Source organism: Flavobacterium sp. K5-23, from assembly GCF_023278045.1.
Classification (GTDB): domain Bacteria; phylum Bacteroidota; class Bacteroidia; order Flavobacteriales; family Flavobacteriaceae; genus Flavobacterium.
Genome location: NZ_CP056783.1, coordinates 2,147,228 through 2,204,898 on the forward strand (window position 1 = coordinate 2,147,228; position 57,671 = coordinate 2,204,898).

Consider the following 57,671-nt stretch of genomic DNA (forward strand, 5'->3'; position numbering starts at 1 on the left):
GTTTCCAGGAACATATTTACTTGATGTTGGTATTTTTTTTGTTCGAATAATTGATAGGCAAAGAAAATACTAGGAAGTATTAACGCTAAAATTAAACCAGTTATCATATACCTAACCTTTTTTTGCATCGCATCATCTACTTGCTTTTTAATTGGATATTTTAAATATTTCACAATTAGAAAAGTGGAAATACATATAAAAACACAGTTTATAGAGTATAAATACATTGCCCCAAAAAAGAATTTATAACTTCCAATAGCCAAACCATAGCCTGCCGTGCAAAGCGGAGGCATTAAAGCTGTTGCTATTGCAACTCCAGGAATTGGATTCCCTTTTTCGACTCTTGTAATAGCAATTACACCAACTAATCCCCCAAAAAAAGCAATTAGAATATCATAGATGTTAGGAGAGGTTCTCGACAATAATTCAGATTGTGTTTCTTTAAAAGGACTTAAATAGAAATAAAGTGTTGATACTAATAAACCTACAACTGTGGCAATTAACAAGTTTTTTAATGATTTTTTCAATAAATTAAAATCATAAATACCTAAACCAAAACCAGCACCAATAATAGGTCCCATTAAAGGAGATATTAACATCGCACCTATAATTACTGCAGTGGAATTAACATTTAAACCAATAGATGCAATAACAATGGCGCAGGCTAAAATCCATAGACTGGCCCCTCTAAAGGATATGTTTGAAATGACATACTCAAGAACTTTGGCCTTGTTTTCCTCCCCTTTTGATAAGTTTATAAAGGATACAAATTTATTCATTACCATTGACATTCTCTTTTAAATTATATTTTAAAAACGTAAACCCAATTACTCCTGCAACTAATGAAGAAAGAAGAATAACGAATTTGGCATTGGTTATAATCGTTTGATCTTCAAATGCTAATAATGTTATAAATATAGACATTGTAAATCCAATTCCTCCTAAAAATCCAACACCAAATATAACTTTCCAGTTTAAATCAGCTGGAAGTTTGCACAGTCCTGCAGCACAAGCTAAGTAACTAAAAAGGAATATTCCTAATGGTTTACCTACAATAAGTCCCAAAGCAATACCTATGCTGTAATGCTGTGCCAGGGTTTCCCCTATGTTTGAACTTATTATAATAGCTGTATTGGCCAAGGCGAATAAAGGCAAAATGAAGAAACCAACAGGCTTGTGTAAAAAGCGTTGTAATTTATACGAAGTTGAATCTTTTTTCCCGTTACCAAAAGGGATAACAAAGGCTAAAAGAACACCGGTTATGGTCGCGTGTATTCCTGAATTCAACATGAAATACCACATGATAAATCCTCCAATTAAGTAAGGAATTATATTTTCCACTTTCTTTCTGTTTAATAAAAATAAGGCAAACAAGATTCCAAAAGCAAATATTAAATTCATCCAAAGAATCGATTTCGTATAGAATATTGCTATTACAAGTATGGCGCCTAAATCATCAATTACCGCTAATGCTGTCAGGAAAATTTTCAGTGACAAAGGAACTCGATTCCCCAGTAAAGACAAAATCCCTAATGCAAATGCAATGTCAGTAGCCATAGGGATTCCAGCTCCTGACTGTGCGATAGTTCCAAAATTAAACAGCAAATACAATCCGGCAGGAACAAGCATTCCTCCCAAGGCTGCAAAAATGGGTAACATAGCATCTTTTATGTTCGATAATTCACCCAGGTAAATTTCTCTTTCTAGTTCTAATCCAATTAGTAAAAAGAAAATAGTCATTAATCCATCATTAATCCAATGCTCAATACTTCTACCTCCTAGGTAATAATGCCAAGTATGGATGTAATCTACGCCAAAATCAGAATTGGCTATAATTAGTGAAACTAAGGTGCAACCTATCAATATAATACCACTCGCTTTTTCACTATCGAAAAATTCTTTAAATAAATCGGAAGTATAAAGCTCTTTAATTTTTTTGATTCTTTTTTTCATGTTTTTTTTCATATAGCCGGCATTTTAATAATCGTAATCAGAATATTTATTGATTCAATTTAGATTGGTACAGACTAATTTTATGGAATGTTTATTAGAAATACAAAAATAGCGAAATACTAATGATTCCCATAATGGAAACTAATAATTATATCTAATTAATGATAGATAAATACTATTTAAATCTAACTCGTCTTGATTGAATTTATATTATCCCAAAAATTAATAGAATAGCAAAAAGAATCAACATGGCCGTAACAATATTCTGGAGTATGGAAACGGTAACTTTTTTAACTAATTTGTTACCAAAATAAGCACCAATAAATGCTGATAATGTTGCCATTGTTAGTAACATATAATCTAATTGATTGTGATTAGTTATTATTTGTTTCGAATAAATTGTCAGTCTTGAAATATCTATTAAACAAGCGATTACTACTCCTGTGGCAATGAAAGATTGTGGTGAAAGCTTTGCTCTAATTAAAAAAGCGGATCTCAAAGCACCTTGATTTCCTGATAGTCCTCCAAAAAAACCACTTAAAACACCTCCAATAGGCAGGTATTTTTTATCAAACTGTAATCGGGTCAATCTAGGGATAACTTCAAACAGGGAGAAAAACAACAATACAATCCCAATTATTAATTTTACTGGCATTATTTCAAAATGATGCTTTCCCATTTGATAATCATAAAGCGGCTTCATTTCTGTCAATTGCGAAAGGGTGTACGCCCCCAAAAATGCAAAAAGAATGGCAGGAATTCCAAAACGCAATACGACACCTAAATTAGCGCTTCTACCTAGTAAGAATAGTTTAAAAATGTTGTTCAAAAAATGAACTATTGCGGTGAGCATAATCGCTAATTCGATAGGGAAAAACAATCCAAAAACAGGAACTAATAGTGTTCCTAAACCAAAACCGGAAAACAGTGTTAATCCAGAACCTAGTAACGCAACAAGACAAATGATAAAATATTCCATTAAAGTATAATTATTGTTTTTTTATTTGAAGTTTCATTAACAAATCCGTTTGTTGATCATCGCCTAATGTAAATACATGGGAATCAAATTCAACAAATCCATTTTTTTTATAAAAATTAAGCGCTCTGTGGTTCTCTTCCCATACGCCAAGCCAAATATAATCGACATTTTTTTGATTGGCAATTAATAATGCTTGCTCCATAAAAAGGGGACCTAGTTTTTTTCCATGAAATTCCTGAAGCACATATATGCGGTGAATTTCCATAGCCTGCTCGTTTATTATTTCGGTTTGTGCTTTGCCAAAATTCAGCTTTAAATATCCCAGAGTTTCATTCTCAATTGTGGCTAGATAGAAATGGGAATCGGGATTTAATAGTTCACTAGTTAATTGTTCTGTATTAAAATTATCCCGAACGTAATTATCCATGTTTTCGACACTGTTTACATCTGAAAAAGTCTCAATAAACGTATTGATGCTAATAGTTCGCAGCAAATCCAAATCGGATAGGGAAGCCTTTTTAATTTCGATTATATTCATAGTTAAATAAATTCTGATTTAATAATAACGAAGCGTTGGAAGTGTTTTTTAAAAACGTCAACTAACGGTTAAAACAATAAAAGTCAAAAATACTATAAATAACTTTCGAGACAATTATTATTTCTATGAACAAATCAATTTATAGGTTCTGATTTCTTGTTATCAATTTGTACTTTTGACCATTGTTAAAAACATTGAAACAGGATTATTTATGAAAATTGTTATCTCCCCAGCTAAGTCTTTAAATTTTGAAAAAGAATTGCCTACCACTAAATATTCTGAATCCTCATTCCTAAAAGAATCAAGGATTATTCATAAAGTTTTGAAACAAAAATCTCCAAAGGATTTATCTGAATTGATGCATATTTCAGATAAATTGGCTGATTTGAATTGGCAACGCAACCAGGATTGGAAAACGCCTTTCAATCAAGACAATGCTCGTCCGGCGGTTTATGCTTTTGACGGGGATGTGTACACCGGTCTAGATGCCTATTCGATCCCAACAGATAAATTAGACATACTTCAAGACAGCTTGCGCATTTTATCCGGTTTATACGGATTCTTGAAACCCTTAGATTTAATGCAAGCCTACCGCTTAGAAATGGGGACTAAAATACCTATAAATGACAGTAAAAATCTATATGAATTCTGGAAAGAAAATTTGACTAAAGCCTTGAACAAAGAGCTTCATAAAGAGGAGTTGTTCATCAATTTAGCGAGTAATGAATACTTCTCAGCAATTGACGTAAAAGCGTTGAAAGTTCCTGTAATTACGCCAGACTTCAAAGACTATAAAGAGGGTAAATTGAAAATAATCAGTTTTTTTGCCAAGAAGGCGAGGGGAATGATGGTGCGTTACATTATCGATACTAATGCCCAGACGATTGATGATTTAAAAGGTTTTAATTACGAAGGATATCAATTTGATGCTAATTTATCAAGTGAGCACAACTTAGTATTTACCAGATAGGTAGTGTTATTTTTTTGTTTTTACAAAATAAGAATTGGTGTTATGGATGAATATATTCTTCAAAATCTCTAGAAGACGCTCTCGTTAGTTTTTTATGGTCTCTCGAGAGTTCCATCATGGCGTCTACTCCGTTTTTCGCACATCTTTTTACTCGGGTTAATCGAGTGGAAAACTCTTCCAGTTTAGTAGCATCGTTAGGTTCTAATTTGTGTTTTATCTTTTGCACAAATTCTTCAAATTCAGGAATAACAGCACTGTTTTCATTATAATCAGATTTTAAATCTTCTACAAATTCATCAATCTCTTTACTCATATCATTAGAATAGTACTCACTTTTAACTCTAATTTCCTGAATGATTTTTTTCAAATTGTTTCCAAATAATCCCATAGTCCAATTTTTTTTAAATTCAACCTAACTATTTAACTAACAATCAAATATATGAATTTTTTGAAAATATTTAATTATTAATGGTTGTTATTTTTTAATGGAATTATTTTTTTTCGAAAACACCATTAAGCTGTATCCTAAAAACAAAAAACTCCGAAAAATAATTTCCGGAGTTTTGATATGCTTGTATAGCTTTATCAATTCTTTTTAATACTGTTAGTGTACCTATTAATGCATGGCATCAGCAGGGTTAATTTTGTTTTTGCCTTTTTTAATTAAAAGTATAAAAGGGATACATAACAAAAATAAAATCCCCAGATACATAAATAAATCTATGTATGACAAAACATTGCTTTGAACGATAACCTTAAACTCAATTACTTTGTATGCTTTTTGTAAAGATTCATTGGCACTGAACCCTTTAGCCATAAACCCCTGTTGCAACTGGTGTACAGTTTGTTGAACGGTATAAGATGTTTTGTCTAAATGCGAGACTAGATTTACACGGTGCTCTTGATTGAAACGGGCAATAAAAGTGGTAATAATCGCGATACCAAACGAACCTCCTAATTGACGCATCATTCCAGTGAAAGCGGCTCCCTCACCTATACTTTTACCTTTAAGAGTTGATAAAGAAAGTGTAGTAATGGGAACAAATAATAATCCTAAACCAATTCCCCTCCATATTAATGGCCAAAACATATGTTCAGCTCCTGTATCAGGGGTAATCACCCGACTCATCCAAAAGGTGAATACGAAAAAAACCAAGAAACCCACTGCTACCATATATGCTTGCGGAACCCCTTTTTGAATTGCTTTTCCTATGAATGGCATCATCAATCCAGTGGTAATCGAACTCGGGATTAAAAGCAACCCTGCATCCAGAGCACTCCATCCCAAAACGGATTGTGTGTATATTGGAATTAAAAAAGTAGAACCATATAAACCAAAACCAAGGATAAAACACATAATAGTTCCCACCCTAAGATTAGTGTCTTTCAAGACTCTTAAATTCACTATTGGGTGTTTATAGGTAAGTTCTCTCCAGATGAATAATAACAGTCCCAAAACAGTCACTACACTTAATGTAATTATTAAGTTATTATTGAACCAGTCATCTTGTTGCCCGTGTTCCAATACAAATTGCAGCGAACCAATAAAAGAAGCCAAGAAAACAATTCCCCACCAATCGACTTGATTTGCTTTTAGTTTCTCACCGTATTTTGGACTCTTTACAAATGCCATTGTTAATAATGTGGCTATAATCCCTAGAGGAATATTGATGTAAAAAATATAAGGCCATGAAAAATTATCCACGATATATCCTCCTAAAGGCGGTCCAAGAGTAGGGCCAACTATAACTCCCATTCCATAAATTGCCTGTGCCATTCCTCTTTTGGCAACAGGATAACTTTCAGTAATAATAGTTTGCGCAGTTACTAATAAAGCTCCTCCACCAAGTCCTTGAATAAATCTAAAAGCAACTAATTCCCAAATATTTGTTGCGTTTCCACAAAGGAAGGAAGCTACAGTAAAAATAATGATGGATGCCGCAAAATAATTGCGTCTTCCAAATTGTAGCGACAACCAACTCGTCATTGGGATTATAATTACGTTTGCGATGGCATAGGCTGTAATTACCCAAGCAACATCAGTTAAAGAAGCACCAAGGCTTCCTCGCATATTGTTTAGCGCCACGTTTACAATAGTAGTATCAACAATTTCCAGCATAGCGCACAGCACTGCCGTAATGGTAATAATAACCCTTCTGAAACCGTATTCGACTAAATCGTCTTCTCCTGTATCAACCATTTTATACTTATTATAATTGTCTTTTTATTTCAAAACGACAGTATGATTCCCATTTATCAATAAACGGAACTATTTCATTATCTAAATTTCAGGATCTAAAAAACGGGAATTAATCTAAATGGACATCCACATAAACATTCATTCCTGGACGAAGTAATTTTATTTTTTCAACATCATTAGAAGCATTCAATCCAATTTTTACGGGTAATCGTTGAATCGTTTTTACAAAGTTACCTGTTGCGTTATCTGGAGGAAGTAATGAAAATTTAGCTCCGGTTGCAGGGGAGAAAGAAGTGATTGTACCTTCAAATTTATAATCTGGGTAAGCATCAACTTTAATAATTACTTTTTGGCCAATAATCATTTTGTTTAATTGCGTTTCCTTGAAATTAGCAGTAATCCAAGCCTCATTGTTATTAATGATATAAAAAAGAGACTGTCCTGGCTGTACCAGTTGACCTGGTTGTATATCAATTTTAGAAACCTGACCATCAATAGCTGCAGTGATAACAGTATAGGTTAAATTAAGTTTTGCCGCGTTTAGCATCGCCTGAGCTCTTTTTATATTGGCGGAAGCCACATCAGTCTGCTTGTCAGAAACTTTCGATTTAGCCACTACAACTGATTTTTGATAAGCACTCGCTTTTTGTTGTTGTTGTAAAATACGCAACTGACTTTCGGCTTCTTGTTTAGTTGCCAAGGCTTGTTCGTATTGTTGTTTCGTAATTGTATGACTTTTATATAAATTGTCATATCGGTTGAAATCACTAGATGCACGACCTAATCTAATTTTAGCCGTTTCAATATTCCCGCTTGCTGATTGCACATTAGCATCAGATACCGAAATACTGGCCAAAACGCTTCCGCCATCTGCTTTTGAAACTTCAAAATTCCCTTCTGCTGCAGATAATGCTGCAGTTGCTTCGTCAATTTTTAACTGATAATCTCTTTGGTCGATTGTAAATAAAGTATCTCCTTTTTTTACATAATCATTGTCTTTTATAAACACCTTACTCACGTATCCTGAAACACGAGGGATTATAGGATTCATATTTTTCTCTATTTGTGCATCGTCTGTTTCTTCGTGAGACAAAGAATGGACGTATTTATAGGTTCCGTAAGTTCCACCCAAAACAATTAAAACCGAAAGGATAATAATAAATTTAGTGTTTGTTTTTTTCTTTTCCATCTGTGGTTTTGATTATGATTTTGAATGATTGAATGATTGTGATAATTGTCCGGTAACAGAAAGCAATTCATAATATTTTTGAATTACGTTAGCTTTCGATAAAGCATTATTGATTGTCGCATTTAATTGCTCCACATCGGCTTCCAGTAAATCGTTTGTGTCCGAAAGTCCGTTGTCATACTTGTCTTTTATGATTCTATAATTTTCTGATGCTTGCTCCACAGCTTGATTATAAACTGTTCTTTGTTTCTGAGCTAAATTATAATCTTCAATCGCTTTCTGAACTTGAATTTTTATATAATCCGTCAGCATTTCTTCGGTATTGTGTAATTCAATCGCTTTACTTTCGGCAATTTTCACCATAACCCCGTTTTTAACTATTGCTCCCAGATCATAAGAAATCCCAACACCAAAGTTCATAGCATTTTGAACTGTTATTACATTTTTAAGGTCTAATGCAGTGTAACCGCCAAGAAGCGCAATCGATGGGTAATAAGCACTTCGTGCCATTTTGATATTTGCCTGACTTGCTTTTTCTTGAAAATGAATGGCTTCTAGATCTTTTCTGTTTTGAAGAGCAGGTGATTCATTTGATGGGGTAGTTCCCATTTTAAAATCGGCGAAATCACTTTCACGAACTTCTAATTCGGTTCCCGGAGCCAATTTTAAAAGGCTAACTAAGTGAAAATTGACAATGTTCAACGTGTTATTAGCCTCGTCCAGAGAAAGCTGAATTTTTGAAACTTGTAATTGTGATTTCAGTAAATCATTTCTTGGAATGATTCCGTTTTTCTCTAATTCAATAAAATCAAGAACACGCTGTTCGGCTCTTTTTTGGTTTTCTTCAAGAAGTTCTACCGTTTTTTGAGCTTTAAAAAGACCCGCATAATAATTAATCACTTTCATAGCTACATCTTCCTTTGTTTGTGAAGCCGTTGCTATTTCGGCCTGATACAAATTATCGTATATTTTAATGCTATTTTGGATTTTAAAACCAGCAAATACAGGCACACTCGCACTGACTTGACCTATCATTAGTTGGTTTACTACCGGTAGTGTTTGTGAATTATTGTTGTTAATCTTAAAATCTACATCTGCTCCTGCTAATCTTTGGTACTGACCTGCAACTTTCAAATCTGGGTATTGATTGTTTTTTATGGATTGCAATTCAAATTTTTTAGTTTCTGCCTTTGTATTGGCTAATGAAACTTCGTTGCTTTTTGTCCACGCAAAATGTATGGCTTCATCGAGTGTCAAACTCGTTTTCTCTTGTGCTTCTACGGTGGGAATTCCAATAAGGAAGATACCAAAGAATAGGAATTGACTAATTTTCATACTTAGATTATATTTGTTTTTATTGGAATATGGAATTTGTACTCGTTTTTATGATATGTAGCATTACATTTCTGTAGCGCTCACGTCATATACGAGAAGTGCTTTAATTGTTTGTTGAATGTGTTTTGTTAGATTTGTTTTAATGTAATTATTGAATAATTCCTCAGAGTTCAGGTTTAATAAATCAGAGAAATAATCTTTATTCATATGGAAATGAAAAAAAGTACCCAAAATTGTAGGTGTCAATAAAGGGATTGAAATATCTTTTCTAAAAACTCCTTTTTCCTGACCTTCTTTGATAATGGTTTCAAGCGTTTTAAAATTGCTTTTTCTCAACTCATAAAAAGCATTGATATTGATTTCTTCTTTTTTAGTGGCTTTCTCAAAATGTAAGATTCTGTAAATTCCTTTATTGCAATTTATCTTATGGATATAAATCTCAATCAGTTTATTGATTTTATCAATAGGTTCTAGATTTATAGTTAATAAATTATCTATCTGAATCTTTAAATCTTTGGTTCTAAATATTACCAAGGATTCTAGTAATCGCTCCTTTGACCCAAAATAATAGGACACCATAGCGATATTAATTTTCGCTTCTTTTGCTATAGTTCTTATTGATGTACCATCAAATCCTTTCTCAGCAAATAAGTTTTCTGCCACCTGAAGAATTTGAATTTGTTTGTCGTTAAAATCGCTATTGAATGGCATAATTTGAGTTTGTCAGACAAAATTAAACAACTGTTTAAATTAAACGCTTGTTTAATTTTATTTTAACTCAATATTAACAATTTAAAAAAGTGATTATGGGTAAGGGTTTTTGATACTTCGTGAAATTTTTCTATAGTACATTATTACCCAACTTCCAATGACGTTTTGTTGAAAGTAAAAAATTATGTTTCACTAATTTTCTTTTTTGCTTGATCAAAAAAGAAACAAAAAAATCAAGTCTACACTCCCTCGTCGGTCAAATTAGTTTTCGAAGTAGCTTCGCTCTATTCGCCTGCGGCTCGGGTCTAAAAGAAAAGAACTCTCCGCCGCGGCGGATCAAACAGCTTTTCTTTTTACTTATTCTTCAAACATTTGACACTCGACTGCGGAAGCTAAGGACAATTGAACCTCGTGAATTATAGCAATTTTAGTTTGTAATTGAATTCGACTTAAAACCTCAAACGTCATTTTTTTTTAATATACCTCGAATTGACGAATCCTTAAATTTAATGGTATAGTACTAGAACTTTTGAAGGGAGCAAAATATAAGACAAACGTATTTTTCAGAATAACAGTTTGTTAAGCAAATAAATAATGCTTCAATAATGTAAATAAAGATCAATGCTTCCTTTTTTCTAAAATTGTGAATATCTATTTTATGAATTGTGATTATTTTTTCCTCAAAAATCTATCTTTGACATCCTTAAAAAAATAGAATTATGAGCTCAACTTGGTACGAATGCAAAGTAAAATATAGAAAAACAGATGAAACTGGATTGCAAAAGGTGACTACTGAACCTTATCTAGTTGATGCACTATCTTATACAGAAGCGGAAAGCAGAATTAACGAAGAGATGTCGGCATATATCAGTGAAGAGTTTAAAATCACGAATATTAAAGTAGCGAATTATGCTGAAATCCACCCATTTGAAAATAGCGACCGTTGGTTTAAATCAAAAGTGTCATTATTAGCTTATGATGAAGAAAGCGGAAAAGAACGCAAGACAAATATGTATATTTTATTGCAAGCCAATGATGTGAAAGAAGCTTTTGATAACACAACAAGTGTAATGAAAGGGACTATGGGCGACTATAGTATTCCGGCTATTTCTGAATCTCCTATAATGGATGTTTTTCCTTATTTTTCTGGTGAAGAAGGTGATCTGGAACAAATAGAAAAGTTCAACGCGCTTAAAGCTTCAAGACCTGAAGTAGCAGTAGAAATAGAGGATCATATGGAATTTGAAACAGCACCTGAAGAAGAAGCTGCAGTTTAATTCTAACGATATTTTTTTATATTACCGCAAATTCGCAAATTATATAAACAGTGATTAATTGTTTTAATTTGCGAATTTGCGGTGTTTTACTTTTTAAGCTTTTCTTTTAATGTGTTAGAATGCCGAATTCCTCGAATTCAATTCCTTAAATATTGGGGTTTTAGGCAACAAAGCTAGAAGCATTTGTCTTTCGAACATTAGAAAAAGGGTTGTATATTAATGATAATTAGGATAAAAGAGAATCTCTTTTTTATTGTTTGTTATATTCGAAATCCTAATTTGTTTTAAACAAGCTCCTTTTTCATCTTTAGCAACACAGTTTATTTGAACTTCGTCAATGAGTTGATCATTTTTGTCCTTGACAACAATTTTAGAAAGTTCATTGTTGGTATAAAAAAAATACTGTGTGTGAAAAGTGGTAAAATTATCAACTATTTTATTGATAGTCCCATCTTTATTATAATGATAAATGGCTTCATTTTGTTTGTATTTTTTATTAGTGTAACAGCTAATTCGTTCCCTTTGTTTAGGTTTCCAACGTGTTTTACAATAATAAGGTTCTTTATCTGGATAGGTTTCTTTTACAAACCATAATCGCTTTTCAGTTTCTTGTAAAAGGTTACCTAAAGAATCTACAGTTTTAGTATTTTTTAATCGACCGTTTTTAGTAAAAACCATCTGTTTCTTTTGTAAAAGCTTTTTCTGATTATTTACCACTACATAAATTTCTTCAGTAGCAGATTTTACACCTTCAGGAAGAAGCAGTTTCTTACTGTCCTTTTTTGTAGCACAGGATTGGAATAGTAGGAGTAAAATATATAAATAAATAACTCTCATAAACTTTAGTTTTAACTACCTACTAATTTACGTATATAAAACAGAATCAAGATGTTAAAAATTTAATAAAGAAGTGGTTTGTTTTAAGTTAGTAAAAAAAACCACCGCAAATTCGCAAATTACAATAACAGTTTTAATTTGCGAATTTGCGGTGTTTTACTATTTATATTAGTCCAGTTTAGTCAGTACTTTTTCGTAAGCTTTTCTTGGGCTTCCTCTAAAAAACACTTCTCCACATAAAGTATAACCCAAGTTTTCAAAAACTTTCATCATAGCAATATTGTCAAAATTAGTGTCTGCCTTTACGCTATATATGTTGTTTTGAAGTGCAAAATCTTCTATATATCCAATAATCATTTTGGCTAAACCTTTACCTAAATATTGTTCAGAAAGGGCAACTCTATGAATTACTACAAAATCATCGATAGTTAACCATTTTCCTTCAATGTTATCATATGCAGGTTCGTAATTCATTATCACCGCACTGTACCCAATGATTGTTTCTCCTTCGACCAAAACAAAACCCTGACCTTTTTCAATGTCTTTTTGTACCACATCTGGATTAGGATATCCGTCTTGCCATTGATTACTTCCGTCTTTTTTTCTTCGAATGATAGCCTGCTGCAGTATTTGCCATATTGGAGTTGTTTCAGACATCTCCGCTTTTCTAAAGTTATAATGAATCATTGTGATTTTAAATTTCAATAAAAATACTTATAATTCTTGTGATTTTGTCTTTTCAAGAATGTTTTGAAAAGAAGTCAGGAGATATTAAAAATGTAAACTTACATAATTACTTAAAAAAGCGCAAAGTCAGGAGAGTTTGCAGAACTAAATGATAATATTTAGGGTATGATATATTTGTCTCTTTTTATTCAATTTTTTTCTGTAAAATTCCCCAACGTTCCCGCACTTGTGGCTGTTGCGGACTTTGAAGACGAGTATTTTCGGCTAAACACAAATATCTCAAATACAAAACCAACTTCAAATTAAGCCAAATACCCTAATCACGCCAAACAGCTGTTACATGCAGTTTTTACATTGTTTTCTGTCAATACCATTTAATTCAGGAAATCCTGTCAAGTCAATGTCTGTAAGTATTTCGAAATACTCAACCAATTGTGGGAAAATTTCAGGTTTTATCATTTTTCCTTTTTCTAAGCAGTGTATTACTTCATTATTGTTTAATATATGCAACTCAACTAATCGTTCATTATATTGTTTTCTTAAATTACTCGGCGTAAAAGCTGTATTATAACAGTCTTTGCAATTATGAAAAATCTGTCCGACTTTTTCAAAAGTATTTAATTTAAATAAATATTCGCTCCAACTATTAAAAAATGATTTGTCAGAATTTCTTAGGTTTATTCCAATTAGTTGGATTAGTTTGATTTTTTTTCTCTAAAAATAAATCATCATTATATTCATCAATTGTAAAGCTTACATTATTTAATCCAATTATTATATCAGCTTTCGGTAATAATATGTGAGTTCCATCTATAACTTTTGCTTGTTTTTCAAGCCACTTGTATTGTGATATAAATTTCATAGGATTTCGTTTTCGATAAAATTGCAGGCAACTTTTATATAGGTCTGATTAGAGTCAGACTTTATCTATTATCAAATATATAATAATTATCTTATAAAAGATCTTGGTAAATTTTTTAAATTCAGAGTTTTCTTATTTTAATAATTCTTAATTATTAAAATAAATAGTAGTAAAAGGAGCTTTTATTTTGTGAAATTAGGCGCAAAAAAGCGACATTTAAATTACTTAAACGCCGCGTTTATTATCTAAAAAAGAGGTTATTTATCGAATCACTTTCACAAATTCGGCAATTTTTCCAGTACCGTTTTCGGTTAAATACGTGATGAATGCACTGCCTATAATAGCGCCTTTGGCAAATTGAGTCGCTTGCTTGAAGGTTTCGGCATTATTGATTCCGAAGCCAATGACTTGTGGGTTTTTCAAATTCATATCGGCAATGCGTTTGAAATAATCTTCCTGTGTGCTTCCAAAACCAGATTGCGAACCTGTAACACTTGCTGAACTTACCATATAGATAAACCCATTAGAAACGCTGTCGATAAAATGAATGCGCTCGTTAGAAGTTTGTGGCGTGATCAAGAATACATTGATTAAGCCGTATTTTTCGAAAGTTGCTTTGTATTGGTCTGCATATACATCAACTGGAAGGTCAGGGATGATTAATCCATCGACACCTATTTCTTGACATTTCTTGCAAAAATTTTCCACTCCGTATTGCAATATTGGGTTGAAATACCCCATAATTACTAAAGGAATCGATACCGTTTCCCGAATAGTTGCCAGTTGGTCAAACAGTAATTGAGTTGTCATTCCGTTATGCAATGCTTGGGTTGAGCTCGCTTGAATCGTTGGTCCATCAGCCAGTGGGTCGCTGAATGGTAAACCGATTTCGATCATATCGACCCCGTTTTTTTCTAAATCTTGAATGATTTGTACCGTATCGTTTAGACTAGGATATCCTGCTGAGAAATAGATGGAAAGTATCTTCTTGCCTTCTTGTAATTTTTTATTTATTCTGTTCATTATTGTATATTTTATCAGATGTGGTATCTGTCTAGCGCTTTTATTTTATCCTTATTTATGTAGCGGCTGTAAATGCCCAAGCCACTTCATTAGATTTTAATTGAACTTGAATTCGCTTGTAATGTTTTCCTTCATAAGTATCAGCAAGTTGCAGTTCTCGTAAAGTTAATTCATAGAGTATCCCATTAATGGAATCTTCCGGTTTCTGGGTTGGCGTAATTATAGGATAGGTGTCAATCCCGTATTCTTCTTCAATTTTGATCTCTTTTACAGCATATCCCACTAATGAATCTGGAACTCCTTCCAGTATTCTACCAAATACGGTTTCTTGGATGTCTTTCTCCCTTAAGTTCCCGTAAGCAAATAATTTTTCCATGGCTTTTGTTTTAAAGTTTAATAAAAAATCCAAACATCTTATATCTAATTTGCGTTAGGGATGGAAGCGGTATCCCACGCTTTTTTGCGTGGATATAGCGTACAGCCCGCCCGCTTTTTTGCGGGAACGCCCTAAAATAAATTCAGTGTATACCCAACTATAATTTGAAATAATCGATATACGTATTTAAATCCTTGTCGCCTCGTCCCGAAAGATTGATAACTACAATATCGTCTTTTTTAAATTTCATTTCGTCCAGAACAGCAAAGGCATGCGCGCTCTCGATGGCGGGAATAATTCCTTCCATTTTTGACAATTGCAATCCCCAATTCATTGCTTGTTCATCAGTGATTGAAATGAATTGTGCCCTGCCCAAAGCAAATAAATGCGCGTGCATAGGCCCAACACCGGGATAATCTAAACCTGCCGAAATCGAATACGGCTCGGTGATTTGCCCATCAGGGGTTTGCATCAGCAGAGTTTTACTTCCGTGAATGATACCCACTTTCCCAAGTGCAGATGTAGCAGCACTCTCGCCCGAATCAACGCCTAAACCAGCAGCTTCGACAGCAATTATTTTCACGTCTCTTTCGTCCAAAAAGTGATAATAAGCACCGGCAGCATTACTACCACCACCTACGCAAGCAATCACATAATCAGGATTTTCACGGCCTTCTTTTTCCAGTAACTGCTCTTTTATTTCCTTAGAAATGACACTTTGAAAACGCGCCACCATATCCGGATAGGGATGCGGTCCTACCACTGATCCAATGATGTAATAGGTATCTACGGGATTGTTAATCCAGTCGCGAATGGCTTCGTTAGTGGCATCTTTTAAGGTTTTTGAACCTGAAAGTGCGGGACGAACTTCGGCACCTAGCATTTTCATACGCGCTACGTTTGGAGCCTGACGTTTGATGTCAATTTCGCCCATATACACGATACATTCCAGCCCCATCAAGGCACAAACCGTTGCTGTAGCCACTCCGTGTTGACCTGCACCAGTTTCCGCAATGATTCGTTTTTTACCTAAACGTTTGGCTAATAATATTTGTCCAATAGTATTATTGACTTTGTGCGCTCCTGTATGACATAAATCTTCCCTTTTTAGGTAGATTTTAGCGCCGTATTTTTCAGATAAACGTTCCGCAAAATATAGTGGAGTAGGGCGACCTACATAATCTTTTAATAACAAATCAAATTCAGCCTGAAATTCAGGATCTGCAGTGATTTTTAAATAGTTTTGGCGTAGTTCTTCAACATTTGGATATAACATTTCAGGAATGTAGGCGCCTCCAAATTCTCCGTAATAGCCTTTTTCGTTAACGTGAAAACTCATTTTGTTTAAAGTTTTAAAGTTTAAAGTTTCAAGTTGTTGGTGAAACTATATAATAATTCTGTATTTTTTAATCCTGGTTCTATTTCAAATTTACTATTTATATCAATTGCATAAACGGGTAAATTTATTTTTAATATTTCGTTCACAGCATCCATTTCATCTATTCCTATTCCGCCACTTAGAAAAAAGGGTTTTGAGGAAGTATAATTTTCTAATACTTTCCAGTCAAATGTGGTTCCGTTTCCTCCTGGCAACCTTCCTTTGGTGTCAAAAAGGAAGAAATCACAAACCGATTCAAAAGGAATAAGCTCTTCAAAATTAAAGGTATCCAAAATTGAGAATACTTTGATGATTTCGATATTTTCTGGTAATGCTTTTTTTAACGCTGTACAAAACAGAACTGATTCTTTGCCGTGAAGTTGTACTGCTTGTAAATCGTGTTTTATCACTTTTTCGACAATAATAGCTACCGATTCATTGACAAAAACGCCTGTCTTTTTAATTGATTTTGGCAATTCAGGAATCACACCATCAAAATACCGAGCTGATTTTTCCCAGAAAATAAAGCCCATATAATCGGGTAGGAGCGTGCCTACTTCGATAATGTTTTCGGGAAATTTCATTCCGCATATTTTGAGTTTCATAATCTTTTATTTAACGTATTTAACCACAAAGTTCACAAGGGTTTCGCGAAGTTCACTAAGCTGTGCTTGATTTTTATTCTAAAATCTATACTCTTACCCTAATGGGCTAGTTGTTTAATAAATTCTTTTGCTGCTTTTCCTGCATTGTCGGTTTTCATAAAGTTTTCACCTATTAAAAATCCTTTGTATCCATAGGGTTTTAATTCGGTTATCGCTTCAATGGAACTAATGCCACTTTCAGAAACTTTCACGAATTCATCCGGTATTTGTGACGCTAATTGCTTGCTGAAATCCAGACTTACTTCGAATGTTTTTAGATTTCGGTTATTTACGCCTATCATATCTAACGTTGGCATAATTGATTTATCCAATTCTTCTTGATTGTGCACTTCCAATAAAACATCAAGACCTAAGCTTTTAGCAAATTGGGATAATGATTTAATCTCTTCACGTGTTAAAACTGCAGCGATAAGCAATATTAAATCGGCTCCATACGCTTTGGCTTCCAGGATTTGATACTCGTCTACGATAAATTCTTTTCGCAATAGCGGAATTTTTACTGAGGCTCTTGCCAAAAGTAAATCGTCTAATGAACCACCAAAATATTTCCCGTCCGTCAAAACCGATATTCCGCAAGCGCCTGCTGATTCATATCCTTTAACGACTTCCTCTACAGTGAAATCTTGATTGATTATCGATTTAGACGGAGATCGACGTTTGTGCTCGGCAATGATTCCAGAATTGCTGTTTCTTAAATTTTGACTCAAAGAAATAGTTTCTTTTCCAAAGAAAATGGATGCTTCCAATTGCGAAACCGGTATGATGGATTTCTTGAGAATGACTTCTCGTTTTTTATCTACTATTATTTTATCAAGTATATTCATTGTTTTATGTTTAAAGTTTTCTTTGTTTAAGGTTTAAAGTTCCCTGTTTGAGTAACTTTAAACCTTAAACTTTAAACTATTTTTTTTACTTACTTAATTCTTGCAACGTTTTCAACGCTTTCAATCCTTTACCAGAAAGCAAACTTTCTTTAGCTTGTTCAAATCCTTCAAGTGGAGAACATTTAGTAACCGTTGCAATTGCCATTCCTGCATTGGCACAAACCACATTGTTTTGGGCTGTTGTACCTTTTCCAGAAATGATGTCCGTGAATAATTGCGCCGATTCATCAATTGTTGTTCCGCCTTCGATTTCGCTTTGCGTTAAAAGAGGTACTTCAAAAGTCTCGTGGGATAAAATTCCTTCCATACTGCTGGTAATGATCTTTGTGGGACTTGTCAAAGAAATTTCGTCATAACCGTCAAGCGAATGAAGGATGGTGAAATTCACATCGGTATTTTGATACAAATAAGCATACATTCTGGCCAGTTCCAGATTGAACACTCCCACCAATTGATTTTTTGGGAAAGATGGATTGACCATTGGCCCCAGCATATTAAAAAACGTTTTTACTGCTAATTCTTTTCTAATTGGGGCTACATTTTTCATAGCAGGGTGAAAAAGAGGTGCGTGTAAAACGCAGATCCCAGCTTTATCAATTGACTTTTCAAGAAAATCAGAGTCATTGCTAAATTTGATTCCTAATTTCTCCATCACATTACTTGAACCAGAGATAGAAGAAACACCGTAATTACCGTGTTTAGCCACTTTTATTCCGGCTCCCGCTGCAATGAAGGAAGCTAGAGTCGATATGTTGAAAGTGTCTTTTCCATCGCCACCAGTTCCGCATAAATCGATTGTGTTGTAATCTGATAAATCGATTCGAATACACAATTCCAATAACGCTTCTCTAAAACCGGCAAGTTCTTCAATACTGATGCTTCGCATCATATATACGGTAAGAAATGCCGAAATTTGACTTGGATTATAACTTCCGTTGGAGATATTAACTAATACGTTTTTTGCCTCTTCTTTCGAAAGCATCTCGTGATTGATTAGTCTATTTAATATGTTTTTCATTTTTTATTTGTTTAAAGTTTCAGGTTTAAAGTTTCAGGTTCTACAAACTGAAAACTGATTACTGAACACTATGCTTTCACCCAATTCTCTAATATTTTCTTGCCGTTTGGTGTCAAGACGCTTTCAGGATGAAATTGTACTCCACGTACATCATAAACTTTATGACGCAAGGACATTACCTGACCATTTTCGTCGAAGGAAGTTGCTTCCAGGACATCAGGTAAATTAGCATCAACCACCCAAGAATGGTATCTTCCCACTTCAAATTCGTTTCCTAATCCTTCAAACAACAATTCATCATCAACCACCGTTTTTACCATTGTGGCTACACCGTGATATACTTTATCCAGATTAGAAAGTGTGCCGCCAAATACTTCTCCTATGGCTTGTTGTCCAAGACAAACGCCAAAAATGCTTTTGGTAGAAGCATATTTCCGAATCACTTCTTTCAATAACCCAGCTTCATCAGGAATTCCAGGTCCTGGAGATAATAATATTTTATCAAAACGGGCTATTTCATCAATATCAAATTCATCGTTTCGGTATACGGTTACTTCACAGTTTAAATCCTCTAAGTAATGCACTAGGTTGTAAGTGAAGCTATCGTAATTGTCTATGACTAGTATTTTTTTCATTATTTTATTGAAAAATTGAAAGATTTAAAGATTGAAAAATTGTTGTTTCTGAGTAATCTTTAAATGCTTAAATTATTAAATCTTTTAATTGTTTTTATATTGTTTCTGCCAAATCTAGCGCCGTATTCAAAGCCCTTAATTTATTGTACACTTCTTGCATTTCGCTTTCTTCGTCTGAGCTGGCCACAATTCCGGCACCTGCTTGCGAATGCAATTGGTGGTTTTTACTCAGGAATGTCCGAATCATTATAGCATGATTAAAGTTACCTTCAAAATCCATAAATCCTATAGCTCCACCATAAAAATTACGGTTTGTCTTTTCGTATTCCTCAATCAGCTGCATCGCTCGATGTTTTGGTGCTCCGCTTAATGTTCCTGCTGGGAAAGTATCGGCAACGACTTGCATTGTAGTGGCGCTTTCGTGTAAATTTCCAGTCACTTTGGAAACCAAATGGATAACATGGGAGAAAAACTGTACTTCTCTGTATCTCTCCACATTCACATTGTGACCGTTACGACTTAAATCATTTCGAGCCAAATCCACCAGCATTACATGTTCGCTGTTTTCTTTTTTATCTTCGGAGAGTTGTTTAGCAAGTATAGCATCTTTTTCATCATCACCTGTTCGTTTGAATGTTCCGGCTATAGGATGAATTTCGGCTTTTCGGTCTTTGACAATAATTTGTGCTTCGGGTGAAGACCCAAATATTTTAAAATCACCGTAATCAAAAAAGAAGAGATATGGCGATGGGTTGATGCTTCTCAATGCTCTGTAAACATTAAATTCATCTCCTTTAAATCCTTGGGTAAATCTTCTGGATAATACGAGTTGAAATACATCACCACGGAAACAATGTTTTTTGGCTAAAGCCACATTATGTTTGAATTCTTCGTCTGTTAAATTCGAAAAACCTTCTCCTTCTTTAGTGAATTTATAAGAAGCAATATTGCGCGATTGTAACAATTGTTCAATTTCCGAAATATTGTTTTTACCATCAACGCTATGACAGAAAAGATAAGCTTCATTTTTAAAATGATTGATAGCTATGATATTTTGATACACGGCATAATATACATCGGGGATAGAAATACTATTGTCTTTCTTGGCAATGTTTAGCTTTTCAAAATAGCGAACTGCATCATAGGAAATATAGCCAAATAAGCCATTATTGATGAACTTAAAATTATTTTTTTCTGATTTAAATTGATGCGAGAACTCCTGAATAATTTCAGGAACATTAGTAGTTGAATCGATCAATTGTTTTTCTGAAGTTCCGTCTGGATAGCTTTTATAAATAGTTTCGTTTTCTATTTTTATCGATGCAATAGGATTGCAACATATATAAGAAAAACTATTGTCACTCCCGTGATAATCGCTACTTTCCAGCAACAGGCTATTTGGGAATTTATCACGTATTTTTAAATAAACGCTCACTGGAGTAATCGTGTCAGCGAGTATTTGTTTGTGTTTCGTATTTAGTGTATATGATTTCAAGTTGTGTAAATTTTAATGTTTAAAAATGTAATGATCAAAAAATATTGCATAAAAAAAAGGCTTGTCGTGATGACAAGCCTTTTTATATTTATAGTTAAAATAATACTATAGGAGCTTAGTTCACGACGTTTGACGTAAATTATTCCACCACCAAGTATTGTTTAATATCGTTTTCATATTTTTTTCTTGCAACAAATATATAAATGTATATTGATTAATCAAGCAGGATGATTAAAAATAAATTCTATTTTTTGTTTTAATTTGTTAAATAAATTTATTTAGAAAGCTAATTCAACAGCCAAATCGAAGTTGTCGTATATGGTTTTGTTTCCTAAATCTTCAAAAAAGCTTCCGGATCCATACCTGATGTCGTATTTAGTTCGATCGATAACTAAGTTAGTAGAAGCAGTGTTTCCTTTCACGGCAAGATCAAATTTGATAGGTTTTGTGATTCCTTTTATGGTTAAATCTGCAATAATTGTGTAGCTGTTATTTCCTTTGTTTGCGATAGTTTTAAAAACTAATGTAGAAGAAGGGAAATTATTAACGCCAAAAAAGTCATCGGATTTTAAATGACCTTCAAGATTCGTTTTTCCTTTTCCGTTTTGATCCGTGTTAGATATTGAAGTCATATCAACGGTGAAACTTCCGCCAGCAACAGCTTTGTCTTTGAATACTAGATAACCATCTTTTAAATTGATCGTTCCTTCATGTTGTCCTGTTAATTTTTTTCCAAGCCATGTGATTTTGCTTTTTGAAGCGTCAATAACCGAAGTTTGTGCTTCTACATTTTCAAAAGCAAAAAGAACCAGTAGCGCAAGCACAATTGTTTTTAATTTTTTCATTTTGGTATGTTTAAAGTTAATTGTTAAAGACTGTCATAAAATAGTAGTAGGAATGTTTTATGTATTTTCAAAGTTAATTAAATGATTTTGGAATTACTAATATTATTGATAAACAACTGATTAATGGTTTTTGTGTTCTTTCAATTATACCATATAAGTCATTTAAGTTTTATTTTTCTACTTGTTAACCTTACTATGGTGAACTTATATTCTTAAAAGCTTTTAGTTGAATTTAAAACAGTACTTAAACGCATTTTTACATTTTCTAGATTGTCTTGTATGTTTAAATTTAAATAATGAGTTTTATTATAATAATTTCGAATTATAAAAAAGAAACCCCCAACAGTTATTGATGGGGGTTCTTGAATTTTTATGAAATATGAATTAGATTTTCAAGGAAACAGCCAATTCAAATTCGTCATTGATAACTTTGTCACCTAAGTTTTCGAAGAAATTTCCTGATTTATATTTAATATCATATTTAGTTCTGTCAACTACTAAATTAGTAGTGGCAGTGTTACCATTAACAGTGATATCAAATGTTATTGGATTTGTTTTTCCTTTGATTGTTAAATCAGAAGTTACTCTATAAACGTTTTTTCCTTTGGCTCCAATAGTTTTGAAAACTAAAGTTGCCGTTTGAAATTTATCAGTACCAAAGAAATCATCTGATTTCAAGTGTCCTTCTAAATTTTCTTTACTTTTTCCCTCTAAATCAGTAGTAACAATAGAAGCCATATCAACAGTGAAATTTCCACCTACTAATTTAGTTCCTTTGAAAACTAAAGCCCCGTCTTTTAGGTTTATAGTTCCTGAATGTTCTCCAGTAACTTTTTTACCTACCCAGTTGATAGTACTTTTTGAAGCATCTACTTTTTTTGTTTGTGCTGTCATCGATAAAGTAGATAGAACTACTGTTAATGCAAGGGCAATTGATTTTAAATTTTTCATGTGTAATGTAATTTTAGTAAAATTGTATTTGATTAATAATTATAGTGTAATAAATAATTCGGTATTTGATTTTCTAACTTTTTTGTAATGTTGAGTAGCGTCTTCTTCGTGGCGGTATCCTACTGGAGCTATTACAACTGCATTTAGGTTTAGTTTTTCCAACCCTAAAATTTCATTGAATTGTGAAGCATTAAAGCCTTCCATTGGAGTTGAATCAATATTTAATTCAGCCGCTGCGTTCAATAAATTACCTAAAGCTAAATAGGTTTGTTTAGATGTCCAAATGTTTTTAGCATCTTCTGGCATTGGATTAATGGTTCCTTTCATAAAGTCTCCATAACCTGCCAATGCTTCAATAGGAAGTTCTCTTATTTCGCTTGCATTTTTCAAATAGGCATCAATTTCGGTATTTCCAACATTCGTTTGATTTGCAAACACAAATAAATGTGAAGCTTCCGTAATTTGTGTTTGTCCGTATGCAGCAGGCAATAATTGTGCCCTTAATACTGGATTTTCAATAATTAGTACTTTGTAAAGTTGTAATCCGTAAGAAGAAGCACTTAAGCGAACCGCTTCTTTCAATGTATTTAAATCGTCTGTTGCTATTTTTTTTGTTGTATCAAATTTTTTTGTTGCATAACGCCAGTTGGCATCTTTTATAAAATTGCTCATTGTATATTAATTAAATGTTCTTAATTTTTCTAATAATTGGTTCAGTTGTTCCAGCTCTTCCGAATTTAAATTATCGGCTATTGTTTTTTCTAATTCATCTGTTATTGGGTCCAAATCATCTAGCATTTTCAAACCTTTATCGGTTATTAATACTTCAATTTTTCTTCTATTTTCAGGGCATACTTTTCGGGTGACCAATTCTTTTATTAGTAATTTATCGATAAGACGAGTTGTATTACTGCTTTTTGCCACCATACGTTCCTGAATGACACACATATTTGCGGGTTTTCCTTTTTGACCTCTAAGTATTCTCAATACATTATATTGTTCTCCTGATAAATCATAAGGAGTTCTAATTTCATTAAATTTTTCTTTAATTACGTTTTGGGTAAACAATAAATTCAAGATTACTTTTTTAGAAATATCCAATGGTATTGTACTTTTAATTTCGTCTTCAATTTTCATATTTGTATATGTCTTATTTGTCGGTACAAATGTAATGCTTTTTTAATTGTATATACAAATGTTAGTCATTTTTTTTTGTTAAATTTAATTTGGGTAAATTGGGAGTGATGTGTTTGTGCTTTTTATTAATGATTTATGGAATGCTTATTTTATTTTTCAGATATTCTTTAATTGAGAATTATAATCAGGATAATAATTCATTGTTAATTCTTATTTAATGAATGTTTTTTTTAAACCAAATTGCATGAATGAAAATATATATGCTCATTCCTATATGTTGTTTTTGTTTTTATTATATTTAACGGCTATACAAAGTACTGAATGATATTTAATTGGATTTATGAGTATGAAAGAAGAAAAACCAACATATAATGATTTACTCTATAAAATAAAAGAACAAGAGTTAGAGCTAAGTCAATTAAAAGACTCCAATTCATCATCACCTAATTTTGATTTTTACTTCAAAGAGTCATTAGATTTAGTATGTCTTGCTGGTTCTGATGGTTTTTATAAGGAAATAAACCCAGCTTTTGAGAGAATTTTTGGTTTTACTAAAGAGGAAATTTTAAACAATCCTATAATTTCATTCGTTTATCCAGAAGATTTTGATAAATCTACTAAAGAATTAGAAAAGTTATCAAAAGGAATTACTTCCAGAAATTTCGAAAATAGAATTGTTAAAAAAAATGGAGAACTTGTAGTTATTCAATGGACTACGAATGTTAGCCAAAATAATGAACATATTTACGCAATAGGTAGAGACATTACTGAAATTCGAAATTCTGAAAAAGAATTAATAAAAAGCGAAAAACTTTTAAAAAACGCCCAAAAAATAGCTAAAACAGGTACTTGGGAATACGATTTAAAGACTAGAAAGATGATTTGGTCTGATGAATTGTATTCTATTTATGAAGTAGAGAAAAAACAAAAACAAAATTTATATAAAGAATATGTTAATAGATTTTCAAATAAAAACGTTACTCTTTTTCAAAATAAAATCGATGCATTAGTTCTTAATAAAAAATCTTTTGAAATAAGTTTACCAGTTGAATTTCCTAATAATAGAATGAAATGGGTCAATGCTGTTGTTAATCCGGTGATTAATAAACAAGGGGAGGTTTATGGATTAAGAGGGAATACTCAAGATATTACTTTAAAAAAGAATCTGGAAGAAGTAAACAAAGCCAAAGAAATTCTTGAAACTGCCAATAAACTAGCTTTAGTTGAAGAAGAAAGCAATGCTAAATTTAAAACATATATTGAAAATGCACCAGACGGAATATTTATTGCTGATAAAAACGGAAACTTTATTGAAGTAAATCATGCTCTATCTATAATTTCGGGCTATTCTAAAGAAGAACTTTTGACCTTTTCCATGATGGATTTAACATACAAAGAATCAATCGATGATTTGGGCGTTTGTTTTAATAGGGTAAAAAAAGCTGGAGCATCAAATGGAAGATTTAAAACAGTTCATAAATCCGGAGAAATTAGATGGAGTGCTGTGGATTCAGTAAAACTTTCTGAAACCCGATTTATGGGTTTTGTTAAAGACATTACAGAAATAAAAAAATCATCTGAATTACTTACTAATACTTTTGAACGCATAACCGATGCGTTTTTTGCGGTGGATAACAACTGGTGTTTTACCTATGTCAATAAAAAAGCGGCTGAAGTTTTTCAAAGAGACCCAGCTGATTTGATTGGTGAAAGCTATATGGAACTTTGCCCAGTAAAAACTAATGAGACTTTTTATACTGCTTGTTTTAAAGCAAAAGAAAATCAAGAATATGTTTATTTAGAAAATTTTTATGAATTTGATAAGGCTTGGTTTGAAAATCATATTTATCCATCATTAGATGGTCTGTCAGTTTTTTTTAGTGATATCACGGAAAAGAAAATTACAGAGGATATAATTGAACAAAATGAAAAACGTTTTCGTGCTTTGGTTGAAAATAACGAAGGTATTATCACAGTGGTTGATGAGGATTTAAAAGTTTTATTTCGCAGTTCTTCATCAGCTCGTGTTACGGGATATTCTGATAAAGAGTTTGATGAAATTCATGAGGAAGACTATTTTCACCCTGATTATTTAGAATATATTAAGGAGGTGGTTCAGAAAGCTAATGAAAACTCTGGTGAACCAATTGCTGTTTTATTTCAGGTGAAACACAAAAGAGGGCACTATATATGGCTTGAAGGGGTGCTGAATAATATGTTAGATGATACCAATGTTAATGGGATAGTCTGTAATTTAAGAGATGTAACTGATAGGGTAAAAGCAACAGAATTACAAAAAAATACTTTTGAACGCATCACTGATGCTTTTGTCGCGTTAGATAATGACTGGTGTTATACCTATATGAATAAAAAAGCAGCTGAAATTCTTAATAGAGATCCAGCTGAAATGATTGGTAAGCATATTTGGACTGAATTTCCAGACGCTATAGATGGAGCTTTTTATAATGCTTGCTTAAAATCATATGAAACTCAAGAGTACATTCATTTTGAAGATTTCCACGAGTCTAATGAACGATGGGTTGAGAATCATATTTATCCATCTAGAGATGGAATGTCAAATTTTTTTAGAGATATCACTGAAGATAAAAATGCAGAAATAGTATTGCAACAAAACGAAAAGCGTTTTCAAGCCTTGGTAGAAAATAACGAAAGTATCATTTCCTTAATTGATGAGAACAAGAAAAGCATCTTTCGTAGCTCATCGTCTGAACGGGTAACTGGATGGACTGACAAGGAATTTGATGAAATTCCCGAAAACGAATTTTTCCATCCGGATTGTAATGAATACATACAAGAATTAAAACATCAAATTTTTACAAATCCAGGTATTCCTATAGCTGCTTTATTTAAAGTGAAACACAAAAAAGGGCATTATATATGGTTAGAAGGAATTTTAAAGAATATGTTTCATGATAATGCCTTACAAGGGATTGTTGCTAATTTAAGAGATGTAACCGATAGGATTGTAGCCAATGCTACTTTAGACAAGGAAAGAGATATTTTTGCAAAAATTGCCGCTACTTCTCCAGGATTAATTTATTCTATGCGTCAAAATACTGATGGTTCTTTTTGCTATCCTTACGCTAGTGATGCTATTGAAGATATTTATGGCTTTAGTTTCAAAGAAATTAAAAATGATGCAAGTATCATTTTTGAATTAATTCATCCCCAGGATTATGATTTTGTAGTAGAAAGTATTAATAGGACTAAAACTGAATTAGTACCTCTTAAATGTGAACATCGCTACCTACATCCTACAAAAGGATTAGTGTGGCACGAAGTAAATTCTTTGCCTGTATTGGAGCCTGAAGGCACGGTAATATGCCATGGAATCATCACGGATATTACGGAAAGAATAGAAGCCAAACAAAAATTAATCAAGGCTAATCGTCTATATTTATTTATCAGTCAGATAAACCAAATGATTGTCCATGTCACTGACGAGAAAGAATTGTTTAAGCAAGCTTGTACAATTGCAGTAGAAATTGGTAAGTTTAAAATGGTTTGGATAGGTTTAATTGACTTTAATAATAATACAGTTATTCCAGTAGAAGCTTCAGGTGAAGCTGGAAAATACCTTTTAAACATTAGGAATATTTCAATAGATGATATTGAAGAAGGTAGAGGACCAGTAGGGACTTCTATTCGAAATAAAAAATATTGTATTTCAAATGATATTGAAAACGATTTAAATATGAAGCCTTGGAAAGAGGCGGCCTTAAGTAATGGACTATCCTCATTAATGTCAATTCCTATCCTGAAATTTGGAAATGTAATTGGAGCTTTTGTGTTTTATTCTGAATTTAAAAACTATTTTGATGCTGATGAAATTGATTTATTAGAAGAAGCTGCTGGTGATGTAAGTTTTGCTTTGGAAGTATTCGAGAAAGAAAAATTAAGAAAAATTGCTGAGGCTGAGGTTTTCGAGAGTGAAAAAAGATACCATACTTTAACTGAAGTTTCACCAGTTGGTATATTTAGAACTGATGCCGAAGGGTACACTACTTATGTAAATCCTCGTTGGTGTGAAATTTCAGGCTTGTCATTTGATGAAGCTCTAGGATACGGCTGGTTAAACGCTGTACATATTGATGATAAGGTAAAAATTATTAAAGAATGGGAAGAAGCCACAACTCAGCACGCATCATCTGTTAAAGAATATCGTTATTGTAAATCTGATGGTACAATTTCGTGGGTAATGGGAAATTCAGTACCTGAAAGGAATGTCAACAATGAAGTTATAGGCTATATAGGCACTATAACTGATATTACAGAGCGAAAACGGGATGAAGAAAAATTAAAAGAAGCGAATGAAAGATTTGAAATAATTTCACGAGCGACAAATGATGCTATTTTTGAATTGGATTTTAAAAATAATATAAGTTGGCATAACAAAGTATATAAAGATCATTTAAATTCATACAACGAGAATCTGACTGTCGACGAAAATAAACTGTTATGGAGATCTAAGCTCCATCCAGATGATAAAGAAAGAGTCATAAAAAGCATTAATGAATGTTATGCTTCGACTTCAAATACATGGTCAGGAGAGTTTCGTTTTGAAAAGGCGGATGGCAGTTATGGTTGTTTTTATGAACGCGCCATTATTATAAGAGATGAAGAAGGTAAACCTGAACGATTTGTTGGTTCTATGCTAGATATTACAAGTCTCAAAGAATCAGAGGCTAAATTACTTAAAAGCGAAACAAGATATCGCTCTTTAACTGAAATTTCACCTGTGGGGATATTTAGAACTGATGCAGATGGACAGACAACTTATGTAAATAATCGCTTCTGTGAAATTTCAGGGTTGACTTTTGAAGAATCACTGGGCAAGGGATGGTTAAACGCAGTTCATCCCGTTGACAAGGAAAGAATACAAAATGAATTTGATGATGAATTATCAACTGGAAAAGGTATAAATTTATCTGAATACCGTTTAGTGCGTTCTGATGGATCATATTCCTGGGTGCTAGATCAAGCAGTTCCTGAATTGGATGCTAATAATAATCTAGTGGGGTATATAGGAACAGTAACTGACATTACAGATCGTATAAATTCAGAACAAGAAATCAAATTGGCAAACGAAAGATTTAATATGATTTCGATTGCTACAAACGAAGCTATAATTGAAGTTGATTTAATAAATAATAAGTATTGGCAAAATAAAGTGTTTGCAGATCTAATAGATTTAGACAAGATTGATTCTGCTGAAGAAAAAACAAAAGCTTGGCGATCTAAAATACATCCTGATGATTTTGAACGAGTGACCACTGCTATTGATGCTGCTTATGCGGGAACTGAATCAAAGTGGGAAGGTGAGTTTCGATATCAGTATGCGGATGGAAGTTATGGTGATTTTTATGACCGTGTTATTATAATTAGAGATGATCTAGGTAAACCAATACGTTTAATTGGTTCGATGATAGATGTTACTGAACTTAAAAGAGCTGAGGAAAATTATAAAAAGGCCAATAAAAAACTGGAGGGAATATTAAATGCTATCCCAGATTTGCTTTTTGAGGTGGGTATAAACGGGCATATTTATAATTATCATTCGCATCATGATGACTTATTATTGATGCCTTCCAGCAAATTTATAGGAAAAAAATTCTCGGATATTTTACCGCCAGATGTTGCAAAAATTTGTTTAATTGCAATTGAAGAAGCTTCTGTGTCCGGTTTTTCTAATGGGGTACAGTATTCTTTAGAATTACCTGAAGGCATCAAATGGTTTGAACTTTCGATTGCAAAGATGGTTGAAAACGACGAAAATGAAACCCATTATATTTGTCTTTCTAGAGATATCACTAAATCTAAGTTAGGGGATGATGTAATTTTTAAAAGTGAAGCAAGATATCGTGGGTTATTGAATAATTTAGACACTGGAATTATTATTCAAAATCTTGATGGTTCAATGATAAATTCTAATCCAAAAGCATCAGAAATACTTGAAGTATCTAGAAATTTCATCAAAAGGAGCAGTAATGTTTTTAATGAAATTAAATTTTTAAAAGAAGATGGATCTGTATTGGATTTTGAAGAACGCCCTAAATATAGAATACTGCAAGATTTACAACCCATAAGAAATTTAATTTTAGGGTTAGAAAATAGTAAAAACAAAGATATTAAGTGGTTATTATTTAATGCGTTCCCTTTTTTTAATAGTAATGGTGAAATAGCTGAAGTGATAAGTAGTTTTATAGATATTACTGATCGTAAATTGCTTGAAGATAATATGCTTATTGCAAAAGAAGAGGCAGAATCAGCTAATAAAGCAAAAACAAATTTCCTTGCTAATATGAGTCATGAAATTAGAACTCCGTTAAACGGAATAATCGGTTTCACTCATTTATTGATGAACACAAAACTTAATAACAATCAGTTAGAATACATGACAACTATAAACGAATCAGCCACTTCATTAATGGATATTGTCAACGATGTTTTGGATTTTTCTAAAATTGAAGCAGGAAAATTAGAATTAAATGTTGAAAAAATAGATTTATATGAACTTATTAATCAAATTATTGATTTGTTTAAATTTCAAGCGGTTGATAAAAAAATAGATTTAACACTTACCATAGATGAAAAAGTACCCCAGTTCATATATGCTGATTCTATTAAATTAAAACAAGTTTTAGTAAACCTTTTAAGTAACTCATTGAAATTTACTGATTTTGGCGAAATTTGTTTACAAATCTCGGAAACAGCAGTGTTAGATAATGACATTTTTCAATTGAAATTTTCTGTGAAAGATACCGGTAAAGGGATAAAACGTATCAATAACAAAAAAATATTTAGCTCATTCGAACAAGAAGACAATTCTACAAATAGAAAGTTTGGTGGTACAGGTTTAGGCTTGGCAATTTCAAATAGATTATTGGCTTTAATGGATAGTAAACTGCAACTTAATAGTGTATATGGTGAAGGAAGTGATTTTTATTTTGAAATAAAGGTCCAAAAAGCAAAAGTTAAAATGATTATAGATACAGATTTTTTAAATAACAGCAATACAGACCAATTAGAAGCCGATATTAATTCCGATATTAAAAAAATTCTTATTGTGGAGGATAATAAAATTAATATGCTTTTAGCAAAAACACTTGTCAAAAAAATTGTTCCAAATTGTGTAATAACAACTGCGATTGATGGTGTTGAAGCTGTTGATAAATTTAAGTCTGATAAGTTTGATGTTATTTTAATGGATGTCCAAATGCCTAATAAAAATGGATATGAAGCCACAAGTGAGATAAGAGCATTAGAACAAGATGGCAGAATTCCTGTAATTGCAGTTACAGCCGGTATATTAACCGGAGAAAAAGAAAAATGTTTTGAAGCTGGGATGGACGATTATTTGCCAAAGCCTATCATATTTACCGACTTAGAAAACACTTTACTCAAATGGTTGAATAAATAAAATCACGCTCAGATTGTTTTATCGTATGCATAAAAAAAACGCCTCTTTAAAAGAGGCGTTTCGTTTTATAAACAAATATTTGATTATGCTTTTTTAGCACAACATCCTGCTTTTTTCTCTTTGTCACAAGATTTTTTCTCATCTACTGAACACGTTTTATGATCTTTTGAATCACATTTTTTGTCCTTTGAAGTACATTCTTTTTTTGCTTTCTCCTGTGGAGTTTTTTCTTGAGCGTTAACATTAATCGAAACTGATAAAAGCGCTATGGCTAAAACGGCTACTAAATTTTTCATTATATTTTTTGTGTTTAAATTTTTGTCTTGATTTTATAACTTGAAATTAACTTGTACTATTCTATTTTTCAGGTTACTGCTTTTTGTAATTTCAAATATATTATTTTTTTTAATTAATTGGTATTAATTAACTTTTTTATAACTCCAAACGGCAACTCCATTTATTACTATGGCATAAAAGCCAATGATAGTAAACGGTCTGGCTATATCCGAAAAAGTAGCTCCTTTGAGAAGTACCATTCTTATAATTTCAACAAAATATTTAATTGGGTTGAAAAGTGTGATTTTCTGGGCCCAATCGGGCATACTTTCAATAGGGGTAAATAAACCACTCATTAAAATAAAAATCACTGTAAAAAACCAAGCGATAAACATAGCTTGCTGTTGGGTTTCAGTATGATTTGAGATGAACAAACCAATACCCAGAATAACTAATAAATACACCGAAGTAAATAGATATACTAAACCTAAGTTTCCAAGCATAGGGACGCTAAAAACAAGCTTGGCAATGATTAAGCCTACAGTCAGTATTACTAACCCTAATACCCAAAAAGGGAAAAGTTTACCAATGATAAATTGATGCTTTTTAATAGGGGTAACATTGATTTGTTCCAAGGTTCCCATTTCTTTTTCTCTAACAATATTCATAGAAGATAAGAAAAGGGAAAGCATTGTCACAAGTAAGACTAATATTCCAGGAACCATAAAGGTTTTGTAATTCAATGTATTGTTGTACCAAAAAGAAGGAATGGTCAATATGTTTTGAATTGGGGTGCTATTACTCTCATTATATTGAAATAACTTCGTTTGAATATTCTGGTTGAAATTATTTATAATCTGTGAGACATACACATTTGTAACTCCAGCGGCAGCTCCGTCTATTGCATTTATACTCAAAGAAAGATTTGTTTTTTTCTCTTTCAAAAAGTTTCGTTCAAAATGGACTGGAATTTCCAGAATCACATCAATACTCCCTTTTTGCATTTGTAGATTGGCTTCTTTTTTTGAAGTGAAACTTATGGGTTCATTGAAATAATTTGAAGAACTAAATTTACTGATTAATTCTCTCGAAGCATTTGAATGATCGTTATCGATATACGAAAATTGAATGTTTTTAACTTCAAAGCTAGCCGCATTAGATAAAATCAATAATTGGATTAAGGGTAAAACAAATATAATAGGGAGCATAGCCTTATTTCTAAAGATTTGCCTGAATTCCTTTTGGATGATAAATAGTATTGTTCTCATTTTCTATATTCCTATTTTATATTGAAATTGACCTTGTTTTTATATTGAAATTGAAATCGATTACTCCAGTCTAATCTTGTATTTTTTAATGCTTAATACAATGAAAAACACGGTCATCCCAAATAGAATTAATGTTTCTTTCCAAATGATACTAAAAGTTACTCCTTTAAGCATAATGGCTTTGATTATGATGATAAACCACTTTGCCGGAATGATATTGCTTATGACTTGTAATGGGAGCGGCATACTGGAAATAGGGAAGATAAATCCCGAAAGAATAATTACCGGTAGCATTAACCCCATTAAGGAAATCATCATTGCCGTTTGTTGAGAATTTGATAATGTAGAAATTAATATTCCTAATGAAAGTGCCGTGATGATAAATAAGATGCTTTCTAATGCTAATAATAGCAAACTTCCTTCGATAGGCATTCTAAATACAAAAACGCCTAATAACAGAATCACAGCAGCGTTTATAATAGATAAGAATATATAAGGAAACACTTTCCCTATGATTACTTGAAAAGGTTTTATGGGAGATACTAAAAGGACTTCCATAGTGCCAAGTTCTTTTTCTCTCGTTATTGATATCGAAGTCATCATAGCTGAAACCAACATTAATATGATTGTCATTACACCAGGAACAAAGCCAAAAACACTCTTCAACTCTGGGTTATAATACATTTGTGTTTGGGTTTGTATTTGGTAACTTGGTCTGTTCGCTTTATTGATTTCTTGCGTGTGATTTTGCAAAATTGCATTCACATAATTAGTAATGGTATTGGCAATATTGGGATCGGTTGCATCAGTAATTACCTGAACTTTTGCCTGTTTTTGGGTTTGTAGCGTTTTAATGAAATTCTTTTCGAAAACCAATACAGCCTTTACTTTTCCTTGTTTAAAAATAGCTTCAATTTGGGATTCATTGGAAATTTCCTTTTCGATATTAAAATATTTGGAAGCACTGATTTTGTTGATTATTTTCTGTGTTTCAGTATCTTTGGATTTGTCCAAAATTGCAATATTCACATTGTTTATTTCGTTAGTAATGGCAAAGCCAAACAACATAATTTGAACTATTGGCATTCCAAAAAGAATAAACATAGAACGTTTATCACGAAATATGTGATAGAATTCTTTTGTTACAAATCCAATAAATCTTTTCATTTGTTTTCTTTTTTTGAACCATTAAGAGATTAAGAAAATTCAGTATCAGCTGAATAAAATTTAACTTCTAGATGTTTTACATTATTATATTATAAAATAGATTTGTTTTGAATCATTAAGAGAATAATAAAATTTGGGTTAAGCTTATTGAATCTTAATTTCTTAATGTTTTTAAATTTTCACTTTTAGCTTCTTGCCAATTTTAAAAACACATCATTCATAGAATCTACATTAAACTGTTTTTTTAAGTTTTTTGGTGTATCCAATGCTTCTATCCTTCCATCTACCATAATTGAAACGCGATCACAATATTCGGCTTCGTCCATATAATGCGTGGTTACAAAAATGGTGGTTCCTTTATGGGCTTCGGCATATATCATTTCCCAAAACTGACGTCTTGTTATGGGGTCAACTCCTCCTGTAGGTTCGTCCAGGAAAACAATTTTCGGATTGTGTAATAAAGCCACTGAAAAGGATAGTTTTTGTTTCCAGCCCAGCGGTAAATCACCCACGAGTTTGTTTGACACCTCTTGCAACCCTAAGTCGGAAACTAATTGTATTGTTTTTTCTTTTATTTGGGCTTTTGCTAATCCATAGATTCCTCCAAAAAAAGTAATGTTTTCCTTTATGGTTAAATCATCATACATAGAGAATCTTTGGCTCATATAACCAATGCTTTTCTTCACCATTTCAGAATTGTTTTTCACATCAAAGCCGGCAACAGTAGCTTCTCCTGATGTGGGTTTCGAAATTCCGATAAGCATTTTCATAGCAGTGGTTTTCCCCGCACCATTTGCACCCAGAAACCCAAAAATCTCTCCCTTACTCACTTCAAACGAAATAGAGTTGACGGCAGTAAAACCACCAAATTTCTTGCTGAGATTTTTTACCGATATGATTTTTTCTATATTCATTGTGCTGTTGTAAGTTTTGATGATCAATAGTAATGGCTATTTTATAAGTCCATAAAAACGTCTTCAATTGTTGGACTGGATTTCTTTATAATAATCTCCGAATGTCCTTTTTTGGTTAGGTATTTTTCTAATGCTGTCCAATCAAAATCGGTTTTTGTGTCGATATAGTGAATGTACTCCCCAAAGGCAAACACACTGTACTGCGTGGGATAATTTTTTAAATCCTGTATTAATTGATAGGTGTCTTTAGATTGAACATCATAGATCGTTTTCTCATAATTGGCTAATATTTGCTCGGGTGTATCTATTTTTAAAATCTTGCCTTTTTGAATTAAGGCGATTCGATCACACAAAGCAGCTTCATCCATATAAGGGGTGGAAACCAAAATTGTAATTCCTTTTTGTTGCAATCGCTTGAGCATTTCCCAAAATTCTTTTCGAGAAACGGGATCAACACCAGTTGTGGGTTCGTCAAGAAACAGCACTTTTGGTTTGTGAATTAATGCACAACACAAGGCCAGTTTTTGTTTCATCCCACCCGAAAGTGCGCCAGCCCTTCGGTTTTTAAAAGGTTCTATTTGAATGTAAATGTCCTTGATTAAATCATAATTTTCTTCAATCGTAGTTCCGAAAATAGTGGCAAAAAAACTTAAGTTTTCCTCAACGGTAAGATCTTGATACAGCGAAAATTTCCCAGGCATATAACCTACTGAATTCCTGATGGATTTATACGCTGTAACTACATCAAAACCAGCAACGGTGGCTGAACCTTCATTGGGCAATAAAAGCGTGGTCAATATCCTGAAAAGTGTAGTTTTACCCGCACCGTCCGGACCAATAAGTCCAAATAATTCGCCTTCACTTATTTGAAACGATACATCGTCTACAGCCAATGTTTTTTTGAAGGACTTGGAAATATTTTGGACTGAAATACTCATTATTTTATCAGTAAAAAATTACTTTCTTCTTTAGCATCTACCCAATGTTTTACATTCGGTTCAATATTAATATAATCCCCAGATTTCAGGTTTGCTAATATCCCTTTTTCATCATGATAAGTTGCATTTCCTGAAACACAAACTAATAATGCAGGCACTTTAGTTATGTGTTCTTTAAGCTGTTCGTTTTTAGAAATTTGCAGTGAAATCACCTTGCCTTCCTCTGTTTTAAACAACAAATTAGTTTGTACCGGTTTGTTTTCTGTGTGTAGATTTTTTAAAGTCATTTCGCTGGTTTTATTTTCTTTATTTTTTAATGTAACTAAATTTGATTTGCATCCTACTAAAAGGATTCCGACTAGTAACAGGGTAATTTTTCTCATTTTTAAAATTTTATTTATTGAGCCACATTTCGGCAGGCATTCCAATTTTTAAACCGCCATCATTTTTCACTTTTACTTTAACGGCATAAACAAGGTTTACTCTTTCCTCTTTGGTTTGAATAATTTTCGGGGTAAATTCAGCCGAAGAAGCAATCCAGGAGATGATTCCAGTATAGTTTTTCATCTCTTCTTCTGTATCAATTTTCACGTTTACTTGTTGGCTCACTTTAATTTTAGACAATTGGGTTTCACTAATGTAAACCCGCAATGTCATTTCAGATATATCGGCAATTTTATAAAGCGGTTTACCAAAAGCGGTAATCTCGTTTGGCTCGGCATATTTGGCTAAAACTAATCCTTTTATGGGGTTGATGATTTTGCTTTTTTGGATTTGGTCGTCAATTTTTTGGATCTGGACATCAATTGATTTCACTTCGTTTGCAATGGGTGCATTTTGGGTTTGAACGCTTTTCAATTGTTCGTTAAGCACTTTTACCTTTCCGTCCATTTCATCCACTTGACGCTGTGTTGCAGCATTTTCAGCAAACATATTTTGAACTCTTCTTTTCTCAATCAAAGTGGCTTTGAGTTGTTCTTGCAAAACATTGTTTTGTGACAAAACGTTTTTGGATTTCGAAAAAACAGTGTTTTTGGAAGCTATTAACTGCTGTTTATTAAAATACAATTGGGTAGTATCTATTAGTCCTACTTGGTTAGTTGGTTCTAAGGCATCTCCTTCTTCGAGTTTCAAGAAGACGATCTTTCCATTAGCTTCAGATGATATGGTGACTTCAGTAGCTTCAAAATTACCGTAACCATCTGCTTTGTCATTCTCTTTACTACAAGAGATAAGACTGATGAATATTAAAAATAGGATTGTTTTTTTCATGTGTATTTTGATTTAAATCGCTTTAATTTATTGGACTTCCATTTGTGATTTTATAATTGGCTTTAGCCAAATCCAACTGAATTTCATGTAGTTTCTGATTAGTCTTTGCTTCATATAAATGCGTCATTTCCACTAAATAGTCGGATGCGGTAATCACCCCGTTTCTAAGCTGCGCATCAGATGATTTCAAGATGTATTCGCGTAAGGCAATTATCTCAATGTCAGTGGATATGACTTCGTTTAACTTTTTTATTTCGTTTTTCATTTCCTGTAACTGCAAATTGGTATTGAGTTTAAACGTTTCTTTTTCACTGCTTATAATTTCCTCAGCAATTGAAAGTGATTCTGTCTCCGTTTTCGATTTATTCCAGTCAAAAACATTCCAATTGGCTTTAAGCCCAACAATATAATACGTCTGAAAAGAATTGTCTAACATATTCAATCCCGGATTTCCGTATCCTGCCTGACCAAAAGCGTTAATTTTAGGCAATTTGTTTTTCGAAATAATATCTTTAGAAACCTCTATTTGTTCGTTTTGTAAATCGAATAATTTCAATTCTGGACGGCTATTTTCGTCATTCCAGTCGAATTCAATTTTAGGGTTTTTTAATATTGTATTTTCGTTAATTGTAGAAAAGGTAAGTGTTGAAAGATTTTCAATGGCTCTTTTTTTATCAAATTGAATTTCGGTCAATACTTGTTTTATTTTTAATTTTTCGGCTTCCAATACTTTCTCTGAAGCGGGGAGGATGGCTCCAAATTTCACACCTGATTTCACTTCTTTTATTTTGGAATCCAATTGCTCTAGTTTCGTAATCAAAATCGATTTCCTTTCGTCCAATAACAAAACCGAAAAATACAACTGATTAATTCTTCCTTTGAGCTGATGTAAATTAACGGTGACTTGCTGTTGTTGCGTTTTGGTTTGAGCTTCTTTTATTTTTACAGATGCTGCAATCAACCCTCCATTATAAAGCAGTTGATTGACATCTAGTGTGGCTCGATACTGGTCCTTATTTAAAGGAGATGAATTGGGTACGTTTATAGGTAATTGTATCACGTCAGATTGATAAGTAGCTTGCGCGTTAAGGTCTATTTTAGGGAGTTTACCTTTATTAATAGTCTCAATATCAAGAGTGGATTTTTGAAGTAATAAATCACTTTGTTTAGCTATAGGATAGTTTTTGTCAACCAATGCGTAACAATCTTCCAGTTGTAAAGTCTGTTGTGCATATGATGCAAACGATAGAAATAGAGTAAGTATAACAATACATTTTTTCATTTTCATTTTTTTATAGCATTAATAATAAAATCAGCTACTTCAGTTGTTCGGGCTTCCAGTATTTTGAGAAACATTTCCTCATCGGCATTAATGAGTCCCTTTAGCAAGGGTTTTCCAATAAATGGGAATGCATTTAATGAGATGATGTTAATGAACAGTTGTTCCGTTTCTATTGGTTTTATAATGCCTTGTTCGATCGCTAGGTTTACTTGGATTTTAAATTTATCGATGGAAGGAAAATTTTTGTCCATTCGCAATTTCATAATAAATTCGGGATTTTTATTTATCTCTTGAATGATGAAATTAGGCAAGTAGGGATGTTTCATCACAAAAGTAATATAGCTTTTGGTGAAATTTCTAATCTTATCGAATAAATCACGGTCGTCATTTAATACTTTGTTTAGTTGGGGAGCCATTAGTGAAAAAACACTTTTAAAGGTTGCCTCAAAGAGTAATTGTTTGCTTCTGTAGTAATAATGTAACAAGGCTTTATTTATTCCGGCCTTATCCGCAATTTCCTGCATTCGGGCGCCTACCATACCTTTCTCTTGGAAAACATCTTTGGCAGCATTCAGTATCTCTAATTCCGTGTTTTCTTGTTTTTTCTTTTCCATCGTACTAACTATACAGTTTAACCATTTGGTTAACAAAGGTAGAAAAAAAAAGTAATCGCGATTACTTTTTTTAAATTTTAACGTTTTTTTGTTTTTCCAACAAACATATTGAAGACCAGTCCGCCCATTAACCCACCGTACAAACTTGAATTTAAAGGTTTTGATGTTATGGCGCAAGTCCCAGAGAGACAACCTACATAATGGTAATATAAGTAGCCGGCAATGATTCCTGTAACAACTCCTATTCCTGTAATTAATATTCCTTTATTTGTCATTGGTTGCTTTTTTCCAATATGATTTTAATGATATCGTTTTTCTCTAATACACCTGACTGTCTCCATAATTGTTTTCCGTTTTGAAAAAGAATCATAGTAGGTACGCCACGAACCTGATATTGAGAAGCTAATGGTTGGTTTTTGTCTACATCAATTTTTATAATGGAGACTCTGTCGCCTAAATTATCTTTTACTTCTTTTAACACAGGACCCAATACTTTACACGGTCCACACCAAGTAGCATAAAAATCAACCAAAACCGGTTTTTCTGAATTTATAATATTGTCAAAACTACTATTCATTGTTACTTTTTTTATAGGTTGGAACACTACAGCCATTTAGACTACAACCAGTATTAAATACGGATTGGAAAAGGAAAAATAGAGCTATTACGCACAGTAATATTTCTTGAAACTGAATCGCTTGTTGTAACATGAAAAGACCAATTGCCAAACGGATCCAGCGCATAGCGTGCCAATTTGTAAAGAGTAATTGTTTCATTTCTTTATATTTTTTTTATTTTATATTTCTCATCATAAGAAACTATGTTTTGTAGTTCTTCTAATGGAATTTCTTTTTCACTGACTATCAATACTTCGGCAAAATTACTGCTCATACTTACATTCATCACGCCGTTTAAAGAAGAAAATTTGCCTGTAACGCTGTTCATACAACCACTACAAGTAATACCTTCAAATGCATAAAGATCAACTTTGAATTCATTATTTTTTTTGAATTCAATAAATAATTCCGAGTTGGCTCTAGGTTCCACCGAATTTTGGGCAACTTCCATTTTCACAAAGTCAAAAGCGCTATTGAAAAGCATTTTATATTCTTCTAGGCTTCCGCCAAATGGTGGACTCACTTCAAATGTTCGATTGAATAATAATCCGGTTAATATCCCTTCTTCGGCTAAAAGCTGATGTATTTTCCAAACATATTTTTGGCGCATTGTAGGAGGCAATGCACAGAAAAAGGTTTGTTCAATAATCAAATCATAGCTGCCTTGGTGTTCGAAAAAATCTCCCAGAACAATTTTTATATTCGAATTAGAAGCAAATTTTTGATTGAGGTTCTCTACAAGTGTTGGAGCAATATCAATCACCGTAACATTTGTAAATCCTTTTTCTAATAAGTATTCCGCTTCATACGTATTCCCACAACCAGGAATTAAAATGGCTGCGTTTTTATTTTCTAAGGTGTCAATATAGGTTTTAATAGGAGGGGAAACTTTGCCCAAATCCCAACCGGTAGCTGCAGCTTTGTACTGCGCATCCCAATATTCTTTATCTAGTGGTTTGTCACAAGAAACCACACAACATTGCTCGTTATTCATAATAATCTAATTTATAATCCCCGATATGTTTTTCATTTTCAAGGATCATTTTTTTGTGTTTGAAAAAATTCACGATTCCTAGTATCAAAATGGCTAATGAAATAGCATAAAATGAAATTTCAAGGAGTACACCATTTTCAATTTTCAATACATTTCGAGTACTTAAACCTGCAACAGAAAAATACATAGCCGTCCTTAGAAAAGCTAAAAATGTTGTTTGATTGGCCAAAGTGGTTCTTTGTAATGCTAATCGTTCTCTTAGGATTAAGTCTTTATTAATGGGATTTGTCATTACTGTAATTTAGCTTCGTGTATTATTTTTTTTCACAAGTATTAGATCCAAAAAGTGTATACATAGGGCAAACGCCCACAAAGCTGGTTATTAAAAATATAGCGGCAAAAGCTCCTAAAACTAAAGCAAGCGTACCGCTGATAATATTAGAAAAATACATTAGAGCTATAATAGCTGCTATTGTTATCCTGATAATTTTGTCGGTTAATCCCATGTTTTTTTTCATAATAAAAGTTTTAATTAAATTAAAAATATTTTTGGTCTGAAGTAAATTTACGAGATAAATTGATGATAATCAGTTGTTTTTGTAAAAATTTAAGTATTAAACTCGGTTTTTACAATACTTTACTTTGGCAAACAAAATCAGTTTTAGGGATATTCGTTTTAGCGATAGCATTAAAACCACCTTCAACTTCAGAGAAATTTCTAAAACCTCTTGCTTGTAAAATGGAAGCTGCAATCATACTTCTATAGCCACCTGCACAATGAAGGAAGAAAGGCTCTTTTGGGTCAATATCTTTAATCCATTGATTGATATTTGCTAATGGACGACTGTAGGCTTCATCAACGTGTTCTGCGCTATATTCAGTCTCTTTACGGATATCTACAACTTTACTTTCCCCAATTTTAACCTGTGCTGCAAATTCATCAGCAGTAATTCTATTTACGGTATCGATTTCTTTACCCGCTTTTTTCCAAGCTTCAAATCCGCCATCAAGATGACCTATCAAATTGTCAAAACCTACACGGCTTAAACGAGTAACTGATTCTTCTTCTTTTCCTAATTCGGTAATCAAAATGATTGGTTGATTCACATCGGCAACTAAAGCACCTACCCATGGAGCAAAATCTCCATCTATTCCTATATTTATTGATTGTGGAATAAATCCAACTGTGAAAATTCCATTTTTTCTAGTATCCAGAATTAAAGCACCAGTATCTTCTACAAGCGCTTCAAAATCGTTTACTGCAATTGCTCTCATTCCGTTGTTTAAAACAGTATCAAAGCTTGCGTATCCTTTTTTATTCATAGCTACATTCATCCCAAAATAAGCAGGAGGAGGCAATAAACCATCCGTAACTTCTTTTACAAATTCGGCTTCAGTCATATTGGCTCTCAAAGCATAATTGGTTTCTTTTTGGTTCCCAATTGTACCTACCGTTTCTTTGCTCATATTTTTTCCGCAAGCGCTACCAGCACCGTGAGCAGGATAAACAATCACATCATCAGCAAGAGTCATTATTTTAGTTCTTAACGAATGGAATAATGTAGCCGCTAATTGTTCTTGGGTCATTGAAGCCGATTTTTGAGCTAAATCTGGTCTTCCTACATCACCTATGAATAAAGTATCACCAGAGAATATAGCGTGGTCTTTTCCATTTTCATCAATCAATAAATAAGTAGTACTCTCCATAGTATGTCCAGGAGTATGCAATACTTTTATTTGGATGTTTCCAATAGCGAATAACTGTCCATCAGTTGCAGTAATGGATTCAAATTCCGGATTTGCATTGGGACCATAAACAATAGGCGAACCCGTTTTTTTGCTTAGATCAAGATGTCCTGATACAAAATCAGCATGGAAATGAGTTTCAAAAATATATTTAAGTTTTACATTATCACGTTCTAATCTATCTAGATAAGGTTGCACCTCGCGAAGTGGATCTATAATCGCTGCTTCTCCGTTTGAAGTAATATAGTAGGCACCTTGTGCTAAACATCCTGTATATATTTGTTCTATTTGCATGGTATATTGTTTTATTATATTGTATTACAAAGATAATCCTTGTTTTTAGATTTTAGAGTGACTATTGTTACACAATGTGTATTATTTAAAGAAGATTTCTATAGTAATGATGTAAATTCCCATAACCAACACAAACCAGCCAAAAGCAGGTTTTAATTTGGCTCCGTCAATTTTTTTGGACAATTGGGTTCCTATAAACAAACCTAAAATAGCAATTCCTGAAATGCTGAAAAGTAATTTATAATCGAGTGTACTTCCGCCAATAATATCTCCCGTAAATCCTATTAATGAATTGATAAAAATTATAAATAGGGAAGTTCCTACTGCTTTTTTCATTGGTAAATTAGCAAAAAATAATAATGCCGGAATAATCAAAAAGCCGCCTCCAGCTCCTAAAAAACCTATTATTAAACCAACAAAGAACCCAATTACAGCAAGTTTTACAAAATTAAGTTCCTTTGCTTCGGTGCTTCTTTTTGTTTTCTTAATCATAGATACTGAAGTTGCAATCATAAGAAATGCAAATACAACCATAATCAATAGATTCTTTGTGATTTCAAAATCGCCAACATTAAATAGGCTGTCAGGAATAATGGGAAGGATAATTTTTCTAATAAAAAGCAAAGAAAGAATAGAAGGTATGGCAAAAACTAAAGCTGATTTAATCTTTAGGTTTCCAAGTTTATAGTGATTAAAAGAACCTATCATGGATGTCATTCCCACAATAAATAAGGAATAACTGGTAGCCTGTTCCGGGTTTACTTTAAAAAGATACACTAATATAGGTACCGCAAGTATGGAACCGCCGCCGCCTATCAAACCTAATGAAAGTCCAATTAATATTGAAAATAAGTAACCAAAATATTCCATTTATAAATTTTTATACAAAGGTGTGACCTGAAATTTTAAAAAACAGTAACTTTTATCACATAAGGAAGTTAGTGTTCAGTGTTCAGTCTTTCAGTGTTCAGTTTTAATAAGTTTTTTTTCGTTTTTACAGACCAGAGAACTACTGACAACTATATACTGTTTACTCTCCTAAAAGCTCAATATGGTTACGATGTAAGCGAACCATTCCTCGTTGTTCCATTTTCTTGAGTAAGCGGGAAATCACTTCTCTGGAAGTATTGAGATCAGTTCCTATTTCTTGATGTGATAATTTCAAATCTTTACATCCACAGGATTCGGAGTTGCGTTTTAAATAAAATTCCAATCGCTCGTCCATAGCACGAAAAGCGATACTATCCACCACTTCTAATACTTCTTCAAAACGAGTACGATATGTGAAAATCACAAAGTCAGACCAGCTGCGGTGCTCCATCATCCATTTTTCCATTAAAGGAAGCGGAATCATAATTAAATCGATATCCTCAATGGCTTTGGCCATTATTTGGCTCGTTTGCGTTTTTGATGCACATATCATCGAAATGGCACACGCTTGTCCCGGTTGTATGTAATACATAAAAAATTCACCACCGTTTTCTCCTTCACGATAAATCTTAATTTGGCCTTTAGTAAGCATCATCGTAAAGTTGATGTACTGGCCTGTACGCATTAAGACATCTCCTGCTTTGTAGGATTGAAAAACAGCATTCTCTTCAATTTCTTTAATAAGTTCGTTAGAAAACGAGGGGAATATTTCTTTTAAAGAATCGTGCATTTGGTTGTTTTTTAAGATGATAATTGGGATGTATTACTGTAAAAGTACGTTAAATTAATAGGAGTTTTTTCAAAGCCAGATTATATTTATTAGAAACGGATTCTGATTTTTAAAGTGCATTTCCTATCGATTTAATGGGCTTTTTATTTAGGATTTATCAGTTAAATGTGTAATTGACTGATTATTACGTCTTGGCGAAATCGTTTTCTTAGATTTATTCTTAAAATCATATTAATAGAGTTCCGAGTATGATAAAATCGTTGTATTTTTACAAAAAAACTAACACGATGAATTTAACACAGGAAGAATGGATTGCTCGTTTTGAAGAAGACGATGATTCACTGATTTTAGATGTAAGGACAGAGGACGAATATAATGATGGTATTATTGCGAATGCTAAGAATATTGACTTTTATAAAGGGCAGGATTTTATTACTGAACTTGAAAAATTAGATAAAAATCTAAATTACTTTGTCTATTGTAGATCTGGCGCCAGAAGTGGAAAAGCATGTGAAATAATGAACGAATTAGGATTTGAAAATGCCTATAATTTATCCGGCGGAATATTAGATTGGGGTGGAGATATCGTCTCTCCCTAACTATTAAAGAGGCTAATGCCTCTTTTTTTATGCGATAAAACCAAAAAACAAACTAAAAAAGCAACCAAATTATGAATGTAATACCAGAAGAGTTTCAAATTAAAGAATTACTCAATCAGAATACTTATTTAGTAAATGGAGAATTAAAAAAATGGGAAGGACAAACATCTCCGGTTTTCTCTACCATTTCTTCTACTGAAGAATATGCCCCAACAATATTAGGATCGATTCCATTTATGGGAGAGAAAGAAGCGTTAGAAGCTGTTGATGCCGCCGCTGCCGCTTATAATAACGGTCAAGGATTATGGCCAACAATGAAAGTTGTGGATCGCATTAAGTGCATGCAAAATTTTGTTACACAAATGCAGGCTACCCGTAATGAAGTTGTAAAATATTTAATGTGGGAAATAGGGAAATCATTGCCTGATTCTCAGAAAGAGTTTGACCGTACCGTAGAATACATCTATGACACTATCGAGGATTACAAACAATTAGATAGAGATGGTGCTCGTTTTACTAAAAGCCAAGGAGTTAATGCCATGGTGCGTAGAGGACCGCTTGGAGTTGTATTATGCCTTGGACCGTATAACTATCCTTTGAACGAAACGTTCAGTTTACTTATTCCTGCTTTGATAATGGGGAATACCCTTGTTTTTAAACCGGCTAAACACGGCGTATTGCTTATTTCGCCACTATTGGAAGCTTTTAGAAGCAGTTTTCCAAAAGGAGCTATCAACATTCTTTACGGTAGAGGTAGAGAAGTAGCCAGTCCAATAATGGCATCAGGTAAAGTAGATATCCTTGCTTTGATAGGCAATAGTAAGTCGGCAATTGCTTTGCAGGATTTACATCCAAATAAAAACCGATTGCGTTTAATTTTAGGCTTGGAAGCCAAAAACCCTGCGATAATCCTTCCGGATGCCGACTTAGATTTGGCCATCCAAGAATGTCTTGCGGGATCCTTATCCTTTAATGGACAGCGTTGCACCGCTTTAAAAATTCTATATGTACACGAAACGATTGCTGAAGAATTCAATAAACGATTTGCTGCCAAAGTGGATGCACTTCCTTTTGGTAATCCTTGGGATAATGGCGCAATGTTGACTCCGTTACCAGAAAAAGAAAAGCCAGCATACATACAAGAATTAATAGATGATGCCGTAAGTAAAGGCGCTAAAGTTATTAATGAAAAAGGAGGGGAGCATTCGCCTAATTTCATCTTCCCTGCGGTTTTGTATCCCATAAACAAGGAAATGAGGGTGTATCAGGAAGAACAGTTTGGACCAGTAGTGCCTATTATCACTTTCAAGGACATTCAAGAGCCACTAAACGATATGGCGGAATCTAACTATGGCCAACAGGTAAGTTTGTTTGGGAAAGACATTAAAACCATTGCGCCACTAATTGATACACTGGTAAATCTAGTTTGTCGTGTAAACTTGAACAGTTCTTGCCAGAGAGGACCGGATATTTATCCGTTTACGGGTAGGAAAGATTCGGCAGTAGGGACATTGAGTATTCACGATGCGTTGCGTTCGTTTTCTATTAGAACCTTTGTAGCTTCTAAAGACAATGACTATAACAACGAAATCTTGCAAGCGCTATTAAACAGTAAAGAATCTAATTTCATTACGACTGATTATATTTTGTAATTTGTTTTATTTTGATTGGTGTAATTTTTTTTTTTTTAAAAAGTTATAAAATGACGTTTGAGTTTTTAAGTTGAATTCAATTACAAACTAAAATTACTGTTATTTACGAGGTTAAAGTGTCCTTAGCTTCCGCAGTCGAGTGTCAAATGTTTGAAGAATACTTAAAAAGAAAAGCTGTTTGAGCGTAGCGAGTTCTTTTCTTTTAGTATTCGAGAACTAATTTGACCGACGAGGGAGTGTAGACTTGATTTTTTTGTTTCTTTTTTGATCAAGCAAAAAAGAAAATTGGTAAAACATAATTTTTTACTTTCAACAAAACGTCATTGGTAGTATTTTTGGCTTGATAATCGTGAATTATTACACCTATATTGAATAAGCCAATACCTGAAATTTTCGAAAGTATCGGGAATCTTAGTAACTAGTTCTCGATACATTTTTTTAAGCTTGAAAGTTTTTTTGAAATAATAAGTTTTTTAGAAGCTTAAAAAACCACTCGAACTGACGGTGGAAACCATAAACCACAATAGAAGTGTTTATCATAAAATAGAAAAACCGCAATAGTTTAACACTGTTGCGGTCTTTTGGGTTTATTTCGAATAATAAAAACATCTAATCAATTGAAAATCAGTAATTATGATTAAATTTATACTTTGAATTAACTTAAAAAAATAACAGTATGGAACACATTAAAAAGTTTTTGAAACCCGTTTTATTAGTCGTTTTAATTCTAAGTATTTTTTCGTGTAAAAACAATAAAACAGAAAAAGAAGAGGAACCGCATACTATGGAAGAAGCTGAAATGCCTATGACTGAATTTATGCCTTTTAAAGTAATTACGGTTAAACACAAAGTGGCAAACTACGAAAAGTGGCGAATAGAATATGACGCTCACGATTCGATCAGGCAAGCTTATGGAATAACACATTATGTTTTAGGGAGAGGAATGGATGACCCCAATGTAATTGTGGTCATTAATAAAATTAATGATGTACAAAAAGCCAAAGAGTTCAGCAAGCTTCCCGCTCTAAAAGAAGCTATGAAAAAAGCAGGGGTAATAGGCGCACCTGAATTTTCTTATTATGATGTAATAAGAAACGATGACGCCACAATCAATCTAAAAGACCGATTAATGGTGACCCACCGCGTAAAAGATTTTGACGCCTGGCTCAAAGTCTATGATACCGAAGGAATAAACAAGAGATCAGAGGAAGGACTTATAGACAGGGGAATGGCTAGAGGTGTGGACGACCCTAATGTGGTGACAGTAGTATTTGCCATTTCTGATATGGAAAAAGCAAAGGCCAGCATCACTTCTGAAGCAAAGAAAAAACTAATGACCGAAGCCGGAGTAGAAGGTGTTCCGCAAATGTTCTATTATAAGATGGTGGATTAGTATTTTATAAAAATAGTTAAAAGAGCTTTTTCGTTTTAATTGCGAAACAGCTCTTTTTCTTTTTAAAATCATCATAATATAGTACATAAAATAAATAGCTTGCATATATTTGGTTTACTAATTAATGATGTAGAAATAGCACTAAAGATTATAAAACAGAATAGTGGAATTTCTAATGCCGAGTTCGTTAATAATTAACTTTAAGTATTCAAATAACAGCGTATATTATGGTAATAGTGGCAAAATGGATTGTGATACTATTTGGGTTATTTATCATTTATTCCGGCTTTATAATGCTTTTTGCTCCTTTAAAAGCTTTAAATACCTTAAGAAAAGCAGCAAGCACAAATTTCATCAACTATGCTGAAATAACCATAAGAATGATTCCTGCTATTGGGTTAATTCTTTATTCTGATTTTTCTAAATGCGCTTTACTCTTCAAGTTATTAGGAGGATTTATGCTTCTAACTTCTTTAGTGCTTTATTTTGTCCCACGACGTATCCATCACAGTTATTCGATGAGGTGTGCGGATTTAATTAAGCCTTTGTATTTTCAATTCATTTCTATTTTAGCCTTTCTATTTGGAGGTGTGTTGATTTACTGTGTGGTGTAAGTTTGTTGTGATAACATAAACTAACACGGTTGATACTTTTCATAAAACAGTAAAGACACTAGTTTTATTCTCTAATAAGTTTGAAGATAAAAACTACAAATAAAAAAGATGCTTAACGATTTGTACTATTTATTTTATATTTTAGCTAAATATATAATCATGATTTTTATGTCACAAAGCCAAGCTATTTTGCGTGGATTGTACCCGTTTTATGGTTGGTATATCGAGTTACCTGCAACCTTAACAAATAACTAATAAATATATATAAAATGAACAGATGGAATGAAATATGTTTTCTAATAAAAAAACATACTAAAGAAAATTCAAAAGAAGCATTTTTCCAAAATGAAGTCGTAAATATTTTTGAAAAATTAGGTTGGTCACGATATAAAAAAGAAATAGAAACAGAAAAAAACATACCAATTGGAGCAAGTAATAGCTTAAGGCTTGACATATTAATTAGTTTAGAAGAAAAAAAGCTTTTTGTAGTTGAATTGAAAAAACCATCAAATCAAGGAAGCGAAAGGGTTTCTCAACAACTTATTTCTTATATGCTTCAACTAAAAATGAAATTCGGATTGTTTATTGGCGAAAATATTCAACTATTTTATGACGACCCTAATGATAATAAACATCCTGTAAAATTAATTGAAATCGAATTTTCAGAGAATAACGAAGACGGTTATAAACTAATCGAATTATTAAAAAGAGACACATTTGACGAGCACAATTTAATAGAATTTTGCAAAGAAAAGTTAATCAAAATTGAAGATGATAATACTAAAAATGAATTAATTGATTTTTTAACTTCATCACAAGGCAATGAATATATATCACAATTAATTTCCCAAGATTTAAAACAGAAACATAGTTCTGAAATTATTGATGAATTAAAAAGTAATATTTCTATTATCGTGAAATCAAATAAATCAGTTCAACAAAATAGAAATTTAATTTCTGAAAAATTTTTTAATTCTTCAGAAATAAGTTCTACTAGAAATTTAACTGAAGAAGAAGAAATCATAGCTGAAATAAATAAAGTAGAGCGTAAAATTCCTTTATGGTTAACTAATTCAAGAAAAAACAATATAAATACACAGATTTTCACAAACTTTATGGAGTTACTTGAAAATAATGAATTTGTTGAGAAAAACAGATTAGTTGAAGCTTCTAAAGAAGTTGATAAATTTGAAAATAACTTTAATCAAATGTCACATTTTGGGCCAAAAAATCACGCAAAAATATTTGATGTAAAAAAAAATCAAATAAGGCTTTGGAAACCAATCGAAACATTTGTTAAAGAGTATTATAATAAAAACAAAAACTAATATGAACTAAAATTATTTTATCAACCCAGCTCCATAAAGCGTTCTTTGAAAAGCGAGTATTGCTATTCAAAGAATAGACCCCTTACCCATATTCTAAAAAATGACAAAATTAACCAGAAGAGAATTTATTAAAAGAGGAATATTTGCTTCAATAGGGTTAATCCTTTTGGATTCCATTTGGTTTGAGAAATATGTTATTGACTGGAATTATTTTGATATTTCAAAGTCGGATGAAAACAAAATAAAAATCATTCAAATTTCAGATTTACATTTTGACCAATTAAGATATTTTCACAAATCAATTGCCAAAAAAATCAACTCCATCAAGCCGGACTTAATTTTCATTACTGGTGATTCAGTTGACCAAACAGAAAAAATAGACGCACTGAATGAATTCCTCGAATTAGTTAATCCTTCTATTCAAAAGTATGCGATAACAGGAAATTGGGAATATTGGGGGAATGTTGATTTGACAAAACTCAAAAACGTTTTTCATAAAAATAATTGTGAGCTGTTAATAAACGAGAATAGAACAATATCAATAAGGGACCGCGAAATATCAATAATAGGAATTGACGATTTTGTTGGCGGAAATGCTGATTTTATTAAAGCAATAGAAAACTTAAAGCATACAGAAACTAATATTGTCTTATCTCATTGTCCAGAACATAGAGATATAATTACAAAACAAAAAGGTGATTTAGAGATTGATTTAGTTCTTTCAGGACATACACACGGAGGACAAATCACATTTTTGGGAATTGTTCCTTTCAAACCCAAAGGAAGCGGAAATTACTTGAAAGGCTGGTATAAAGAATCAGAACCTAAAATGTATGTTTCAAAAGGAATAGGAACAAGTGTTTTACCAATCCGTTTTGGAGCAAGAGCCGAAATGGTTGAAATGGATATATAAAACTTAGATGTTTTTATTCAGTAACTTTGTAATACACGAGTAGTGGAGTAATTTTAACTAGAAAAACGCACATAAAAACCTAACAGTTATGGCAAAAAACAAGACCGCAGAAACCGAAGTTAATGTTATTGATTTCATCAACTCTTATGTGGATAATGATCAAAAAAAACCGACAGTTTTCGCTTAATTGAGTTAATGAGTGAATGGTCAGGATTTGAACCTAATATGTGGGGTCCCACTATTATTGGTTTTGGAAGTTATCATTACAAATATGCCAGTGGACATCAAGGAGACGCGCCACTTATTGGTTTCTCCCCTCGTAAAGCCGCATTCTCACTATACGTTTATTCCCCAACCGAAGAAAACAAGCATCAACTGGACGACTTGGGTAAGTATAAAATAGGTAAAGCTTGTATTTATATAAAAAAGCTGAGTGACATCAATATAGTGACTTTGAAGAAACTCTGTGACACAACGATTGCCTATCTCAATGAACATCACGAATGTGCGTGTAGAGATAAATAGAACACAGAAATAAACATCCACCAATAAATTACGGATAGAGGCTTTCTGCAAGGGAATCCTCTTTTTTTAGTTCTAATGGCGCTATATTAAATTTATTGCTTAATTTAGAGAGGTCAAAACCAAGTTCTTAACAAGTTGGTTGATGAGGTTAATTCATTCCAAAAAACAGTAGTATCAAAAAGAAAATCAAAAAAGTAAAAGGGAATATTCACGAAAGACTACATCGTGAGCCTTACTATAGCCACCCTAGATTGGATTTCATTCCTAACATTGTTATAAACCTGTTTAGTTTTGTAATTTCATTTGTTGTTGTTGCCGGTCTACTTTTCCTACTGCTTCGTTATTTTATAAATAGGTTTTATAATCTATAATTAATTACAGAATTTTCTATTTATCCCTGTACAGTAATTTTCGCTCTCAAAACAGGTAACGAGGATAGTTTCAGATGAATCGCACCATTCTTTATTGGACTCTCTTTTAATATGTTTTTAACATCAAGGCCACAATTTTCACATTCGTTAAGCATTTCCTTTTAAAACTGAAATTCCCAACACCAACAATAATCCCCATTGTAAATTAATTATTCGAAAAGAGATAATTATATTCTAAATATAATTGTCAGGATTGAATTGTTCCCTCGTCTAAACAAAGATGATTGGAGATTTTTATATTTATAAATACAAAAAAAAGACTGCAATCATTAACGTTTTAATTTTCAAGTCTGTATTTTTATGGCTTAAGAATTAAGTTAATCAATTATCTGAAACACAATGGAAAAAACATATTATGACCCTGCCGACCTTAAGAAATTTGGTAAAATATCCGAATGGAACGAAGCACTAGGCGATAAATTCTTTGATTATTATGGAAAAGTTTTCGAAGAAGGGAGTCTTACAGCTCGTGAAAAATCATTGATAGCCTTGGCGGTTTCTCATACTGTACAATGTCCATATTGCATCGATGCCTATACTGGTGATGGCTTGAAACGCGGAATTACCAAAGAAGAAATGATGGAAGCCGTTCACGTGGCTGCAGCCATTCGCGGAGGTGCCACACTGGTCCATAGTGTACAAATGATGAATAAATACGATAAATTATCAATGTAATTATTTTTAAATATTAATAAAATAAAGATGCTTTCAAAATCATTACACGCCAAACATAACGAACTTTCAAAAACCGAAAAGCAACTCGAAATTTTATCTAGTGGAATTTTTAAGGATGGAACGCTACCCACTTTTGCCAATAAAATAAAAGCAGCCGGTCAGTTTCCTTTACGTCCAAAAAAAATCGAAATTCTCCAACTTAATGTGGGTTATATGTGCAACCAAGTATGCGCACATTGCCACGTTGATGCGGGTCCGGATCGAAAAGAGATAATGACTGTCGAGACTATGCAGCAATGTCTGGATGTAATTAAAAATACTGGCGTTCATACTTTGGATTTAACGGGTGGCGCCCCTGAAATGAACCCAAATTTCAGATGGTTTGTAGAAGAAGCATCAAAACTGGGTGTTCAGGACTTTATTGTTCGATCGAATCTGACTATTATTTTGGCCAATAAAAAGTACCACGATTTGCCGGAGTTTTTTGCTAAACACAACATTCACGTCATTTCGTCTTTGCCTTATTACAAAAGAGAAAAAACCGACAAGCAACGTGGAGATGGCGTTTTTGATAAATCCATCAAAGCCTTGCAAATGCTAAACGAAGTGGGTTATGGAATGCCAAACAGCAATTTGAAACTCGATTTGGTCTACAATCCATCGGGCGCTTTTTTGCCAACAGACCAGAAAGCATTAGAAAATGATTTTAAGAAAGCCTTGAAAGAAGATTTCAATATCGATTTCAACTCCCTTTTTGCCATTACTAATTTGCCTATCAGTCGCTTTTTGGATTATTTGATTAATTCTGATAATTATGAGGATTATATGTATGCTTTAGTGGAAGCATTCAACCCCAAAGCGGTCGAAAATGTGATGTGTACTAATACCATATCCGTGAGTTATGACGGCTGGTTGTACGATTGTGATTTTAACCAAATGTTAGGCTTAAAAGTGGCTTCAGCAGAAAAGCACATTTCTCAATTTAATGAAGAAAGTTTGTCCAATAGAACGATTTTAATTTCGCAACATTGCTACGGATGTACCGCCGGTGCAGGAAGTAGCTGTCAAGGAACGGTGGCTTAAATAAATAATAATTTGGGCGTTCCCCCGAAAAAAAATCGGGGTCAGGCTTTTCGCTCCCGCTTTTTGTGCCGAAAAAATCGGCACAAAAGAGCTCCGCTTCAATCCTTAACGCAAAAGGGAAGTAGTTATAAATAACATTTCAAAAAAAAGATTCTACCTTCAACGGTGTGGGTTAGAAATGATATTAGAATCAGATCAGAGCGAAGTCTATGGAAAAGTAGATATAATTTAAAAAAATAACCATTAAGAAATTAAGCTTAATGAAACTTAATTTCTTAATGGTTAAATTGATTTTACTGAGTTATGAACGTTAAAATGAACCCACACAAAACGTGGCTAAACCAAAAAAAAATGAATAGTGAAACTATAAAAGAAACAGTAGATTTTTTAAAACATAAAGGCTTTCATAATCCTGAAATCGGAATTGTTCTGGGTACAGGATTAGGGCAATTAGTCAGTCATATCGATATAGCGCTAGAAGTTGATTATGCTGACATTCCAAATTTTCCTGTTTCTACGGTTGAATTCCATTCAGGAAAACTGATTTTTGGCACCCTGGAAAATAAAAAAGTGGTGGTGATGCAAGGGCGTTTTCATTTGTATGAAGGCTATTCTTTGCAAGAAGTCACGTTCCCCATCCGAATTTTAAAGGCATTGGGTATCCAAAAATTATTGGTATCAAACGCTGCTGGAGCCATTAATTTGAACTTCAAAAAAGGAGACATAATGTTGATTGAAGATCATATCAATTTGCAAGGCGGTTCACCATTGGCGTTCAAAAATGTTTCTGAATTTGGAGAACGATTCACTGATATGAGCGAACCGTACGATTTGAATATGAGACATTCGCTTATTGAAATTGCGAAGAATAATAATATTACGCTGCACAAAGGCGTTTACACGGCCGTTGTTGGTCCGCAACTGGAATCCAAAGCCGAATATCGTTATCTCAAAATCATTGGCGCTGACGCCGTAGGAATGAGTACGGTTCCTGAAGTGATTGTTGCTAATCATTTGAGTTTGCCGGTTATTGCCGTTTCTGTTTTGACAGATGAATGCAATCCTGATGATTTGAAACCGGTGAATATTGCCGAAATTATTGCCATAGCCGGTCAGGCAGAAACTAAGATGATTACTTTATTTAAAGAATTAATAAAACTATAGTTATGAGTTATTTAGACGCAACCAACGATTTATATAAAAATGCAGCACTAACTCCTGATGTGGGTTTATGTTGCACCACAACACCCATTTGGAAATTCCCCGGACTTGAAATTCCTATGATAATGCAAGAAATGAATTATGGTTGTGGTAGCACTATTTCTGCACAAGATTTAATTAATAACCCAAAGGTTTTGTATGTGGGTGTAGGTGGCGGAATGGAGTTGTTACAATTCTCTTATTTTTCACGTCAAAAAGGAGGTGTAATAGGAGTTGATGTAGTTGATGAAATGCTGGAAGCTTCCCGCAAAAATTTCATCCTTGCCGAAGAACAAAACGAATGGTTTCAAAAAGATTTTATCGAACTAAAAAAAGGCGATGCTTTAAATCTTCCCATAGAAGATGAAAGTATTGATATAGCGGCTCAAAACTGTCTTTTTAATATTTTTAAAGCAGAAGACTTAAAGAAAGCACTGCAAGAAATGTATCGTGTGCTAAAACCTCACGGGCGCCTGGTAATGAGTGATCCCACTTGTGAACAACCTATGAATGAGACGTTGCGAAATGATGATCATTTGCGTGCCTTGTGCTTGAGTGGTAGCATTCCAATAGCCGATTATATAAAAGCGCTGACGGATGTTGGTTTTGGAACTATTGAAATTCGTGGTCGTCGTCCGTATCGAATTCTAGATCCAGAAAATTACCCAACCGATGAGCTTATTTTTATCGAAAGTATCGAAGTTTGCGCCATCAAAGACCCAATGCCTGCTGACGGACCTTGTGTCTTTACAGGTAAAGCGGCTATTTTTTACGGTAAGGAAGCTAGTTTTGATGATAAAAACGGACATTTTTTAATGAAAAACCAACCCCTAGCGGTTTGCGATAAAACGGCAGCCGCATTGGCAAACCTTGGTAGAAAAGATGTTTTCATAAGCGAAAGCACTTTCCATTATAATGGCGGAGGCTGTTGTTAGAATAAGTTTTACCTGTTTTTGGAATTGTACGCAGTAAAACTATAACAAAGCAAGTATTTGGACTAGTTATAATATCTTATTTATTCATTGTTAATAATGATTTTTTTAAATAGAAAAATATTGAAATCCTGATTATGAAATCCTAACAAAACTTTAGGATTTGTTTAAAAACCAAATCTAGAAATCAGACGTATATTACTGTAACATTAACTATTGCATTGAACCTATCTTAAGATAGTTCTATTGACCAATGTGAAATGGGAAATAAATAGCTTTGATAAGAACAAATATAACAACAGATGAAAATTAAATTTGCAAGTTTCGTAATTGTGTTGTTTACAATTTTTAGTTGTAACGCACAGACAAATAAATTATCCTTAGAACCTAAAAAAGGAAAAGCAATCGCTGTTTTTGCCGAAGGTTGTTTTTGGTGCGCTGAACACGTTTTTGAATCTGTTGTTGGTGTAAATGAAGCAGTATCCGGTTATTCTGGAGGGACAACTAAAAACCCTACCTATGAGCAAGTAAGCTCTCATAAAACTGGTTACGCGGAAGCAGTAGCGGTTTATTACGATCCCAAAATAATTTCTTATAAGGAATTGGTTGACGTGTTTTTCGCATCACAAGACCCAACGACTCCTAACCAGCAAGGACCTGATAAAGGTTCGTCATACCGTTCGATTGCCTTTTATAAAAATGCAGCAGAGAAGAAAGTTATTTTGGATAAAATAAAAGAGCTTACTGATATTAAAGTGTTCCCTAATCCAATAGTTACTGAAGTGAAGCCTATTGCAGATTTTTATGAAGCTGAGGAATACCACCAAAATTATGTGAAAAGAAATCCAAATCAATCGTATGTGAAAGCGGTTTCAATACCTAGATATAATCTGTTTAAAAAAACATATAAAGGGAAGTTAAAATCTAAATTGTAAAGTAATGAAAACCAACTATCAAATTCTGACATTACCATTTGTAGTATTTACTTTTATGGCCTGTATGCAAGCCGGGAAAAGTAACAAGGACATTGTTAGTACTTCTACATTACAGCAACCAAAATTATCACTTAATGATACTTCATTAGTTAAAGTAATAAAGACGGATGCCGAATGGAAGAAGGAATTGACCAATGATCAATACTATATTTTGCGTAAAAAAGGCACAGAATCTCCTTTTCAAAATGAATTTAATGATAACCATAAAAAAGGAAATTATTTTTGTGCTGCTTGTAAACTGCCTTTATTTTCTTCTAAGACAAAATTTAATTCGGGAACAGGATGGCCTAGTTTTTATGATGTAATAAACCAAAATCGCGTTAAAGAAGTGGTGGATAAAAGTCTGGGAATGGTGCGTGGCGAAATTGTTTGTGCCCGTTGTGATGGTCATTTGGGGCATTTGTTTGACGATGGTCCTAATCCTACTGGTTTGCGCTATTGTATGAATTCTGCAGCTATGTTATTTCAGGAATCGAAATAAAAAACGCGAATAGATTTCCCCCAGACGGTAATACTAAGTAATGGTTGATTTTAAAAACATTAACTGATTGCATTTGGATTTTGGCAAAAATTCACCGGTTTTTTGGTTTTGGCAAATTCGTATCCGTCTTTCCACCATTGAGTCATTTGTTCCGAATCGAAGATAAGGGGGTTATCGGTTAAGTGAGTAGGAACATAATAGAAGTTGATGTTTATTTCTTGTTTTAAGCCCACAAGTTTTGCAATAATTACATCCTTATTACTGTTTTGCCGATTCATAAATTTGAAAGTTCTAAATAGCAGTGAAAAAGGATTTTTAATTATGGGTAGGTTTGATTTCCCGCTTTCACTTTCTAAAATAATAACATCAATGTCACAAGCTCCGTTTTCGATAGCAGTCATAATGGGTACAAAACTACCAAA

At 33.0% G+C, this 57,671-nt stretch carries 59 protein-coding genes (2 of these 59 running past the window's edge); 16 read left to right on the plus strand and 43 right to left on the minus strand.

The genetic code is table 11. From position 1 onward, the window contains the following. The 4 genes from FLAK523_RS09355 to FLAK523_RS09370 form a co-directional block, all read right to left on the minus strand. On the minus strand, positions 1-791 hold the 5' portion of the coding sequence (locus FLAK523_RS09355) for a DUF389 domain-containing protein (protein WP_248902849.1). 541 nt of this gene lie to the left of the window's left edge; only the first 791 of its 1,332 coding nucleotides appear in the window; its start codon is at positions 789-791; the stop codon falls past the left edge of the window. Then, positions 772-1,965: a Na+/H+ antiporter NhaA gene (gene nhaA, locus FLAK523_RS09360; protein WP_248902850.1), complete on the minus strand. Its 1,194-nt coding sequence runs from the start codon at positions 1,963-1,965 to the stop codon at positions 772-774. The genes FLAK523_RS09355 and nhaA overlap by 20 nt, the downstream gene beginning before the upstream one ends. Before the next feature lie 193 nt (positions 1,966-2,158). Continuing rightward, complete coding sequence (locus FLAK523_RS09365) at positions 2,159-2,932, minus strand: sulfite exporter TauE/SafE family protein (RefSeq protein ID WP_248902851.1); 774 nt, start codon at positions 2,930-2,932, stop codon at positions 2,159-2,161. A gap of 10 nt (positions 2,933-2,942) precedes the next feature. Beyond that, positions 2,943-3,470: a GNAT family N-acetyltransferase gene (locus tag FLAK523_RS09370; protein WP_248902852.1), complete on the minus strand. Its 528-nt coding sequence runs from the start codon at positions 3,468-3,470 to the stop codon at positions 2,943-2,945. Between the two features lie 211 nt (positions 3,471-3,681). On the opposite strand from FLAK523_RS09370, the gene yaaA reads away from it, so the two are divergent. Next, positions 3,682-4,440: a peroxide stress protein YaaA gene (gene yaaA / locus FLAK523_RS09375; RefSeq protein WP_248902853.1), complete on the plus strand. Its 759-nt coding sequence runs from the start codon at positions 3,682-3,684 to the stop codon at positions 4,438-4,440. A 40-nt stretch (positions 4,441-4,480) separates the two neighbouring features. Here yaaA and FLAK523_RS09380 read toward each other — a convergent pair whose 3' ends face one another. From FLAK523_RS09380 to FLAK523_RS09400, 5 genes are all read right to left on the minus strand, one after another. Then, positions 4,481-4,828 carry a hypothetical protein gene (locus FLAK523_RS09380; RefSeq protein ID WP_248902854.1) on the minus strand — a complete coding sequence of 116 codons (348 nt, stop codon included), beginning with the start codon at positions 4,826-4,828 and terminating at the stop codon, positions 4,481-4,483. A 228-nt stretch (positions 4,829-5,056) separates the two neighbouring features. Then, positions 5,057-6,640 (minus strand): DHA2 family efflux MFS transporter permease subunit, encoded by a 1,584-nt coding sequence (locus FLAK523_RS09385; RefSeq protein ID WP_248902855.1) that lies wholly within the window; start codon positions 6,638-6,640, stop codon positions 5,057-5,059. Positions 6,641-6,749: 109 nt separating this feature from the next. Further along, the gene (locus FLAK523_RS09390; RefSeq protein WP_248902856.1) at positions 6,750-7,829 is read right to left on the minus strand and encodes an HlyD family secretion protein; all 1,080 of its coding nucleotides are present in this window, start codon (positions 7,827-7,829) and stop codon (positions 6,750-6,752) included. Between the two features lie 12 nt (positions 7,830-7,841). Beyond that, a complete protein-coding gene (locus tag FLAK523_RS09395) occupies positions 7,842-9,164 on the minus strand; it encodes a TolC family protein (protein ID WP_248902857.1) in 1,323 nt (440 codons plus the stop codon). A 63-nt stretch (positions 9,165-9,227) separates the two neighbouring features. Next, positions 9,228-9,875 carry a TetR/AcrR family transcriptional regulator gene (locus FLAK523_RS09400; RefSeq protein ID WP_248902858.1) on the minus strand — a complete coding sequence of 216 codons (648 nt, stop codon included), beginning with the start codon at positions 9,873-9,875 and terminating at the stop codon, positions 9,228-9,230. 719 nt (positions 9,876-10,594) lie between these two features. Here FLAK523_RS09400 and FLAK523_RS09405 point away from each other — a divergent pair. Continuing rightward, on the plus strand, positions 10,595-11,152 hold the full coding sequence (locus FLAK523_RS09405; RefSeq protein WP_248902859.1) for a DUF4494 domain-containing protein: 558 nt from the start codon (positions 10,595-10,597) through the stop codon (positions 11,150-11,152). A gap of 216 nt (positions 11,153-11,368) precedes the next feature. Here the strand turns inward: FLAK523_RS09405 and FLAK523_RS09410 are convergent, their stop codons facing one another. From FLAK523_RS09410 to FLAK523_RS09480, 16 genes are all read right to left on the minus strand, one after another. Next, positions 11,369-11,989 carry a hypothetical protein gene (locus tag FLAK523_RS09410; protein WP_248902860.1) on the minus strand — a complete coding sequence of 207 codons (621 nt, stop codon included), beginning with the start codon at positions 11,987-11,989 and terminating at the stop codon, positions 11,369-11,371. Positions 11,990-12,157: 168 nt separating this feature from the next. Further along, positions 12,158-12,676: an N-acetyltransferase gene (locus tag FLAK523_RS09415; RefSeq protein WP_248902861.1), complete on the minus strand. Its 519-nt coding sequence runs from the start codon at positions 12,674-12,676 to the stop codon at positions 12,158-12,160. Positions 12,677-13,012: 336 nt separating this feature from the next. Continuing rightward, positions 13,013-13,135, minus strand: coding sequence for a hypothetical protein (locus FLAK523_RS15230; RefSeq protein ID WP_256469076.1), 123 nt, complete (start codon positions 13,133-13,135; stop codon positions 13,013-13,015). Between the two features lie 202 nt (positions 13,136-13,337). Then, positions 13,338-13,538: a hypothetical protein gene (locus FLAK523_RS09420; RefSeq protein ID WP_248902862.1), complete on the minus strand. Its 201-nt coding sequence runs from the start codon at positions 13,536-13,538 to the stop codon at positions 13,338-13,340. 261 nt (positions 13,539-13,799) lie between these two features. Continuing rightward, positions 13,800-14,561 (minus strand): tryptophan synthase subunit alpha, encoded by a 762-nt coding sequence (trpA, locus tag FLAK523_RS09425; RefSeq protein ID WP_248902863.1) that lies wholly within the window; start codon positions 14,559-14,561, stop codon positions 13,800-13,802. Between the two features lie 55 nt (positions 14,562-14,616). Then, entirely contained in the window at positions 14,617-14,937 is a 321-nt protein-coding gene (locus FLAK523_RS09430) for a gamma-glutamylcyclotransferase family protein (protein WP_248902864.1), read from the minus strand. Between the two features lie 157 nt (positions 14,938-15,094). Continuing rightward, positions 15,095-16,276 carry a tryptophan synthase subunit beta gene (gene trpB, locus FLAK523_RS09435; protein WP_248902865.1) on the minus strand — a complete coding sequence of 394 codons (1,182 nt, stop codon included), beginning with the start codon at positions 16,274-16,276 and terminating at the stop codon, positions 15,095-15,097. A 20-nt stretch (positions 16,277-16,296) separates the two neighbouring features. Then, positions 16,297-16,920 (minus strand): phosphoribosylanthranilate isomerase, encoded by a 624-nt coding sequence (locus tag FLAK523_RS09440; RefSeq protein ID WP_248902866.1) that lies wholly within the window; start codon positions 16,918-16,920, stop codon positions 16,297-16,299. Positions 16,921-17,018: 98 nt separating this feature from the next. Further along, positions 17,019-17,804 carry an indole-3-glycerol phosphate synthase TrpC gene (gene trpC, locus FLAK523_RS09445; protein WP_248902867.1) on the minus strand — a complete coding sequence of 262 codons (786 nt, stop codon included), beginning with the start codon at positions 17,802-17,804 and terminating at the stop codon, positions 17,019-17,021. An 85-nt stretch (positions 17,805-17,889) separates the two neighbouring features. Beyond that, a complete protein-coding gene (trpD, locus tag FLAK523_RS09450; RefSeq protein ID WP_248902868.1) occupies positions 17,890-18,882 on the minus strand; it encodes an anthranilate phosphoribosyltransferase in 993 nt (330 codons plus the stop codon). Positions 18,883-18,950: 68 nt separating this feature from the next. Next, positions 18,951-19,517 (minus strand): aminodeoxychorismate/anthranilate synthase component II, encoded by a 567-nt coding sequence (locus FLAK523_RS09455; RefSeq protein WP_248902869.1) that lies wholly within the window; start codon positions 19,515-19,517, stop codon positions 18,951-18,953. A gap of 94 nt (positions 19,518-19,611) precedes the next feature. Next, on the minus strand, positions 19,612-21,012 hold the full coding sequence (locus FLAK523_RS09460) for an anthranilate synthase component I family protein (protein ID WP_248902870.1): 1,401 nt from the start codon (positions 21,010-21,012) through the stop codon (positions 19,612-19,614). Between the two features lie 278 nt (positions 21,013-21,290). Further along, the gene (locus FLAK523_RS09465; protein WP_248902871.1) at positions 21,291-21,857 is read right to left on the minus strand and encodes a YceI family protein; all 567 of its coding nucleotides are present in this window, start codon (positions 21,855-21,857) and stop codon (positions 21,291-21,293) included. A 384-nt stretch (positions 21,858-22,241) separates the two neighbouring features. Next, the gene (locus FLAK523_RS09470; protein WP_248902872.1) at positions 22,242-22,808 is read right to left on the minus strand and encodes a YceI family protein; all 567 of its coding nucleotides are present in this window, start codon (positions 22,806-22,808) and stop codon (positions 22,242-22,244) included. Between the two features lie 39 nt (positions 22,809-22,847). After that, positions 22,848-23,480, minus strand: a complete 633-nt coding sequence (locus FLAK523_RS09475) for an NAD(P)H-dependent oxidoreductase (protein ID WP_248902873.1) — start codon at positions 23,478-23,480, stop codon at positions 22,848-22,850. A gap of 6 nt (positions 23,481-23,486) precedes the next feature. After that, positions 23,487-23,945 carry a MarR family winged helix-turn-helix transcriptional regulator gene (locus tag FLAK523_RS09480; protein WP_248902874.1) on the minus strand — a complete coding sequence of 153 codons (459 nt, stop codon included), beginning with the start codon at positions 23,943-23,945 and terminating at the stop codon, positions 23,487-23,489. Positions 23,946-24,285: 340 nt separating this feature from the next. Between FLAK523_RS09480 and FLAK523_RS09485 the strand changes: the two genes are divergently transcribed. Continuing rightward, positions 24,286-31,386, plus strand: a complete 7,101-nt coding sequence (locus FLAK523_RS09485) for a PAS domain S-box protein (protein WP_248902875.1) — start codon at positions 24,286-24,288, stop codon at positions 31,384-31,386. A gap of 83 nt (positions 31,387-31,469) precedes the next feature. Here the strand turns inward: FLAK523_RS09485 and FLAK523_RS09490 are convergent, their stop codons facing one another. From FLAK523_RS09490 to FLAK523_RS09570, 17 genes are all read right to left on the minus strand, one after another. Beyond that, positions 31,470-31,682: a hypothetical protein gene (locus tag FLAK523_RS09490; protein WP_248902876.1), complete on the minus strand. Its 213-nt coding sequence runs from the start codon at positions 31,680-31,682 to the stop codon at positions 31,470-31,472. A 123-nt stretch (positions 31,683-31,805) separates the two neighbouring features. Beyond that, on the minus strand, positions 31,806-32,930 hold the full coding sequence (locus tag FLAK523_RS09495; RefSeq protein WP_248902877.1) for an ABC transporter permease: 1,125 nt from the start codon (positions 32,928-32,930) through the stop codon (positions 31,806-31,808). 60 nt (positions 32,931-32,990) lie between these two features. Continuing rightward, positions 32,991-34,097 carry an ABC transporter permease gene (locus FLAK523_RS09500; RefSeq protein WP_248902878.1) on the minus strand — a complete coding sequence of 369 codons (1,107 nt, stop codon included), beginning with the start codon at positions 34,095-34,097 and terminating at the stop codon, positions 32,991-32,993. Between the two features lie 185 nt (positions 34,098-34,282). After that, positions 34,283-35,011, minus strand: coding sequence for an ABC transporter ATP-binding protein (locus tag FLAK523_RS09505; RefSeq protein WP_248902879.1), 729 nt, complete (start codon positions 35,009-35,011; stop codon positions 34,283-34,285). Positions 35,012-35,052: 41 nt separating this feature from the next. Next, a complete protein-coding gene (locus tag FLAK523_RS09510) occupies positions 35,053-35,949 on the minus strand; it encodes an ABC transporter ATP-binding protein (protein WP_248902880.1) in 897 nt (298 codons plus the stop codon). Beyond that, positions 35,949-36,332 carry a hypothetical protein gene (locus FLAK523_RS09515; RefSeq protein ID WP_248902881.1) on the minus strand — a complete coding sequence of 128 codons (384 nt, stop codon included), beginning with the start codon at positions 36,330-36,332 and terminating at the stop codon, positions 35,949-35,951. The genes FLAK523_RS09510 and FLAK523_RS09515 overlap by 1 nt, the downstream gene beginning before the upstream one ends. Positions 36,333-36,342: 10 nt before the next feature. Beyond that, positions 36,343-37,221 (minus strand): HlyD family secretion protein, encoded by an 879-nt coding sequence (locus tag FLAK523_RS09520; RefSeq protein WP_248902882.1) that lies wholly within the window; start codon positions 37,219-37,221, stop codon positions 36,343-36,345. A 22-nt stretch (positions 37,222-37,243) separates the two neighbouring features. Then, positions 37,244-38,503, minus strand: coding sequence for a TolC family protein (locus FLAK523_RS09525; protein ID WP_248902883.1), 1,260 nt, complete (start codon positions 38,501-38,503; stop codon positions 37,244-37,246). A 2-nt stretch (positions 38,504-38,505) separates the two neighbouring features. Further along, a complete protein-coding gene (locus FLAK523_RS09530; RefSeq protein ID WP_248902884.1) occupies positions 38,506-39,117 on the minus strand; it encodes a TetR/AcrR family transcriptional regulator in 612 nt (203 codons plus the stop codon). A 77-nt stretch (positions 39,118-39,194) separates the two neighbouring features. Further along, complete coding sequence (locus FLAK523_RS09535; protein ID WP_248902885.1) at positions 39,195-39,392, minus strand: hypothetical protein; 198 nt, start codon at positions 39,390-39,392, stop codon at positions 39,195-39,197. After that, on the minus strand, positions 39,389-39,694 hold the full coding sequence (gene trxA / locus FLAK523_RS09540) for a thioredoxin (RefSeq protein ID WP_248902886.1): 306 nt from the start codon (positions 39,692-39,694) through the stop codon (positions 39,389-39,391). The genes FLAK523_RS09535 and trxA overlap by 4 nt, the downstream gene beginning before the upstream one ends. A 203-nt stretch (positions 39,695-39,897) precedes the next feature. After that, positions 39,898-40,728 (minus strand): methyltransferase domain-containing protein, encoded by an 831-nt coding sequence (locus FLAK523_RS09545; RefSeq protein ID WP_248902887.1) that lies wholly within the window; start codon positions 40,726-40,728, stop codon positions 39,898-39,900. After that, a complete protein-coding gene (locus tag FLAK523_RS09550) occupies positions 40,721-41,020 on the minus strand; it encodes a DUF202 domain-containing protein (RefSeq protein ID WP_248902888.1) in 300 nt (99 codons plus the stop codon). The genes FLAK523_RS09545 and FLAK523_RS09550 overlap by 8 nt, the downstream gene beginning before the upstream one ends. Positions 41,021-41,042: 22 nt before the next feature. Beyond that, the gene (locus tag FLAK523_RS09555) at positions 41,043-41,246 is read right to left on the minus strand and encodes a DUF2892 domain-containing protein (RefSeq protein WP_248902889.1); all 204 of its coding nucleotides are present in this window, start codon (positions 41,244-41,246) and stop codon (positions 41,043-41,045) included. A 109-nt stretch (positions 41,247-41,355) separates the two neighbouring features. Beyond that, a complete protein-coding gene (locus FLAK523_RS09560; protein WP_248902890.1) occupies positions 41,356-42,768 on the minus strand; it encodes a rhodanese-like domain-containing protein in 1,413 nt (470 codons plus the stop codon). 81 nt (positions 42,769-42,849) lie between these two features. Further along, complete coding sequence (locus FLAK523_RS09565; protein ID WP_248902891.1) at positions 42,850-43,638, minus strand: sulfite exporter TauE/SafE family protein; 789 nt, start codon at positions 43,636-43,638, stop codon at positions 42,850-42,852. Between the two features lie 160 nt (positions 43,639-43,798). Next, complete coding sequence (locus tag FLAK523_RS09570; RefSeq protein WP_248902892.1) at positions 43,799-44,428, minus strand: Crp/Fnr family transcriptional regulator; 630 nt, start codon at positions 44,426-44,428, stop codon at positions 43,799-43,801. Between the two features lie 287 nt (positions 44,429-44,715). On the opposite strand from FLAK523_RS09570, the gene FLAK523_RS09575 reads away from it, so the two are divergent. The 13 genes from FLAK523_RS09575 to msrB all read left to right on the plus strand — a co-directional run bounded on the left by FLAK523_RS09575 (position 44,716) and on the right by msrB (position 57,249). Then, positions 44,716-45,027 (plus strand): rhodanese-like domain-containing protein, encoded by a 312-nt coding sequence (locus tag FLAK523_RS09575; protein ID WP_248902893.1) that lies wholly within the window; start codon positions 44,716-44,718, stop codon positions 45,025-45,027. A gap of 71 nt (positions 45,028-45,098) precedes the next feature. Then, positions 45,099-46,679, plus strand: a complete 1,581-nt coding sequence (locus FLAK523_RS09580) for an NADP-dependent glyceraldehyde-3-phosphate dehydrogenase (RefSeq protein ID WP_248902894.1) — start codon at positions 45,099-45,101, stop codon at positions 46,677-46,679. A 676-nt stretch (positions 46,680-47,355) separates the two neighbouring features. Next, entirely contained in the window at positions 47,356-48,072 is a 717-nt protein-coding gene (locus tag FLAK523_RS09585) for a hypothetical protein (RefSeq protein ID WP_248902895.1), read from the plus strand. Positions 48,073-48,299: 227 nt separating this feature from the next. After that, complete coding sequence (locus FLAK523_RS09590; protein WP_248902896.1) at positions 48,300-48,686, plus strand: hypothetical protein; 387 nt, start codon at positions 48,300-48,302, stop codon at positions 48,684-48,686. Positions 48,687-48,955: 269 nt separating this feature from the next. Next, the gene (locus FLAK523_RS09595; protein WP_248902897.1) at positions 48,956-50,014 is read left to right on the plus strand and encodes a type I restriction enzyme HsdR N-terminal domain-containing protein; all 1,059 of its coding nucleotides are present in this window, start codon (positions 48,956-48,958) and stop codon (positions 50,012-50,014) included. Between the two features lie 100 nt (positions 50,015-50,114). Then, a complete protein-coding gene (locus tag FLAK523_RS09600; protein ID WP_248902898.1) occupies positions 50,115-50,927 on the plus strand; it encodes a metallophosphoesterase in 813 nt (270 codons plus the stop codon). 195 nt (positions 50,928-51,122) lie between these two features. Beyond that, on the plus strand, positions 51,123-51,452 hold the full coding sequence (locus FLAK523_RS09605; RefSeq protein WP_368670290.1) for a DUF1801 domain-containing protein: 330 nt from the start codon (positions 51,123-51,125) through the stop codon (positions 51,450-51,452). A gap of 770 nt (positions 51,453-52,222) precedes the next feature. After that, positions 52,223-52,558: an arsenosugar biosynthesis-associated peroxidase-like protein gene (locus tag FLAK523_RS09610; protein ID WP_248902899.1), complete on the plus strand. Its 336-nt coding sequence runs from the start codon at positions 52,223-52,225 to the stop codon at positions 52,556-52,558. Between the two features lie 27 nt (positions 52,559-52,585). After that, positions 52,586-53,641: an arsenosugar biosynthesis radical SAM (seleno)protein ArsS gene (gene arsS, locus FLAK523_RS09615; RefSeq protein ID WP_248902900.1), complete on the plus strand. Its 1,056-nt coding sequence runs from the start codon at positions 52,586-52,588 to the stop codon at positions 53,639-53,641. Between the two features lie 351 nt (positions 53,642-53,992). Further along, the gene (locus FLAK523_RS09620) at positions 53,993-54,805 is read left to right on the plus strand and encodes a purine-nucleoside phosphorylase (RefSeq protein WP_248902901.1); all 813 of its coding nucleotides are present in this window, start codon (positions 53,993-53,995) and stop codon (positions 54,803-54,805) included. Between the two features lie 2 nt (positions 54,806-54,807). Then, a complete protein-coding gene (arsM, locus tag FLAK523_RS09625; RefSeq protein ID WP_248902902.1) occupies positions 54,808-55,776 on the plus strand; it encodes an arsenosugar biosynthesis arsenite methyltransferase ArsM in 969 nt (322 codons plus the stop codon). A gap of 299 nt (positions 55,777-56,075) precedes the next feature. Beyond that, entirely contained in the window at positions 56,076-56,708 is a 633-nt protein-coding gene (gene msrA, locus FLAK523_RS09630) for a peptide-methionine (S)-S-oxide reductase MsrA (protein ID WP_248902903.1), read from the plus strand. A gap of 4 nt (positions 56,709-56,712) precedes the next feature. Then, positions 56,713-57,249 carry a peptide-methionine (R)-S-oxide reductase MsrB gene (msrB, locus tag FLAK523_RS09635; RefSeq protein ID WP_248902904.1) on the plus strand — a complete coding sequence of 179 codons (537 nt, stop codon included), beginning with the start codon at positions 56,713-56,715 and terminating at the stop codon, positions 57,247-57,249. Between the two features lie 59 nt (positions 57,250-57,308). Here the strand turns inward: msrB and FLAK523_RS09640 are convergent, their stop codons facing one another. Further along, positions 57,309-57,671: the final stretch of a patatin-like phospholipase family protein gene (locus FLAK523_RS09640; RefSeq protein WP_248902905.1), read on the minus strand. 552 nt of this gene lie beyond the right edge of the window; only the last 363 of its 915 coding nucleotides appear in the window; its start codon lies off the right edge, out of view; its stop codon occupies positions 57,309-57,311.

Bases quoted from the DNA above. Each gene is read 5' to 3' on its own strand.
- FLAK523_RS09585 (WP_248902895.1), top strand. From the start codon at position 47,356: ATGGAACACATTAAAAAGTTTTTGAAACCCGTTTTATTAGTCGTTTTA.
- FLAK523_RS09485 (WP_248902875.1), top strand. From the start codon at position 24,286: ATGAGTATGAAAGAAGAAAAACCAACATATAATGATTTACTCTATAAA.
- FLAK523_RS09415 (WP_248902861.1), bottom strand. From the start codon at position 12,676: ATGATTCATTATAACTTTAGAAAAGCGGAGATGTCTGAAACAACTCCA.
- FLAK523_RS09570 (WP_248902892.1), bottom strand. From the start codon at position 44,428: ATGCACGATTCTTTAAAAGAAATATTCCCCTCGTTTTCTAACGAACTT.
- FLAK523_RS15230 (WP_256469076.1), bottom strand. From the start codon at position 13,135: ATGATAAAACCTGAAATTTTCCCACAATTGGTTGAGTATTTCGAAATA.
- FLAK523_RS09560 (WP_248902890.1), bottom strand. From the start codon at position 42,768: ATGCAAATAGAACAAATATATACAGGATGTTTAGCACAAGGTGCCTAC.
- FLAK523_RS09510 (WP_248902880.1), bottom strand. From the start codon at position 35,949: ATGAGTATTTCAGTCCAAAATATTTCCAAGTCCTTCAAAAAAACATTG.
- FLAK523_RS09600 (WP_248902898.1), top strand. From the start codon at position 50,115: ATGACAAAATTAACCAGAAGAGAATTTATTAAAAGAGGAATATTTGCT.
- FLAK523_RS09410 (WP_248902860.1), bottom strand. From the start codon at position 11,989: ATGAGAGTTATTTATTTATATATTTTACTCCTACTATTCCAATCCTGT.
- FLAK523_RS09530 (WP_248902884.1), bottom strand. From the start codon at position 39,117: ATGGAAAAGAAAAAACAAGAAAACACGGAATTAGAGATACTGAATGCT.
- FLAK523_RS09400 (WP_248902858.1), bottom strand. From the start codon at position 9,875: ATGCCATTCAATAGCGATTTTAACGACAAACAAATTCAAATTCTTCAG.
- FLAK523_RS09555 (WP_248902889.1), bottom strand. From the start codon at position 41,246: ATGAAAAAAAACATGGGATTAACCGACAAAATTATCAGGATAACAATA.
- FLAK523_RS09490 (WP_248902876.1), bottom strand. From the start codon at position 31,682: ATGAAAAATTTAGTAGCCGTTTTAGCCATAGCGCTTTTATCAGTTTCG.
- FLAK523_RS09500 (WP_248902878.1), bottom strand. From the start codon at position 34,097: ATGAAAAGATTTATTGGATTTGTAACAAAAGAATTCTATCACATATTT.
- FLAK523_RS09475 (WP_248902873.1), bottom strand. From the start codon at position 23,480: ATGAGCAATTTTATAAAAGATGCCAACTGGCGTTATGCAACAAAAAAA.
- FLAK523_RS09545 (WP_248902887.1), bottom strand. From the start codon at position 40,728: ATGAATAACGAGCAATGTTGTGTGGTTTCTTGTGACAAACCACTAGAT.
- FLAK523_RS09385 (WP_248902855.1), bottom strand. From the start codon at position 6,640: ATGGTTGATACAGGAGAAGACGATTTAGTCGAATACGGTTTCAGAAGG.
- yaaA (WP_248902853.1), top strand. From the start codon at position 3,682: ATGAAAATTGTTATCTCCCCAGCTAAGTCTTTAAATTTTGAAAAAGAA.
- FLAK523_RS09440 (WP_248902866.1), bottom strand. From the start codon at position 16,920: ATGAAACTCAAAATATGCGGAATGAAATTTCCCGAAAACATTATCGAA.
- FLAK523_RS09465 (WP_248902871.1), bottom strand. From the start codon at position 21,857: ATGAAAAAATTAAAAACAATTGTGCTTGCGCTACTGGTTCTTTTTGCT.
- FLAK523_RS09535 (WP_248902885.1), bottom strand. From the start codon at position 39,392: ATGACAAATAAAGGAATATTAATTACAGGAATAGGAGTTGTTACAGGA.
- FLAK523_RS09610 (WP_248902899.1), top strand. From the start codon at position 52,223: ATGGAAAAAACATATTATGACCCTGCCGACCTTAAGAAATTTGGTAAA.
- FLAK523_RS09495 (WP_248902877.1), bottom strand. From the start codon at position 32,930: ATGAGAACAATACTATTTATCATCCAAAAGGAATTCAGGCAAATCTTT.
- FLAK523_RS09430 (WP_248902864.1), bottom strand. From the start codon at position 14,937: ATGGAAAAATTATTTGCTTACGGGAACTTAAGGGAGAAAGACATCCAA.
- trpA (WP_248902863.1), bottom strand. From the start codon at position 14,561: ATGAACAGAATAAATAAAAAATTACAAGAAGGCAAGAAGATACTTTCC.
- FLAK523_RS09405 (WP_248902859.1), top strand. From the start codon at position 10,595: ATGAGCTCAACTTGGTACGAATGCAAAGTAAAATATAGAAAAACAGAT.
- FLAK523_RS09395 (WP_248902857.1), bottom strand. From the start codon at position 9,164: ATGAAAATTAGTCAATTCCTATTCTTTGGTATCTTCCTTATTGGAATT.
- FLAK523_RS09380 (WP_248902854.1), bottom strand. From the start codon at position 4,828: ATGGGATTATTTGGAAACAATTTGAAAAAAATCATTCAGGAAATTAGA.
- FLAK523_RS09590 (WP_248902896.1), top strand. From the start codon at position 48,300: ATGGTAATAGTGGCAAAATGGATTGTGATACTATTTGGGTTATTTATC.
- FLAK523_RS09455 (WP_248902869.1), bottom strand. From the start codon at position 19,517: ATGAAAAAAATACTAGTCATAGACAATTACGATAGCTTCACTTACAAC.
- FLAK523_RS09420 (WP_248902862.1), bottom strand. From the start codon at position 13,538: ATGAAATTTATATCACAATACAAGTGGCTTGAAAAACAAGCAAAAGTT.
- trpD (WP_248902868.1), bottom strand. From the start codon at position 18,882: ATGAAAAACATATTAAATAGACTAATCAATCACGAGATGCTTTCGAAA.
- msrA (WP_248902903.1), top strand. From the start codon at position 56,076: ATGAAAATTAAATTTGCAAGTTTCGTAATTGTGTTGTTTACAATTTTT.
- FLAK523_RS09520 (WP_248902882.1), bottom strand. From the start codon at position 37,221: ATGAAAAAAACAATCCTATTTTTAATATTCATCAGTCTTATCTCTTGT.
- FLAK523_RS09365 (WP_248902851.1), bottom strand. From the start codon at position 2,932: ATGGAATATTTTATCATTTGTCTTGTTGCGTTACTAGGTTCTGGATTA.
- FLAK523_RS09550 (WP_248902888.1), bottom strand. From the start codon at position 41,020: ATGACAAATCCCATTAATAAAGACTTAATCCTAAGAGAACGATTAGCA.
- FLAK523_RS09370 (WP_248902852.1), bottom strand. From the start codon at position 3,470: ATGAATATAATCGAAATTAAAAAGGCTTCCCTATCCGATTTGGATTTG.
- FLAK523_RS09580 (WP_248902894.1), top strand. From the start codon at position 45,099: ATGAATGTAATACCAGAAGAGTTTCAAATTAAAGAATTACTCAATCAG.
- FLAK523_RS09605 (WP_368670290.1), top strand. From the start codon at position 51,123: ATGAGTGAATGGTCAGGATTTGAACCTAATATGTGGGGTCCCACTATT.
- FLAK523_RS09525 (WP_248902883.1), bottom strand. From the start codon at position 38,503: ATGAAAAAATGTATTGTTATACTTACTCTATTTCTATCGTTTGCATCA.
- FLAK523_RS09595 (WP_248902897.1), top strand. From the start codon at position 48,956: ATGAACAGATGGAATGAAATATGTTTTCTAATAAAAAAACATACTAAA.
- FLAK523_RS09390 (WP_248902856.1), bottom strand. From the start codon at position 7,829: ATGGAAAAGAAAAAAACAAACACTAAATTTATTATTATCCTTTCGGTT.
- arsM (WP_248902902.1), top strand. From the start codon at position 54,808: ATGAGTTATTTAGACGCAACCAACGATTTATATAAAAATGCAGCACTA.
- FLAK523_RS09620 (WP_248902901.1), top strand. From the start codon at position 53,993: ATGAATAGTGAAACTATAAAAGAAACAGTAGATTTTTTAAAACATAAA.
- msrB (WP_248902904.1), top strand. From the start codon at position 56,713: ATGAAAACCAACTATCAAATTCTGACATTACCATTTGTAGTATTTACT.
- nhaA (WP_248902850.1), bottom strand. From the start codon at position 1,965: ATGAAAAAAAACATGAAAAAAAGAATCAAAAAAATTAAAGAGCTTTAT.
- FLAK523_RS09505 (WP_248902879.1), bottom strand. From the start codon at position 35,011: ATGAATATAGAAAAAATCATATCGGTAAAAAATCTCAGCAAGAAATTT.
- FLAK523_RS09480 (WP_248902874.1), bottom strand. From the start codon at position 23,945: ATGAAAATTGAAGACGAAATTAAAAGTACAATACCATTGGATATTTCT.
- trpB (WP_248902865.1), bottom strand. From the start codon at position 16,276: ATGAGTTTTCACGTTAACGAAAAAGGCTATTACGGAGAATTTGGAGGC.
- trpC (WP_248902867.1), bottom strand. From the start codon at position 17,804: ATGAATATACTTGATAAAATAATAGTAGATAAAAAACGAGAAGTCATT.
- FLAK523_RS09515 (WP_248902881.1), bottom strand. From the start codon at position 36,332: ATGAGAAAAATTACCCTGTTACTAGTCGGAATCCTTTTAGTAGGATGC.
- FLAK523_RS09565 (WP_248902891.1), bottom strand. From the start codon at position 43,638: ATGGAATATTTTGGTTACTTATTTTCAATATTAATTGGACTTTCATTA.
- FLAK523_RS09575 (WP_248902893.1), top strand. From the start codon at position 44,716: ATGAATTTAACACAGGAAGAATGGATTGCTCGTTTTGAAGAAGACGAT.
- FLAK523_RS09470 (WP_248902872.1), bottom strand. From the start codon at position 22,808: ATGAAAAATTTAAAATCAATTGCCCTTGCATTAACAGTAGTTCTATCT.
- trxA (WP_248902886.1), bottom strand. From the start codon at position 39,694: ATGAATAGTAGTTTTGACAATATTATAAATTCAGAAAAACCGGTTTTG.
- arsS (WP_248902900.1), top strand. From the start codon at position 52,586: ATGCTTTCAAAATCATTACACGCCAAACATAACGAACTTTCAAAAACC.